The following is a 55,456-nucleotide window of genomic DNA, read 5'->3' as shown; positions in this document are numbered from 1 at the left end:
GCCTTCTATGCACGGCTGCGACAGGCCGGAAAACCAGCCAAGCTCGCCCTCATCGCCGTCGCCAGGAAGCTGCTCACGGTCCTCAATGCCATGATGCGAGACCGAAAGCCGTACCTGCAGACCAAACCAACATAACAGTTGCCGGCTTTCGCCGGGACGACGCCGATGATGTAACGGGCCACGCGCCATAAAAAAATCCCCGCTTTCGCGGGGATTTGTTTTTCAGGTCTTCCGTAGTTTCCCGAGTGCTCACTTGATCTGCGGCTTCGCCGATGGCCGGCGGCGATCGGCGGCGGGCTGGTAGGCGACGCGCGAGTGATGCGCGCAATAGGGCAGGCCGGCGAGCGCCTTGCCGCCGCAGAAGAAGAATTCCGGGCTCGAGGGATCGCCGACCGGCCAGTGACAGGTGGCCTCGTTGAGCTCAAGCAGCGACAGCCGCTGGCTCATCGGCACCACATTGTCGAAGGAGATCGGATCGGGCTCCATCTCGACCTCGAATGCGTGCGCCAGTGCGGTGTTGCCGCGCGAGACCGGGCGCGCCACCCGCATCATGTGCTGGGCGGGGCGGGCCTTGCGCTGCCGCGGCGCGGCCGTGGAGGGTGCCTTGGCGCGGCCGGAGAGGCCGAGCCGATGCACTTTGCCGATCACGGCGTTTCGCGTCACATTGCCAAGTTCCGCCGCGATCTGGCTGGCCGACAGGCCGGACTCCCAGAGCTTTTTCAGCTGCTCGACGCGATCGTCGGACCAGGTCAATACAGTCATCGCATTCTTCCCTTCGCGTAGCGCCGGCCAATCATTGGAGCGGCGCTGCGAGCCAATCTGGACAAATATCCCTGCGGCCAGAATCCCTTAGCCCTCGCCGGGCGCGGTCTTGCGCCCGAACGTTTACGCGCGATACGAAGGCTACTTAGAGGGTCCAGTACTGCCGCACGAGATGTCGTACCCGACAGGCCAAACGCTACAATATGGCGTGACTCTGGCGCAAGAGTCCGCGGCCGTGCGTCCACATGTTCCCACAAAGTTAAGCATTGCGATGAGGCTTTTCCACCGCACCGGAATGCTCCGGATTGCGCTCGTTTCGCATTGCAGGAAGGCCACTTCGTGACGATTGACACTTACCGACCGCAGCATAGAATGCCCGCCACGTGCCGCCCGCAAAGGCGGCCGTTTTGTTTTCCGAAGCTGGCCGTTGCTGCGCTGGCGTCAAGGCGCAGCGGCAATTGTCGGCTTAAAAACCGTCAGTGAACGCCATGACCAACGCTGCCACGTCGCATCTGCTCCCTGTCTTCGCCAGGGTCGATCTCGGCTTCGAGCGCGGTGAGGGCGCCTGGCTGATCGCAACCAACGGCGACCGCTATCTCGATTTCACCTCGGGCGTCGCGGTCAACGCGCTCGGGCATGCGCATCCGCATCTGGTCAAGGCGCTGCAGGAACAGGCGACCAAGCTCTGGCACATGTCGAACCTGTTCAAGAGCCCGGACGGCGAGGTGCTTGCCGCGCGGCTGTGCGAGCAGAGCTTTGCCGACTTCGTGTTCTTCTGCAATTCCGGCGCGGAAGCGATGGAGGGCGTGATCAAGCTGGTCCGCCACTATCACTTCTCCAAGGGCCATGGCGAGCGCTACCGCATCATCACCTTCGAGGGCGCCTTCCACGGCCGCACGCTGGGCACGCTGGCGGCGACCGGCTCGGCGAAATATCTCGAGGGCTTCGGCCCGCCGATGGACGGCTTCGACCAGGTGCCGCATGGCGACATCGAGGCGGTGAAGAAGGCGATCGGTCCGCACACCGCCGGCATCCTGATCGAGCCGGTGCAGGGCGAGGGCGGCGTGCGTTCGGCGCCGCAGGCGTTCTTCAAGGCGCTGCGCGCGCTCTGCGACGAGCACGGCCTGTTGCTCGCCTTCGACGAAGTGCAGACCGGCATGGGCCGCACCGGCGAGCTGTTCGCCTACAAGCGCACCGGCGTCACGCCGGATGTGATGTCGCTGGCCAAGGCGCTCGGCGGCGGTTTCCCGATCGGCGCGGTGCTGGCGACCGCGAAAGCGGCCGAAGGCATGGCGCCCGGCTCGCACGGCTCGACCTTCGGCGGCAATCCGCTCGCGGTCGCCGCCGCCAATGCCGTGCTCGACGTCATGCTGAAACCCGGCTTCTTCGAGCATGTGCAAAAGATGTCGCTCTTGCTCAAGCAGAAGCTCGCTTCCGTCGTCGACCGCTATCCCGGCGTGCTGTCGGAGGTGCGCGGCGAGGGGCTGTTGATCGGCGTCAAGGCCGTGGTGCCGTCGGGCGACCTGATCGCAGCACTGCGCAACGAGAAGCTGCTCACCGTCGGCGCCGGCGACAATGTGGTACGGTTCCTGGCGCCCCTGATCGTGACCGAGGCCGAGATCGATACGTCGATCACCGCGCTCGAGCGCGCCTGCGCGACATTGTCGGCGGCCCAGCCGAAGAAGGCGGCTGGATAATGAGCAAGCCGGTCCGTCACTTCCTCGATATCAACGAGCTGCCGCTCGGCGAGCTGCGCAACATGCTGTCCGCCGGAGCCGCCATGAAGGCGAAGCTGAAGGCGCATGAGAAGGGCAGGAAGCCGCTTGAAGGCAAGACGCTGGCGATGATCTTCGAGCGCCCGTCGACCCGCACAAGGGTGTCGTTCGACGTCGGCATGCGCCAGCTCGGCGGTGAATCCATCATGCTGACCGGTGCCGAGATGCAGCTCGGCCGCGGCGAGACCATCGCCGACACCGCGCGCGTGCTGTCGCGCTATGTCGATGCGATCATGATCCGCATCCTCAACCATGACGCGCTGCTCGAGCTCGCGGCTCACGCCACCGTCCCCGTCATCAACGGCCTGACCCGGCGTTCGCATCCCTGCCAGGTGATGGCCGACCTCATGACCTATGAGGAAAACCGCGGCTCGATCGAGGGCAAGACCGTGGCCTGGACCGGCGACGACAACAACGTGCTGGCCTCCTGGGCGCATGCCGCCGAGCGGTTCAAGTTCCAGCTCAATGTCGCAACCCCGCCGGAGCTGTCGCCGAAGAAGCCGATGCGCGACTGGATCAAGGCGACCGGCGCGCCGATCATGCTCGGCACCGATCCGGAAGCCGCCGTGCGCGGCGCCGACTGCGTCGTCACCGACACCTGGGTGTCGATGGGCGACAAGGAGGGCGAGCACCGCCACAACGTGCTGCGGCCCTATCAGGTCAATGCCAAGCTGATGTCGCTCGCCAAGCCGGATGCGCTGTTCATGCACTGCCTGCCCGCGCATCGCGGCGAGGAGGTCACCGACGAGGTGATCGACGGGCCGCAATCCGTGGTGTTCGACGAGGCGGAAAACCGCCTGCATGCGCAGAAGGGCATCCTGGCCTGGTGTTTCGACGCGGTCGCGTAGTCGTAGATCAGTAAGCGTTGTCGTCCCGGGCAAGCGCAGCGCGACCCGGGACCCATAACCATCGCTGTCAATTGTTGTGAAGGCTGGGGCCCCAGCTTGATGCAGCAACTCACATTGGTGGTTATGGGTCCCTGCTTTCGCAGGGACGACGGATAGATCCGTTCCGGTGAACCCCTTTCGTTTTGCGGTCCGAGACCCCAGATAGAGCGCCATGGTTTCACAATCCCCCGACATCAAAATCACGCCCGAGGCGCCGGTTCGCGCGCCCTCAGCGGTTCCTGTCGACGATGCCGTGCTGGCCTTCGAGGTCGGCGCGCTGGACCTGCGCGGCCGGCTGACCCGGCTCGGCCCCGCGCTCGACGAGATCCTGCACAAGCACGATTATCCGCCCGCGGTCGGCAAGCTGCTCGGCGAGGCGATCGTGCTGACCACGCTGCTCGGCTCGTCGGTCAAGTTCGAGGGCCGCTTCATCCTGCAGACCCGGACCGACGGTCCGGTGTCGCTCCTGATCGTCGATTTCCAGGCGCCCGACCGGCTGCGTGCCTATGCGCGCTACGACGCATCGCGCCTCAAGAACGGCCAGAGCTCGGGCGAGCTGCTCGGCAAGGGTCACCTTGCGATGACCATCGATCAGGGCTCCAACACCAGCCGCTACCAGGGACTGGTCGCGCTCGACGGCGGCGGCCTGGAAGAGGCAGCCCATGAATATTTCCTGCGCTCGGAGCAGATTCCGACGCGCGTGCGCCTTGCGGTCGGCGAGGAGATGCGCGGTGGCGAGGGCGGCAAGCTGCACTGGCGCGCCGGCGGCATCCTGCTGCAATTCCTGCCCAAGGCGCCCGAGCGCGCCAAGCAGGCCGATCTGCATCCCGGCGATGCGCCGGAAGGCACCGCCACGCATAGCGTGCCGGACGACGATGCCTGGGTCGAGGGCCAGTCGCTGATCTCGACCGTCGAGGACGTCGAGCTGATCGATCCTGATCTGTCCGGCGAGCGGCTGCTCTATCGCCTGTTCCACGAACGCGGGGTTCGCGTCTTCAACCCGCAAACGCTGCGCGCGCAGTGCTCCTGCTCGCGCGATGCGGTGTCGTCGATGCTGAAGAGCTTCGCGCCGAACGACCGCGCCGAGATGGTCAAGGACGGCAAGGTCGTCGTGACCTGCGAGTTCTGCTCGTCGGTGTATGAATTCACGCCGCAGGAAGCCGGCGTCGAGTAGGCGCGTTCGTCATCGTAGCCCGGATGAAGCCAACGGGTCGCGCGAACGCGCGCCCGATGACAGGCTCCGCGAAATCCGGGGCCGCTCCAACCGCGGATGCACCTGCCCCGGATTGCGCTGCGCTCCATCCGGGCTACGCAGGCGTCAGTTCAACACCCTTTTGCCGCCCGGGCTCGGGCTATCCAGCGAGAAGGTCGGCACGTCGATGTCGAAGCGCTCGCCGGCTTCGGTGACCATCTGATAGCTGCCGGTCATGAAGCCGGAGGCGGTCGGCAGCGGCACGCCGCTCGTGTATTCGAAGCGCTCGCCGGGCGCGAGCACCGGCTGCTCGCCGACCACGCCCTCGCCGCGCACCTCCTGGCGGCGGCCGGTGGCGTCGGTGATGATCCAGTGCCGCGTCCGCAGCTGCACCGTTTCCGGGCCCGAATTGACGATCACGATCTTGTACGACCAGAAATATTCGCGCCGGTCGACCGACGAGCGCTCGGGCATGAAGTTCGGCTCGACGGTGACTTCGATCTGGCGGGTAACGGCGCGGTACATGCGGCTCAATCCGATGGTCCTGGCGTATGGTCCGTTTTCGACCGGATCATGCTCGAACAGGGCGCCATCATAGCCAATTGGGCCGCCGGAACCAATCGCCTGCCAGGCCGTGAAAAGGCGGCCCAGGGGCGGTCCGTTCATCGCGGTTTCAACATAGTTCCGCTCTAAAGCGCGGCCGCATGCCGCCGCACTCCGTGCTTTGTCGGCAACTCGCGGACCGATATTATCTTTTCAGCACGGCGTGCGGGGCGTCCGCGGCCGACACGGTGTTTGATGAGCTCGATTGCCGACCCCATAGCCGGTTCGCCGGTGGCTGACGCCCAGGCCGAAGTAAAGGCTGAGGCCGAGGCGAAGGTTGCTGCGCCCGCGATCACCCTGCCGGCGACCGGCGAGCGCGAGCTCCGCCTCGATCTGTTCCGCGGGCTCGCGCTGTGGCTGATCTTCATCGATCATCTGCCGACCAATCTTCTGACCTGGCTGACGATCCGCAATTACGGCTTCTCCGACGCCACCGAGATCTTCATCTTCATCTCCGGCTACACCGCGGCCTTCGTCTACGGCCGCGCCATGCTGGAGGGCGGCTTCGTGATCGCGACCGCGCGCATCCTGCGCCGGGTCTGGCAGATCTATGTCGCGCATGTCTTCCTGTTCACGATCTTCCTCGCCGAGATCTCCTATGTCGCGACCTCGTTCGAGAACCCGCTCTACAGCGAGGAAATGGGGATCATGGACTTCCTCAAGCAGCCCGACGTCACCATCGTGCAGGCGCTGCTGCTGCGCTTCCGTCCCGTCAACATGGACGTGCTGCCGCTCTATATCGTCTTGATGCTGTTCCTGCCGCTGATCCTGTGGCTGATGAAATGGAAGCCCGATGTCACGCTCGGCCTCTCGGTCGTGCTCTACGCGCTGACCTGGCAGTTCGACCTCTATCTCTCGGCTTACCCGAACGGCTTCTGGGCGTTCAATCCGTTCGCCTGGCAATTGCTGTTCGTGTTCGGCGCCTGGTGCGCGCTCGGCGGCGCGCGGCGGATGTCGCGCATCCTGTCGTCGAACATCACGATGTGGATCTGCATCGTCTATCTGGTCGCGGCGTTCTTCGTGACGCTGACCTGGTACGTGCCGCAGCTCGGCCACATCATGCCGAAGGTGATCGAGCAATGGATGTATCCGATCAACAAGACCGACCTGGACGTGTTGCGGTTCGCGCACTTCCTGGCGCTCGCTGCGCTCACCGTGCGCTTCCTGCCCAGGGACTGGCCGGGGCTGAAATCGCCCTGGCTGCGACCTTTGATCCTGTGTGGCCAGCACTCGCTTGAGATATTCTGCCTCGGGGTCTTCCTCGCCTTTGCCGGTCACTTCGTACTTGCCGAAGTATCTGGCGGTGCCGCACTGCACGCCTTGATCAGCATCTGCGGCATCCTCATCATGTGCGGCATGGCGTGGATCATTTCGTGGTACAAACACTCCGCCGACAAAGGCGCCTCGAAAAAAGGCGCCGCCGGCAACGCCGATCTGGCGGGAGGGGGAGCATGAAGTCCGCGCGGACGATGCTGGGCCTGACGCTGCTCGCAGCCTGCCTGACGGCCGGTTTGGCGGCGGCGCCCGCGCGCGCCGGCGACACGGCGGAGCCGGCACCGCCGCCGCCCTGCGACGTGCCCGCCTATCTGCTTTCGAGCGAGAGCTCGCTGCCCAAGGTCACCGACGCCATCAAGTCCAACCGGCCGCTCAACGTGCTGGTGGTCGGCAGCCGCTCCTCGACCATCCAGGGCAACGAGGCGAGCGCCTATCCGGCCACGCTGCAGGCGGCGCTGAAGGAGGCGTTGCCGTCGTCGACGATCGATCTATCCGTAGAATTACAGGGAAAGAGCACCGCCGAGGAGACCGCGGGAACTCTTGTTAAGCTTGTTGAAGCAAAAAAGCCTACTTTGGTTATCTGGCAGACCGGAACGGTCGATGCTATGCGAGCAGTCGATCCCGACGATTTCCGTACCGCCATCAACGAAGGCGTTGTTGCGTTGCGGGACGCCGGGACCGACGTGGTGCTGGTCAATCTGCAATACAGCCCGCGTACGGAGACGATGATCTCTGCGCCGCCATATCTCGACAACATGAAGGTGGTGGCGCAGCAGCACGACGTTCCGCTGTTCGACCGGTTCGCGATTATGAAGCAGTGGAGCGACGCCGGATATTTTGACCTGTTCAGCACCTCGCATGGTGTCGATCTGGCCAAGAAGGTTCATGCCTGTCTCGGCCGCGCACTGGCGAAATTCGTGATCGATGCGGCCCATCTGGGCCCGGTGCAGCAGAATTAAGGAAGCAGAGTAAATGCGTTTTGCCTTCCCTTTTCGCGCTTCCGCAGGGCGAGGCCTGTGCGCTGTTGCAGTGCTGGCGCTGCTCGGGGTCGCGCCGTCGCGCGCGCAGACCGGGCAGGCCGACCAGCATGCAGCGATCTCATCCGGTACCAAGGCTGAGGCCACGAAGACGGAGCCGAGCAGGCCCGCCGCGATCGAAGCCACCGCCACTCAGCAGCCGCAACCGGGCGTCGCCGCGAAGGCGTTCGACAGGGTGAAGCAGGCCGCGAAATCCGCCAGCGACATCTTCCACCGCGTGCCCTGTCAGCAGCCCAAGGGCGTGCCGAACAGCACCGGCTCGCTGCCGCATGTCGCGGCCAAGCTCGCCGCCGGCAAGCCGGTCGTCATCATCGCGTTCGGCTCGTCCTCGACCCAGGGCTATGGTTCGTCGGCGCCGGAATTCACCTATCCCAACCGGCTCGCCGGACAGTTGCGCCGGCAGTATCCGTCCGCCGACATCACCGTGCTCAATCGCGGCAAGGGCGGCGAGGACGCGCCCGAGATGATGGCGCGGCTGCAAACCGAAGTGATCGACGTACATCCCGACATGGTGATCTGGCAGGTCGGCACCAACGCGGTGCTGCGCAACCTCGATCCTGCCGAGACCGCCAAGCAGGTCGAGGACGGCGTGGCGCGCCTTCAGGCGTCCGGTGCCGACGTCGTGCTGGTCGATCCGCAATATTCGCCGCGCGTCACCGAGCGTCCCGAAAGCGCGCGCGGCATGGTGAAGCTGCTCGGCCGCATCGCCGCGCTGCGCCATGTCGGCATCTTCCCGCGCTTCGAGGTGATGCGCGACTGGCACGAGAAACAGGCGATCCCGATCACCGATTTCGTCACTGCCGACGGCCTGCACATGAACGACTGGGGCTATGCCTGCTTCGCCCAGCTGCTCGGCGACGACATCATCCGCTCGGTCGGCGCGATCAAGATCGGCGTCAACGTCCCCGCCGACGTCAGGACCTACCGGCCGATGTGATCGGACTCTCTCTTCGCGCGGATCCGCTGGCGCGCGTCAGAGAGTAAAGGTGCATGAATCACCAGCGGCACCAAGCATTCAATGTCGTCCCGGCGAAGGCCGGGACCCATAACCACCGAGGGTCATTGTCGCGTGTTCATGGAATGACGAGTCCCACCTACAACAACCGCCGCGGAGTATGGGTCCCGGCCTTCGCCGGGACGACAGCGGAGCGCGTGGCGCCACTCGCGCCTTAGGATCACGGGTCTCTCACCACCACCTTCCCAAGCTTGACCTTGCCGCGGTAATCCGCTCCCTTTGCGCCTGCACCAATCCCTCTCGGGATGAAGCTCTTTAAGGGAAACGCTCATGTCTTTCGTGCTGGCCATCGATCAGGGCACCACATCGTCGCGCGCCATGGTGTTTCGCGGCGACATCTCCATCGCCGCCGTCGCGCAGCAGGAGTTTCCGCAGCATTTCCCCGCCTCCGGCTGGGTCGAGCACGAGCCGGAGGACATCTGGACCTCGACCGTGATGGTGTGCCGCGAGGCGCTGGAGAAAGCCGGCCTCAAGGCGAAGGACATCGCCGCGATCGGCATCACCAACCAGCGCGAGACCACCGTGGTGTGGGACCGCGCCACCGGACAGGCCGTGCACCGCGCCATCGTCTGGCAGGACCGCCGCACCGCCGACATCTGCGCAAAACTCAAGGCCGAGGGCCATGAGCCGGCGATCTCGGCCAAGACCGGTCTCATTATCGATCCCTATTTCTCCGGCACAAAAGTCGCCTGGATCCTCGATCACGTGCCGGGCGCGCGCGAGCGCGCCGAGCGCGGCGAGCTGCTGTTCGGCACCGTCGACAGCTATCTGTTGTGGCGGCTCACCGGCGGGAGAGTCCACGCCACCGACGCCACCAATGCCTCGCGCACGCTGCTGTTCAACATCCACACCGGCGCCTGGGACGACGACCTCGTCAACCTCTTGCGCGTGCCGCGCTCGATGCTTCCCGAGGTGAAGGATTCCTCCGCCCGGTTCGGCGAGAGCACCGCTGATCTGTTCGGCGGCCCGATCGCGATCTCCGGGATCGCCGGCGACCAGCAGGCCGCGACCATCGGCCAGGCCTGCTTCGAGCCCGGCATGATGAAGTCGACCTACGGCACCGGCTGCTTCGCGCTGCTCAACACCGGCACCACGCCGGTGGCCTCGAAGAACAAGCTGCTCACCACCATCGCGTACCAGCTCGGCGGCCAGCGCACCTATGCTCTCGAAGGTTCGATCTTCGTCGCCGGCAGCGCGGTGCAGTGGCTGCGCGACGGGCTCGGCATCATCAAGCACGCCGCGGAGACCGGGCCGCTTGCCGACAAATCCGACAGCATGCAGAGCGTCTATCTCGTGCCCGCCTTCGTCGGCATGGGCGCGCCGTACTGGAATCCGCGCGTGCGCGGCGCGCTGTTCGGGCTGACCCGCAACACCGGCGCGGCCGAGCTCGCGCATGCGACGCTGGAGAGCGTCTGCTACCAGACCTTCGATCTGTGGGCCGCGATGCGCACCGACTGGCCCGAGGCCAACGCCGCCAACACCGTGCTGCGCGTCGACGGCGGCATGACCGCTTCGGACTGGACCATGCAGCGGCTCGCCGATCTGCTCAACGCCCCGGTCGATCGCCCGATGATCCAGGAGACCACGGCGCTAGGCGCCGCCTATCTCGCCGGCCTCGATGCCGGCGTCTATCCGGAGCCCGCCAAATTCGCCGACAATTGGCGGCTCGAGCACCGCTTCCGGCCGGCGATGAGCCAGGCGACGCGCGAGCGCAAGCTCGCCGGCTGGGCCCGCGCCGTGAAGGGCGTGCTGGCGAGCGACGAAGGGGAGTAGGCGTCGCGCGACGGATACTACATGCAGCAGAGGGGGCGCAGCACAGTCGCTGACGTCTCCCAAGAATAACAACCATCGGAGGACAACATGAACACGGATATCAACCGCGTCGCCAAGCTACTCGCCGCCGCGCTCTGCGCCGCGATACTCACCGCTCCCGCCACCGCGCGCGAGAAGCCGAGCCCGCTCGTCGCAGCGCGCGAGGTCAAGACCGACGTCGCGGGGCTGAAGGCGCCGGGCCAGATCCTGGTCGATGTCTGGGGCATCCCGCACATCTATGCCGGCAACGAGCACGACCTGTTCTTCCTGCAGGGCTTCAACGCCGCGCGCGACCGGCTCTGGCAGATCGATCTCTGGCGCAAGCGCGGGCTCGGTCTCTTGGCGAAGGACTTTGGCCCCGCCTATGCCGAGCAGGACAAGGCGCTGCGTCTGTTCCTCTATCGCGGTGACATGAATGCGGAATGGACGGCCTATGGTCCGAAGGCAAAATCCTATGCGGAGGCGTTCGTCGCCGGCGTCAACGCCTATGTCGCCGACGTTCAGGCGGGCAAGCGCGCGCTGCCGATCGAGTTCAGGATCGCAGGCACGATGCCGGATTTGTGGTCGGCGGAGGATGTCGTGCGCGTCCGCAGCCATGGTCTCACGCGCAACGTCGCCTCCGAGGTGAAGCGCTCGCGGGTGGCCTGCGCCGCCGGCCTCGATGCCGATCGTTTCCGCGTCAAGCTGGAGCCGGCCTGGACCACCAGGATCCCTGATGGCCTCGATCCCTGTAGCGTGCCGAAGGCGGTGCTCGCCGCCTACGATCTTGCCACCCGGCCGGTGAAGTTCGCCGCGCCGAAGGACCAGAAGGCGGCGCTGGCGCATGATCCCGACACGTACCTCGCCGAGGCCGACCAGCAGCGCGACACCATCGGCTCCAACAACTGGGTGATCGCGGCATCGCGCACCGCTACCGGACGTCCGATCCTCGCCAACGATCCGCATCGCGAGCACTCGGTGCCGTCGCTGCGCTACATCGTCGGCCTCAACGCACCCGGCATCTCCGTGATCGGCGCCGGCGAGCCGGCGCTGCCGGGCATCTCGATCGGCCACAACGACACCATCGCGTTTGGCCTGACCATCTTCAACGTCGACCAGGAAGACCTCTACGTCTACGACCTCAACCCCGACAATCCGAACCAGTACCGCTACGGCACCGGCTGGGAGGACATGCGGATCGTGCATGAGAAGGAGGCCGTGAAGGGCGAGGCCGACCGCGACCTCGAGCTGAAGTTCACCCGCCACGGCCCGGTGATCTTCGTCGACGCCGACAAGAAGCATGCGTTCGCCGTGCGCTCGATCTGGTTCGAGCCGGGCACCTCGGCCTATTTCGGCTCGTCGGACTACATGACCGCGAAAAGCTGGAACGGCTTCCTCGGTGCGATGCGGCGCTGGGGCGCGCCGTCGGAGAACCAAGTTTATGCGGATATCAGCGGCAATATCGGCTGGGTCGCCGCCGGCAAGACGCCGCGCCGCGCCAGTTTCGACGGCCTGATGCCGGTGCCCGGCGACGGCCGCTATGAGTGGCAGGGCTTTCTGTCGCTCGACGAATTGCCGAAGCTCTATCAGCCGAAGCAGGGTTTCATCGCCACCGCCAACCAGATGAACCTGCCGGCGGATTATCCGGTGGGTGAGCGCAGGGTCGGATTCGAATGGGCCGACAGCGCGCGCTGGCAGCGCATCACCGAGGTGCTGCAGGCCAACAGCAAGGTGACGCTGGCGGACGCGATGGCGCTGCAGAACGACGACACCGGCATGCTCGCGCGGCGCCTGGTCGCGCTGCTGAAGCCGCTCACGTCGGATGACGCGAACGTCAAGAAGGGCCTCGATCTGCTCAAGGCGTGGGATGCGCGCGACGCGGCCGACAGCGCGGCCGCCGCGGTCTATGAGGTGTGGATCGCAAACCATCTCGGCCCGGTGCTGCTCAAGACCACCGCGCCGAAGGCGGCCGAGCTGATCGCGCCGGAAGCCTCCAGCATCTCCGCGATTGTCGGCTATCTCGAAAAGCCGGACGCGGCGCTCGGCAGCGATCCCTCAGCCGAGCGCGACCGCGTGCTGCGCGACAGCCTCGGCGAGGCCGTCGCCGATGTTGCCGACAAGCTCGGTCCCGATGCGTCGACCTGGCGCTGGGGCCGGCTGCATGTCGCGCAATTCAATCACGCGCTGATGCCGCTCGCCGACAAGGCGACCGCGGCGCAGATGCAGGTCGGTCCGCTCGCCCTTGGCGGCGCCGCCAACGTGCCGCGCGCCGCCACCTATCGCCGCTCCGACTATCATCTGATCTCCGGCGCTTCATTCCGCATGGTGCTCGATGTCGGCAATTGGGATGCGAGCCGCGCCGTCAACACGCCGGGCCAATCCGGCGATCCCTACAGCGGCCACTACCGCGACCTCGCGCCGCTGTGGGCGACGGGCCAGTATGTGCCGCTGCTCTACAGCCGCGGCGCCGTCGAAGCCGCAACCGCGGAAGCGATCACGCTGACGCCGAGGTGAGGGGCGCCACCAACTCCAATGTCGTCCCGCGTCATCGACTTGTCTCGCCGAAGCTCGAAGAGTGAAAGCGGAAGCGCGACCCGGGACTCATCGGTGCGAATGCCGACGCGAACTGCGGCGGTCAGCCACTATTCACTTTGTGCCATCAACGCGGCGGCGCATCTCGATCACTACAAGTTGACGTTTGCGATTTGCGCATGGACGTCCCGCGACGCTGTGCGCGGGCGTCCAAGAAGCGTTGGCTTCTGCCTGCTAGTCTAATCGATCGTGATCGCCGCCGGGCTGTGGCGATTCTCACATTCGGCGCGAGAACGTATTTTCTGGAAGCGATTGAAAGCTCAGCTGGTTACTTCACAGGAGCTGACCATGACGAAAATCATTCTTGTTTCGATCGCAATTGCTTCTCTCTCCACGGCGGCACTCGCCGATGCACGGACGGCACAACACCGGACCCACCAACGCCTCGTGATGGGTACCGCACTGAGTCCTGCCGTGCTCAACGCCAACGCCAGTCTCAATGGCGATGTCGGCGACCGCGCGATGCGTATGCAGAATCTTCGCGAGTCCGGCTATAACCCGAAGAACGATTTCGACGCGAACGGCAACGTGTGGGTTGGCAATTAACCGAGTACGGGAGGGCCGGGGGAGCCCTCCCTCAAAGCGCGTTCAAGCTGGTTTGTCCCGCTCGAGTGAACGACAGCGGGTGTGGCTGGTTACCCCGGCTGCTTCTCCTGCACCTCAAGCATCGCGCGCAGCGTGTCGTCGCTGAGCTTGCCGTTCGGTGACGGCGCGCGCCGCTCGACGGTCTCGACCGGGCGCGCATGCTGCGGAACAACCGGCGTGCTGCGCACTGGTGCACCATCCTCGATGTCTGCGGCCTCGTCAGCCGCACGCGCACCCCGCGCGTAACCGACGCCACGCCGGCGCCGCGCGGGCTTCGGCTTCGGTGGTGGCGGCGTAGTGATGATCGGCGGCAGCGTGTGATGGCGCGACACGGTCGATGCTCCGGGGGCCTCTCGACATCGAGCGCCTGATTCGCGCAAATCCTCACTGACAAATCGGTAACGTTGTTGCGCGGCGTTGCATTGCATCTGCGCAGTGACATGCCGATATTTCCCAACAGCAATATGGAAACAAAGGTCGCTTAATGCTGCTGCCCGACGGCTACTCCGACATTCCCCACGGCAAGATCGCCGCTGTCGTCACACATCTGGAAATGACCGCGCGCCCGCCGCGGCGCGACGATCCGCCCGGCGCGTGGCGCCTGCGCAAGGTCGAGCCGCCCGCGCTCGACTGGTATCGCGATCTCTATCGCCGGGTCGGCGAGGAGTGGCTGTGGTTCACCCGCACTGGGCTCGATGATTCCGATCTCGCCTCGAGGATCCACGCCCCAGGCAACGAGCTCTACGGGCTGGTCGTCGATGGCCATGACGAGGGCCTGCTCGAACTCGATTTCAGCGTGCCCGGCGAATGCCAGCTGCTCTATTTCGGCGTTACCGCAAAATTCATCGGCACTGGCGCCGCGCGCTTCCTGATGAACCGCGCGCTCGAGATCGCCTGGTCGCGCGACGTCAGCCGCGTCTGGGTGCACACCTGCACCTTCGATCATCCCTCGGCCGTCGCGTTCTACCAGCGCTCCGGCTTCCGTCCGTTCCTGCGGCAGATCGAGGTGGCGGATGATCCGAGGCTCGACGGCAAACTGCCGCGCGATGCGGCGAGGCATGTGCCGGTGATTGGATAGAGAGGCGAATATATGTCCGACTTCGCGTTGGAATTGCCAGCGGACTTTGCAGATTACGAATGGGAAGTCGAGGCGAAGGGTTGGTTCTCGCAAGCGTGGATCAACGCTTCAGGAAAGCGATACCTTCTGAATTTCTATGACCCCGCACGACTCGCGCAAGCCATCAATGATGAGCTTGAGCGTGGCAGGGTGTTCTTCGAGCCGAACCTGGTGATAGTTCAATCCATCACAAGGGCGAATATGGAGCAGGCCGTGGCGCTATTGATGGAGTCAGGTGAGCTCACCAACATGGTTGAGGAGTAGCGCCGGTTCTGTCGCGTCCCGCCTGTGGCCTCGGCAGAATCAATAGCAGGCAATGCTTCGCCGGAATGACTTGCCATATTGCAACGCGGTACATCTCATCTAGGATGGTGCAAAGCGCAACCTCTGACTCGGCTTGGGCCGCTACACTTCGAAAGCCTGCTTTCGAGGCACGGCCTGCCGCGGCATGACCGACGAGATGACAGATGTTTTTGATCGGCCAGTACGACTCGCCCTTTGTCCGCCGCACCGCGATCGCGCTGCGGCTCTATGGATTGCCGTTTGAGCACAAGCCGTGGTCGACCTTCGGCGATGCGGAGAAGGTTGCGGCCTACAACCCGCTGCGGCGGGTGCCGACGCTGGTGCTCGACGACGGCGAGGCGCTGATCGAGAGCGGTGCGATCCTGGATTATCTCGACGAACTGGTCGGGCCGGACAAGGCGATGATCGCACACTCGGGACCGGAGCGGCGCAGGCATCTGCGCATCACGGCGCTGGCGACCGGGCTCGCCGACAAGGCGGTGAGCCTTGTCTATGAGCGCGTGCTGCGCAAGGAGCAGTTGAAACTCTGGGTCGAGCGCTGCGAGGCGCAGATCGCGGGCGTGCTCGCGGTGCTGGAGCAGGAGCGCGCGGCGGTGCCGCCGCCATATTGGCTGGGGAATCGCATCGGCCACGCCGACGTCGCGGTGGCCTGCGCGCTGCGCTTCACCGGCGAGGCGCATCCGCATCTGTTCGACGCGCGCTATCCGGCGCTCAAGGCCCACGCCGCGCGCTGCGAGGCGCTGCCGCCGTTCCAGGAGATCGTGCAGCCACTGGCGCCGCCGAGCGGTTAGGGCGGCGTAGCGTCATCTCTCTCCGTCGTCATTCGCCGGTGCGCAATTGCGCACCGGCGAATGAGAATGCGCAAGTGAGAATGCGCAAGTATGACTCACGGCCCGTGCAACACACTCAGTGTCGTCCCGGCGAAGGCCGGGACCCATAACCACCGCAAATGGTTATGCGATGCTGGAACGACCAGTCCCATCCGCAACATCCACTGCGGCGTATGGGTCCCGGCCTTCGCCGGGACGACGGTCGAGAGAGAACCGCGCACACGTTTGCGCCTCTGCGTGTCCTTTGCAACGCGCCCGCAAACTACTTCGCCCGCATCGCTTCCGGTGTATCCGGCTGCGCGGACGGAAGCGCCTTGGCGAAGGCCGGCAGCGCCATGGCGGTCTCGTGGATGCGCTTCACGGTCGGCCAGGGCGACAGGCTGATCTGCTGGTTGATCGCCGCCGTGACGTGGCCGACCAGGCAGATGTCGGCAAGGGTGGGCGCATCGCCATAGCAGAACCGGCCGGTCGCCTTGTGGCCGGCGAGGTGGCCCTCGAGCGCCGCCAGCGTCTCGACCGTCCAGTGCCGCCGCCAGGCGTTCTGCTGGCTGTCGCGCAGATCGAGCTCGCGGTCGAGATAGCGGCGCACCCGCGGCGTCAGCAGCGGATGGCCCTCGCAGGCGACGATCAGCGCCAGCCCGCGCACCCGGGCGCGGCCGAGCGCATCCGCCGGCAGCAGCGGCGGCGTCGGAAAAGTCTCGTCGATCCAGTCGATGATCGCCAGCGACTGGAACAGCACCGTACCGTCGTCGGTCACCAGCGCCGGCAGCGCCATCTGCGGATTGATCTTGCGATAAGCGTCGGCGCGATGCGCGTCCGCATCGAGATCGACGAAGACGACATCGGCGGCCACGCCCTTGAGGTTGAGCGCAATCCGCACCCGAAAGCTCGCCAGCGATCGCCAGAAGGAGAAGAACTGCATGGGTAGGTCCGATGTTCACCTCGTCCCGCCCTTTGGCGGGGAGAGGTCGGCGCGCAGCGCCGGGTGAGGGGCAAGGCACGGTTGTCCCGCACTATAGCCCTCTCCGACTCGGAAATCCTCACCGGACAACAAAGGCGACTGTCATTGCGGGGGCACCCCTCACCCGAAGCCTTCGGCTTCGACCTCTCCCCGCAAAAGCGGGGCGAGGTGAAGAGACGAGCGGAGCTATCCCGCCCCCACCTTCTTCTTGCGCCAGGCGAGGTGCACCGCGCAGGTGCAGCCCTGCGGATGCGAGGCCAGCTCCGCGTCGTTGGCGGGCGTCGCGGCGGGCGCGATCGCCGATCCCTTGGCGCCGTCCTGCGCGGGGATGTAGTTCAGCACCGGCGCCAGCCAGCGCTCGATCTCGGCGACCGTCATGGCCTTGCGCGCGGCATAGTCCTCGACCTGGTCGCGCTCGATCTTGCCGACACCGAAGTAGAAGCTTTCGGGATGCGAGAAGTACAGGCCCGAGACCGACGAGCCCGGCCACATCGCAAAGCTCTCGGTCAGCTTCACGCCGGCCGTTGCCTCGGCATCGAGCAGCGCGAACAGCGTCTGCTTCTCGGTGTGGTCCGGCTGCGCCGGATAGCCGGGCGCGGGGCGGATGCCGTCATATTTCTCGAGGATCAGTTCGTCCGCCGACCACGCCTCGCCCGGCGCATAGGCCCAGAACTCCTTGCGCACGCGCTGGTGCATGCGCTCGGCGAAGGCCTCCGCCAGGCGATCGGCCAGCGCCTTGCACAGGATCGAGGAGTAGTCGTCATTGGCGTTCTTGAAGCGGTCGGCGACCGCATCCTCGCCAATCCCCGCGGTGACGACGAAGCCGCCGATATAGTCGGCGATGCCGGTTTCTTTCGGCGCGATGAAGTCGGACAGCGCGGCGTTGAAGCGGCCCTCGCGCTTCTCGAGCTGCTGGCGCAGCGTGTGGAAGGTCGCGACCTTCTGTTTTCGCGTCTCGTCGGCATAGACCTCGATGTCGTCGCCGACGGCGTTCGCCGGCCAGAAGCCGACGGTGGCGCGGGCGGTGAACCACTTCTCCTTGACGATCGTGTCCAGCATCTTGCGCGCGTCGGCGTAGAGCGAGCGGGCGACCTCGCCGACCTTGGGGTCGTCGAGGATCGCCGGGAAGCGGCCGGTTAGCTCCCAGGTCTGGAAGAACGGCGTCCAGTCGATGTAGTCGGCGAGCTCGGCGAGATCGTAGGCGTCGAAGCTCTTCAGGCCGAAGAAGGCCGGCTTCTTCGGCGGCGCCGCCGCAAAGTCGATCGCAACCTTGTTGGCGCGGGCGTCGTTCAGCTTCAGCCGCTTCTTGTCGGCCTGGGCACGGAAATGCGCCGTCGAGATCTTGGCGTATTCGGCGCGCACCTCGGCGGCATAGGCTTGCTTCTTGTCGGCCGACAGCAGCGAGGAGGCGACGCCGACCGCGCGGCTCGCATCATTGACATGCACGACCGGGCCGCCCGGATAGTTCGGGTCGATCTTCACGGCGGTGTGCACGCGGCTCGTGGTGGCGCCGCCGATCAGGAGCGGCAGGTTCATGCCCTGCCGTTGCAGCTCGCCGGCGAGGAAGCTCATCTCGTCGAGCGAGGGCGTGATCAGGCCGGACAGGCCGATGATGTCGGCGCCCTCGGCCTTCGCGGTCTCGATGATCTTGTTGGCGGGCACCATGACGCCGAGGTCGATGACCTCGTAATTGTTGCACTGGAGCACGATGCCGACGATGTTCTTGCCGATGTCGTGGACGTCGCCCTTCACCGTCGCGAGCACGATCTTGCCCGCGGCGTTGCGGCCGCCGGTGATGCCGTTGGCGAGGTTGCGGGCCTTCTCCTCCTCCATGAACGGCATCAGATAGGCGACCGCCTGCTTCATCACGCGGGCCGACTTCACGACCTGCGGCAGGAACATCTTGCCGTCGCCGAACAGGTCGCCGACCACGTTCATGCCGGCCATCAGCGGGCCCTCGATGACGTCGAGCGGGCGGGACGCGTTCTGGCGGGCGGCCTCGGTGTCCTCTTCGATGAACTCGGTGATGCCGTGCACCAACGCGTGCGACAGCCGCTTCTCGACCGGCCATTCGCGCCAGGCGAGGTCTTGCTCCTTGGTCTGCTTCTCCTTGCCGCGGAACTTCTCGGCCAGCGCCAGCAGCCGCTCGGAGGCGCCGGGATCGCGGTTGAGGATCACGTCCTCGCAGGTCTGGCGCAGCTCGGGGTCGATGTCGTCATAGACGATCATCTGCCCGGCATTGACGATGCCCATGTCCATGCCGGCATGGATCGCGTGATACAGGAACACCGAGTGCATCGCCTCGCGCACCGGCTCGTTGCCGCGGAACGAGAACGACAGGTTGGAGACGCCGCCGGAGATGTGGGCGCCCGGCAGGTTCGCCCGGATCCAGCGCGTCGCCTCGATGAAGTCGACGCCGTAATTGTTGTGCTCCTCGAGGCCGGTCGCGATCGCGAAGATATTCGGATCGAAGATGATGTCCTCGGGCGGGAAGTCGAGGCGGCCAACCAGGATATCGTAGGCGCGCTTGCAGATTTCGGTCTTGCGCGCGAACGTGTCGGCCTGGCCGGTCTCGTCGAACGCCATCACCACGACAGCGGCGCCGTGACGTTTGGCGACCGTCGCTTCGTGCAGGAATTTCTCCTCGCCTTCTTTCATCGAGATCGAGTTCACGATCGGCTTGCCCTGGATGCACTTCAGGCCGGCTTCGATGACGTGGAATTTCGACGAGTCGACCATCACGGGCACCCGCGCGATGTCGGGCTCGGCGGCGACGAGGTTGAGGAACGTCACCATCGCCGCCTCGGAATCGAGCAGGCCCTCGTCCATGTTGACGTCGATCACCTGGGCGCCGTTCTCGACCTGGTCGCGCGCGACCTGCAGCGCGGCGGTGTAGTCGCCGGCGGTGATCAGCTTGCGGAAGCGTGCGGAGCCGGTGACGTTGGTGCGCTCGCCGACATTCACGAACGGGATGGCGTCGGTCAGCGTGAACGGCTCGAGGCCGGACAGCCTGAGCCGCGGTGCGATCTCGGGCACCACGCGCGGCTTGTGCGGGGCGACGGCCTTGGCGATCGCCGCGATGTGGTCGGGCGTGGTGCCGCAGCAGCCGCCGACGATGTTGACGAGGCCGGCAGCGGCGAATTCGCCGATCAGCCGCGCCATGTAGTCCGGTGTCTCGTCATATTGACCGAATTCGTTGGGCAGGCCGGCGTTCGGATAAGCACACACGAGCGTGTCGGCGACGCGGCCGATATCGGCGATGTGTGCGCGCAGATCCTCGGCGCCGAGCGCGCAGTTGAAGCCGATCGTGATCGGCCTGGCGTGCCGCACCGAATGCCAGAATGCCTCCGGCAATTGCCCGGAGAGCAGGCGGCCGGACTTGTCGGTGATGGTGCCGGAAATCATCACGGGCACGTCGATGCCGCGCTCCTCGATGATCTCGGAGATCGCGTACAGCGCCGCCTTGGCGTTCAGCGTGTCGAAGATGGTCTCGACCAGCAGCAGGTCGGCGCCGCCGTCGAGCAGACCCTTGGCCTGCTCGCCATAGGCCTTGCGCAAATCGTCGAAGGTGACCGCGCGATAGCCGGGATTGGAAACGTCGGGCGAGATCGAGGCGGTGCGGTTGGTCGGGCCGAGCGCGCCGGCGACAAAGCGCGGCTTGCCGTCCTCGGCGCTCACCCGCTCGGCGGCGGTGCGTGCCAGGCGGGCGCCCTGCAGGTTCAGCTCATAGGCGAGGTCCGACATGTCGTAGTCGGCCTGCGCGATCGAGGTCGAAGAGAAGGTGTTGGTCGCGACGATGTCGGCGCCGGCGCGCAGATATGCGGCGTGGATGTCCGTGATCGCATCGGGCTGGGTCAGGATCAACAGATCGTTGTTGCCCTTGATGTCGCGGTGGAAGTCCGCAAAGCGCGCGCCGCGGAAGGCGGCTTCGTCGAACTGCAGGCCCTGGATCATCGTGCCCATGGCGCCGTCGAGCACCAGGATGCGCTCGCGGGCAGCCGCGAGCAAAGCGTTACGCTTGGGGGAAACGGGAACGGACATGTGTCAGGCAGCTTTCTGGGCACCGTTCGGCCGGATGCCGAGCAGGTGGCTGATCGCGAACACGAGGTCCGCGCGGTTCATGGTGTAGAAGTGGAAGGTGTCGACGCCGTGCTTGAACAGCTTTTGCACCTGGCCGGCGGCGACGGTGGCGGCGACCAGCTTGCGGGTCTCGGCGTCGTTGTCGAGGCCCTCGAACTTCTCGGCGAGCCAGTCCGGCACGCTGGTGCCGGCGCGCGTCACGAAATTGCGGGCCTGCTTGAAATTGTGCATCGGCATGATACCCGGCACGATCGGAATCTCGATGCCGCGCGCGCGCACCCGGTCGACATAGCGGTGGTAGAGGTCGTTGTCGAAGAACACCTGGGTGATCGCGCGCGTCGCGCCGGCGTCGACCTTGGCCTTCAACGTGTCGATGTCGGCATCGAAATCCTTCGCTTCCGGATGCTTCTCCGGATAGGCGGACACCGAGATCTCGATGTCGGCGTGGCGCCTCTTGATTCCGGCGACGAGTTCGGCCGAGCTCTGGTAGCCGTCCGGATGGGTGAAGTAGGGCGTGCCGATGCCGCCGGGCGGATCGCCGCGCAGCGCGACGATGTGACGGACGCCGACCTCATGATAACGGTCGACGATGTCGTCGATCTCGCCGCGCGAGGCGCTGACGCAGGTCAGATGCGCGGCCGGCAGCAGATCGGTCTCGCGCAGGATACGAGTGATGGTCGAATGGGTGCGCTCGCGGGTCGAGCCGCCGGCGCCGTAGGTGACCGAGACGAAGTTCGGCGTCAGCGGCGCCAGGCGATTGATGGTCTCCCAGAGATTGCGCTCCATCTCCTCGGTCTTCGGCGGGAAGAACTCGAAGGAGATTTTCGGCGCCTTGGGCGCACGCGGTGCGTTCGGCACGGAGGAAATGGTCTCGGTCATGATACGCAAAGGCTCCGCAACTGGAGGGCAGACGTCCGGCCTGGATATGAAGGCGCTAAGATATGCCAAACGCGTTGGATCAAACAGCCCATCGGATATGGGAAATTGCCCATTCGTGGCGAAGATTCGGCAAAATTTGACTATCGAGAACGCCAAGTGGGCAGGTAATCTGTTTCGCGGCTGTAGTATTAAAATATTGAAACTATTAATATAATAATGATTCTGCAAGTGATTGGAGATCGAAATCGATTGTGGGTAGCTTGGTGCATCAATGAATCGTTGTATTTTGTCCCAAAATCGGTGGCTGCTGGCGCCGACGTTCCGCTGCGGGACTGGTCTGCGCGGTCGGGGCCTTTGTCGCCCCGTGGCGCCACACTAGGTTGACGGCCATGATTCCGCTCTCCGTCCTCGACCTGTCCGTCGTCACCACTGGCACCAGGCCGGCCGCTGCGCTCCGCAACAGCATCGATCTGGCGCGCCATGTCGATGGCCTCGGCTACACACGTTATTGGCTCGCCGAACACCACAACCTTGCTTCCGTCGCGAGCCCGGCGCCCGATCTGATGATCGGGCAGATCGCGGCGGTGACGCAGCATATCCGTGTCGGCTCCGGCGGCGTGATGCTGCCCAACCATGCGCCGCTGGTGGTCGCCGAACGCTTCAAGATGCTGGAGGCGCTGTTTCCCGGCCGCATCGATCTCGGCCTCGGCCGCGCGCCCGGCACCGACGGCGCCACCGCCTACGCGCTGCGCAGCCGGCTCGATCGCCGCGAGGGCGATGATTTCCTCGAGCGGCTGCACGAGCTGACCTTGTGGGAGACGCGCGATTTCCCACCCGGCCATCCCTACAACAATGTGGTGGCGATGCCGGATGACTCGCCGCTGCCGCCGATCTGGCTGCTCGGCTCGAGCGACTATTCCGCCGAGCTCGCAGCCCAGGTCGGGATGGGCTTTGCGTTCGCGCATCATTTTGCCACTCACGACGCAATTGCGGCGATGACGAACTACCGCGCACATTTCAAGCCGTCGGGCTGGCGCGCGACGCCGCAGTCGATCCTGGCAGTCGCCGTCGTCACGGCGGAGACCGACGCGGAAGCCGAGCGGCTTGCGATGTCGATGGATCTCAACCGGCTGCGCCGTGACCGCGGCCAGTATCTGCCGCTGCCTAGCGTCGAGGAGGCAGAAGCCTATCCTTACACCGACGCCGAGCGCGCCTCGATCGCGCGCAACCGCGCCCGCCTCTTCGTCGGCAGCCCCGCAACCGTGATGACGAAGCTGCAGCCGCTGATCGCGGCGACCCAGGCCGACGAGCTGATGGTGATATCAGCGGTCTACGACCACGCGGCGCGGAAGAAGTCGTACAGCCTGCTCGCCGAGGCGTTCGGGCTTGCGAAGAGGGCGGCATAAAGATTGTCGTCCCGGCGAAAGCCGGGACCCATACGCCGCAGCCCCAGTTGTTGCGCAAACTGGTCGTCGCCTTTGCTGCCCACGAACGCCGGTGGTTATGGGTCGCGGCTTTCGCCGGGACGACCCCGTAGAGAGGCTGCGCTCGCCTGGTCTAATCCTGCGTCTCGCTGAAGGTCGCGCGGAACGGGTGGCCGGGATAGACACCGACGATGCGGAATTCGCGCGAGAAGAATTTCAATTCCTCGATCGCAAAGGCGAGCCCGCGGTCGTTGGGGTGGCCGTCGACATCGGCATAGAATTGCGTGGCGAAGAAATTGCCGTCGACCATGTAGCTTTCGAGCTTGGTCATGTTGACGCCGTTGGTGGCAAAGCCGCCCACCGCCTTGTACAGCGCGGCGGGCAAGTTACGCACCCGGAAGACAAAAGTCGTGACCAGCGGCCCCGAGCCCTGCGCGGCCCATTTGGCCTCGCGCGCCAGCACCACGAAGCGGGTGGTGTTGTGGGCCTCGTCCTCGATGTCCTCGGCGAGAATGTCGAGGCCGTAGATATCGGCGGCGAGGCGGGAGGCGATCGCCGCCACGCTCTTGTCGCCGCGCTCGGAGATGTCGCGGGCGCTGCCGGCGGTGTCGGCGGCGACGATCGGCTTGATGCCGAGCTTGCGGATGACGCGGCGGCACTGGCCGAGCGCGTGGACGTGGCTCTCCACGCTCTTGATGTCGGCGAGCTTGGTGCCCTTGATCGCCATCAGCTGGTGGCGGATCGGCAAGAACCATTCGCCGACGATGAACAGGCCCGAGGCGGGCAAGAGATGGTGGATGTCGGCGACGCGGCCGGCGACCGAATTCTCGATCGGGATCATGCCGAGATCGGCCTCGCCCGAGGAAATCGCCGCCAGCGCGTCCTCGAAGGTCGGGCAGGGCATCGGCTCGGCGTCGGGATAGGCCTCGACGATCGCGATATGGGAATTGGCGCCAGGCTCGCCCTGGAATGCGATTTTCAGCTTCTTGGTCATGGGTGGCCTTTTACCAGCCGGTCAGGCTTTGGAAAGTATTCTGCGGGCGGTTTCGAGGTCGGCCGGGGTGTCGACGCCGCGCGGGACGGTGTCGACGATGGTGATGTCGATCCGCATCCCGGCCTCCAGCGCGCGCAGCTGCTCAAGCTTTTCCTGCTGCTCCAGCGGCGAGGGCGGCAGCGCTACGAACCGCTCCAGCGCGGCGCGGCGATAGGCGTAGAGACCGATATGATGGTAGCGCGGCCCGTCGCCATGGGGCGCGGTGGCGCGGGTGAAATACAGCGCGCGCAACCGGTTCGGCCCGATCGGCGAGCCGACCGCCTTGACGACGCTGGGGGCCTGATCCTCCTCCTCGCTATGGATGCGCGAGGCCAGGGTCGAGATGTCGACTGCGGGATCGTCGAGCGCTGGCATCACGCTGCGGATGGTCTCGGGACTGATGGTCGGGAAATCGCCCTGCAGATTGACCACGATCTCGGCGCGGCCGCCGGGGTCGAGGGTCGTCATCGCTTCATAAATCCGGTCCGAGCCGGACGGGTGGTCGGGGCGGGTCATCACGACCTCGCCTCCGGCAGCCTTCACCGCCGTAGCGATCTCGGCCGTGTCGGTGGCGACCGCAACCCGGCCGATGCCTGCCGCCTCGGCCCGCCGCAGCACATGGACGATCATCGGCACGCCGGCGATCTCGAGCAGCGGTTTTCCTGGCAACCGGGTGGCGGCCATGCGAGCCGGAATCAGCACCAAGGTACGGGGTTGGGTCATTCGTGTCGGGGCCCGTCCGGCCTGCGGAAATTGCCGGGGAGGAGGTTGAATTCGGCGCGTTTATACGGGTTGCCAGAGCGCGGGCAAACCGATATCTCAACCCTGCTTGGGGCGGTGCGATAAGGCCGATTCCCAGGTCTTTCCCCGCGGCCGTATTCCCGGCCTGAAGTCGACATTCAAGGCCCGGAGCCTGACCCAAAATGGACTCCTTCGAACTCAACAAAATCCTCGGTGCGGTTCTCGGCACCTGCATCGTCGTCCTGGTGATGAGCTTTGCCGCCAGCGCGAAATTCGCGCCGAAGCTGCCGGAGAAGCCGGGTTTTGAGATCGCGGTGAAGGAAGAGTCCCATGGCGGTGGCGGCGAGGCCGCTGCGGCCGCATCCGAGCCGATCGAGAAGCTGCTGCAGACCGCGTCCGTCGAGAAGGGCGCCGCGGCCGCCAAGAAGTGCCAGGCCTGCCACACCTTCGAGAAGGGCGGTCCCAACCGCGTCGGTCCGAACCTGTTCGGCGTCGTCGGCGAGAAGAAGGGCGAGGGCCGCGGTTTCAATTTCTCGGCCGCGATGAAGGGCAAGGGCGGCGAATGGTCGTTCGACGACCTCAACAAGTTCCTGACCAACCCGAAGGGCTTCATCCCGGGCACCGCGATGGGCTTCGCCGGCGTGCCGAAGGACAGCGAGCGTGCCGACATCATCGCCTATCTGAATTCGAACTCGGAGCATCCGGCTCCGCTCCCGACCGCCTCGAAGTAACGATTTGCTTCGCGCAAGCATGCGGATGAAACGGCCAGGCAATGCCTGGCCGTTTTCGCATGGGGAATCCGCTGTCGCGGGGTTGTTATCGGGACGTTTCGCCGCACCGATATTGTTCCCGGGCCAATATCATGAGGAAAAAGCAACGTAATTTGTCGAACCGTTGCCTTATATTGGGTCCCATGTAAGCGGGGCCGCAAGCAGGAAGACCGAATTTGGCGATCACCCGACGACACCTCCTTCAAGGCAGCGCACTGGCGGCAATGGCTCCGGCGCTCGGACTCACCCCCGGCCTGTCGGCGATCACGCCGGCCTTTGCCGACGATGCCCCCAACGGGCTGAAATGGCGGCACGGCCTCTCGACCTACGGCGAAATCAAATATCCCGCCGACTTCAAGCGTTACGACTACGTCAAGCCGGACGCACCGAAGGGCGGCGTGGTGCGGCTGTTCCAGCCCGGGACCTATGACAGCTTCAACCTCGTCGTTGCGGGGTTGAAAGGCTCCGTCTCGGCGGCTGTCGCTCGCATCTACGACTCGCTGATGGAGGCCTCGCTCGACGAGCCCGATACCTATTACGGCGAACTCGCCGAGGCGGCAGCCTTTCCCGATGATTTCTCCTACGTGATCTACCGCCTGCGGCCCGGATCACGCTGGCACGACGGCAAGCCGGTGACGCCGGAGGACGTGATCTTCTCCTTCGAGGCGTGGAAGGCGAACAGCCCGATGTTCAGCGCCTACTACCGGCATATCGTGAAGGCCGAGAAGATCGGCGATCGCGACGTCAAGTTCACCTTCGACAGCGCAGGCAACCGCGAGCTGCCGATGATTACCGGCCAGCTCACTATTTTGCCCAAGCATTGGTGGGAAGGCGCCGACGCGCAGGGCAAGAAGCGTGACATCACCGCGAGCACGCTGGAGCCGCCGCTCGGCTCGGGTCCCTATCGGATCAAGGAGTTCGTCGCCGGGCGGTCGGTCGTGCTCGAGCGCGTCAAGGACTACTGGGGCAAGGATATTCCGATCGCGATCGGACAGAACAATTTCGACGAGCTGCGCTACGAATATTTCCGCGACGACACCGTCGCGCGCGAGGCGCTGAAGGCCGACCAGTTCGATTGGTACAACGAGCGTAGCGCCAAGGAATGGGCGTCGGCCTACGACGTGTCGCCGGTGCGTGAGAAGCGGCTGCTCAAGGAGCTCTTCACCGTCCGCAACCAGGGTCGGATGCAGGGCTGGGTGTTCAACCTGAGGCGCCCGAAATTCGCCGACCCCAGGCTGCGCCGCGCCTTCAACTACGCGTTCGATTTCGAAGAGATGAATCGCGTGCTCTCGACCGGCGAGTATCATCGCGATTCAAGCTATTTCGACGGCATCCCGGATCTGATGGCGACCGGCCTGCCGGAAGGCAAGGAGCTCGAGATCCTGGAGACGGTGCGCGACAAGGTGCCGCCGGAAGTCTTCACGACGCCCTACAAGGATCCGGTCGGCGGCACGCCGGAGAACGTGCGCGCCAATCTGCGCGAGGCGACGCGGCTGTTGAAGGAAGCAGGCTTCGAGATTCGCGATCGCAAGCTCATCGATTCGTCCGGTCAGCCGTTCACGGTCGAGATACTCGGCAACAGCGGCGATTCCGGCATGGAGCGGATTGCGCTGTTCTACAAGCCGAGCCTTGAGCGCCTCGGCATCACCGTCAATCTGCGTGCCGTGGACACGGTGCAGTATCAGAACCGGGTCCGCGAATACGATTTCGAGATGGTGACCCAGGTCTGGGGCCAGTCGATCTCGCCCGGCAACGAACAGCGCGACAATTTCGGCTCGCAGGCGGCCGACCGGCCAGGCTCCAACAATCTTCCCGGCATCAAGAATCCGGCGCTCGATGCCATCATCGAGCGCATCATTTTCGCCACCAGCCGCGCCGATCAGGTCGCCGCCGCCAAGGCGCTGGACCGGGTCTTGCTCTGGAACTTCTATCTTGTTCCACACTTCAACTACGACAAGCAGCGCTACGCGTACTGGGATCGCTTCAGCCATCCCGACCCGCTGCCGAAATACGCTGTTTCGGGATTCCCAAATCTCTGGTGGTACGACGCCGACAAGGCGGCCAAGCTCAAGCGTTCATAAAACTCAAGGATCCGCGCATGGCGCTATTCTCCCGTCGGCACGCACTCGGTCTCGGCATCGGTGCGTTGAGTGCTGCAGGCTTGCGTGCTGCACCGGCGGTGGCCGACAACGGAGCCGAGATGCACGGCATGTCGGTGTTCGGCGACCTGAAATATCCGGCGGATTTTAAGATCTTCGACTACGTCAATCCGAAGGCGCCGAAGGGCGGGGCGTTCTCGGTGATCCCGTGGGTGCGCGGTTACAACCAGTCCTACTACACCTTCAATTCGCTGAACGCCTACGTCCTCAAGGGCGAAGGCGCGCAGGGCATGGACATGACGTTCGCGACGCTGATGTCGCGCGCCAATGACGAGCCCGACGCGATGTACGGCTATGCCGCGAAGTCGGTGCAGATCTCGCCGGACAAGCTGACCTACCGCTTTGCCATGCGCCCCGAGGCGCGCTTCCATGACGGCTCGAAGCTGACCGCGCAGGACGTCGCCTTCTCGCTCAATACGCTGAAGGAAAAAGGCCACCCGCTGATCCAGGTGCAGCTGCGCGACTTCGTCAAGGCCGAGGCGCCCGATGACGCGACCGTGGTGGTGACCTTCGCGGCGGGGCGCGCGCGCGACGTGCCGCTCTATGTTGCGGGCCTGCCGATTTTCTCCAAGGCCTATTACGCGAACCGGTCCTTCGAGGACTCGACGCTCGATGCGCCGCTCGGCTCGGGGCCGTACAAGGTCGGCCGGTTCGAGGTCAACCGCTACGTCGAATTCGACCGCATCAAGGACTGGTGGGGCGCCGAACTGCCGGTCAATCGCGGCAGCTACAATTTCGACACCGTACGCTACGAATTCTATCGCGACCGCGATGTGGCGTTCGAGGGCTTCACCTCGAAGAGCTATCTGTTCCGCGAGGAGTTCACCGCGCGCGTCTGGGCGACACGCTACGATTTCCCCGCGGTGAAGGATGGCCGCGTCAAGCGCGAGACGCTGCCCGACGATACGCCGTCCGGCGCACAGGGCTGGTTCATCAACACGCGCCGCGACAAGTTCAAGGATCCACGCGTGCGCGAGGCGCTGATCTGCGCCTTCGACTTCGAGTGGACCAACAAGACCATCATGTACGATGCCTATGCGCGCACCGTCTCGCCGTTCCAGAACTCGGACATGGTGGCGGACGGGCCTCCCTCGCCGGAGGAACTGGCGCTGCTCGAGCCGTTCCGCGGCCAGGTGCCCGATGAGGTGTTCGGCCTGCCGTTCGTGCCGCCGATGTCCGACGGTTCCGGCCAGGATCGCGCGCTGCTGCGCAAGGCGGTGCAACTGCTCAACGAGGCCGGCTGTGTCGTCAAGGACGGCAAGCGCGTGCTGCCGAACGGCGAGCCCATCACCATCGAGTTCCTCAACGACGAGCCCTCGCTGCAGCCGCACCATGGGCCTTACATCAAGAACCTCGGCACGCTCGGCATCGAAGCGACGTTCCGCCTGGTCGACGCGGTGCAGTACCGCGCCCGGGTGGAAGACTTCGATTTCGACATGACCATGCAGCGCTTCAGCTTCTCGGCGACACCCGGCGACAGCATGCGGCCGTTCTTCTCCTCGCACGCCGCGAAGACCAAGGGCTCCTACAATCTGGCGGGCATCGCCAATCCCGCGATCGACGTGCTGATCGAGAAGATCATCGGCGCCAACAGCCGCCATGAGTTGACAGTCGCCTGCCGCGCCTTCGACCGCGTGTTCCGCGCCGGCCGTTACTGGGTGCCGCAATGGTACCGCAACACGCATCCGATCGCCTATTGGGACCAGTTCGGCCATACCGAGAAGCTGGCGAAATACGCCCAGGGCGTCGGCGCCCCGGAGAACTGGTGGTATGATGCGGCCAAGGCCGCGAAGCTCGAGCAGGCGAAGTAGCCGATGAGCGCCTATATCGCCCGACGTATCTTCCTGATGCTGCCGACGCTGCTCGGCATCCTGTTCGTCTCCTTCGTGGTCGTGCAGTTTGCCCCCGGCGGTCCGGTCGAGCGTGTCATCGCGCAGATCAACGGCGCCGACACCGGCGGCACATCGCGCGTGTCGGGCGGCGGCGGCGATTTCGGCGCGCAGCGCGGCCAGGGCGCGGGCGCAGGTGCGGCCATCAATTCGAAATACCGCGGCGCGCAGGGCCTCGATCCCGATTTCATCAAGAAGCTCGAGGTGCAGTTCGGCTTCGACAAGCCGGCGCCGGAGCGGTTCGCGCTGATGGTGTGGAATTTCGCGCGGTTCGACTTCGGCAACAGCTATTTCCGCAGCGTCAGCGTGCTGCAGCTGATCAAGGAGAAGTTGCCGGTCTCGATGTCGCTCGGCATCTGGATGACGCTGCTGACCTATCTGATCTCGATCCCGCTCGGCATCCGCAAGGCGGTGCAGGACGGCTCGCGGTTCGATACCTGGACCTCGGCGGTGATCATCATCGGCTTTGCGATACCGGGCTTCCTGTTCGCGATCCTCCTGATCGTGCTGTTTGCCGGGGGCTCATTCCTCAATATCTTTCCGCTGCGTGGCCTGACTTCGGACGGCTGGGTGCAGTTCCCCTGGTACTGGAAGATCATCGACTATTTCTGGCACCTGACGCTGCCGCTGGTGTCGATGGCGCTCGGCGCCTTCGCCACCATGACCCTGCTGACCAAGAACTCGTTCCTCGATGAGATCCGCAAGCAATATGTGATGACCGCGCGCGCCAAGGGTTGCAGCGAGCGCCAGGTGCTGTACGGCCACATCTTCCGCAACGCCATGCTGATCGTGATCGCCGGCTTCCCGGGCGCGTTCATCCACGCGTTCTTCTCCGGCTCGCTGCTGATCGAAACCATCTTCTCGCTCGACGGGCTCGGCCTGCTTGGCTTCGAGAGTGTGTTGAACCGCGACTATCCGGTGGTGTTCGGGACGCTGTTCATCTTCTCGCTGGTCGGACTGGTGGTCAATCTGCTCTCCGACCTTGCCTATATGTGGATCGATCCCCGGATCGATTTCGAAGCGCGGGAGGTCTGATGACGATGCTCGCGCCCCAACCGGTCGAGACCTCGACGCAATCGCCGCTCGGCGAGGCGGTGCCCGCGACGCGGCACGGCTTTTCGCCGTCGCCGCTGAACAGGCGGCGCTGGCAGAACTTCAAGGCCAATCGCCGCGGCTACTGGTCGTTCTGGATCTTCCTCGTGCTGTTCGTGGCGTCGCTGTTCGCCAATTTCATCGCCAACGACAAGCCGCTGATGGTCAAATATGACGGCCGCCTGTACTGGCCGGTGATCTTCACCTACGCCGAGACCACCTTCGGCGGTGACTTCGAGACCGCAGCCGATTATCGCGATCCTTACCTGCAGAAGCAGATCGCCGCCAAGGGCGGCAGCATGATCTGGCCGCCGATCCGCTACTCCTACGACAGCCGCAACCTCGACCCGCCGACGGCGGTGCCGTCGAAGCCGACCTGGCTGTTGACCGAAGAGCAGTGCAAGGACGTGGTGAAGCGGAAGGGACTGACCGGCTGCCGCGACCTCGAATACAACTGGCTCGGCACCGACGATCAGGGCCGCGACGTGGTCGCGCGGCTGATCTACGGCTTCCGCATCTCGGTGCTGTTCGGCCTGACGCTGACCATCCTGTCCTCGATCATCGGCATCGCCGCGGGCGGCGTGCAGGGCTATTTCGGCGGCTGGACCGATCTCATGTTCCAGCGGCTGATCGAGATCTGGACCGCGATCCCCTCGCTCTATCTGCTCCTGATCATCTCGGCGGTGCTGCCGCCGGGCTTCTTCATCCTGCTCGGAATCCTCCTGCTATTCTCCTGGGTCTCGCTGGTCGGCCTGGTGCGCGCCGAATTCCTGCGCGGCCGCAATTTCGAATACATCCAGGCGGCGCGCGCGCTTGGCGTCTCCAACGGCGTGATCATGTTCCGCCATCTGCTGCCGAACGCGATGGTCGCGACCATGACGTTCCTGCCCTTCATCGTGTCGTCCTCGGTGATGACGCTGACGGCGCTGGATTTCCTCGGCTTCGGCCTGCCGCCCGGTTCGCCCTCGCTCGGTGAATTGCTCTCGCAGGGCAAGGCCAATGTGCAGGCGCCGTGGCTCGGCCTCACCGGCTTCTTCTCGGTCGCGATCATGCTGTCGCTCCTGATCTTCATCGGCGAAGCCGCGCGCGACGCCTTCGATCCCCGCAAGACGTTTTCGAAGGGCTGAGGCATGGACGCGATCAACCAGCCTTTGCTCGATGTCCGCGACCTCTCGGTCGCCTTCGGCCGCGCGGTTGCGGTCGACGGCATCTCGTTCTCGATCAAGCGCGGCGAGTGCGTCGCGCTGGTCGGCGAATCCGGTTCGGGAAAATCCGTCAGCGCGCTGTCGGTGCTGAAGCTGCTGCCCTATCCGACGGCATCGCATCCCAGCGGCGCGATCCGCTTCCGCGGCCGCGACCTCCTGACCGCGTCCGACCAGGAGATGCGCGAGGTCCGCGGCAACGACATCTCGATCATCTTCCAGGAGCCGATGACCTCGCTCAATCCGCTCCAGACCATCGAGACCCAGATCGGCGAGATCCTGTCGCTGCACAGGGGCGTCAGTGGCGCCGCGGCGCGGGCGCGGACGCTGGAGCTATTGGGCCAGGTCGGCATCCCCGAGCCGGAGACGCGGCTCAAGAGCTATCCGCACCAATTGTCCGGCGGCCAGCGCCAGCGCGTGATGATCGCGATGGCGCTCGCCAACGAGCCCGATCTGTTGATCGCGGACGAGCCGACCACCGCGCTCGACGTCACCGTGCAGGCGCAGATCCTGGCGCTGCTGGCCGAGATCAGGGCGCGGCTCGGCATGAGCCTGTTGTTCATCACCCACGATCTCGGCATCGTCCGCCGCATCGCCGACACGGTCTGCGTGATGAACAACGGCAAGATCGTCGAGCAGGGCCCGGTCGAGCAGGTCTTCACCGCGCCGAAGCACGCCTATACCCAGGCGCTGCTCGCGGCCGAGCCGAAGCCCGATCCGGCGCCGCCGCAGCCGGGCGCAGCGGTCGTGATGTCGGCGGACAATCTCAAGGTCTGGTTTCCGATCAAGCGCGGGCTGCTCCGCTCGACCGTCGGCCACATCAAGGCGGTCGATGGCGTCAGCCTCGCGGTGCGCAAGGGCGAGACGCTCGGCGTGGTCGGCGAATCCGGCTCCGGCAAGACCACGCTCGGGCTCGCGCTGCTCCGGCTGATTTCGTCCGATGGTCCGATCGTGTTCCTCGGCAGCGACATCCAGGGCCTGCGCTTCAAGCAGATGCGGCCGTTCCGCCGCGACATGCAGATCGTTTTCCAGGACCCGTTCGGCTCGCTCAGCCCGCGCATGTCGGTGGCCGACATCATTGCCGAGGGCCTCGAGGTGCACCAGAAGCAGCTGTCGCGCGAGGAGCGTGAAGCGCGGGTGATCAAGGCTTTGAAGGATGTCGGGCTCGATCCCGACTGGCGCTTCCGCTATCCGCACGAATTCTCCGGCGGCCAGCGCCAGCGCATCTCGATCGCGCGCGCGGTCGTGCTGGAGCCGAATTTCGTCGTGCTGGACGAGCCGACCAGCGCGCTCGACATGCTGCTGCAGGCCCAGATGGTCGACCTGCTGCGCGACCTGCAGCGCAAGCGCGACCTCACCTATATGTTCATCTCGCACGATCTGCGCGTGGTCGCCTCGCTGGCGAGCCATTTGATCGTGATGAAATCCGGCAAGGTGGAGGAGGAGGGACCGGCTTCCGAGCTGTTCAAGAATCCGAAGAGCGAGTACACCCGCGCGCTGTTCGCCGCCGCGTTCCGTATCGAAGCGGCCGGCGACGGGGCGGTGGCGACGTAGCGAGCTTCGTAGGATGGGTAGAGCGAAGCGAAACCCATCATTCATCCGCGCGGAAGCAGCTTGATGGGTTTCGCTGCGCTCTACCCATCCTACGGCATCTCGCTTCTAGTCCTACGTCGTCCCCGCGCAACGGCTTCGCCGTTGTCGCTGGAGGTGCGAGCCTTGCGGCGCAATTGCGCCGCTGGGCGAGCCTCGAAGGATGCGTGGCCCGAGTGGGGCCGTCGATCTTTCGAGACGCGCGCGAGAGCGCGCTCCTCAGGATGACGGGGATGGATATTGCCTAAAGCCGCTTGATCGCGAGGACTTCGCTGCCGGCGGCTTTGATCCTGGCGATGGCGGCGTGCGTGTTCTCCAGCGCCGTTGTCATGTGATGCGCGTTGGCGTGCACGATCGTCGTCGCGTCGCGCACGATGGCGACATGGCCCTTCCAGAATATCAGGTCGCCGCGTTGCAGCTGCTTCGATTCGACAGCCGTCAATTCGCCGCCGAGCCCTTCCTGCTGCATGTCGCTGTCGCGTGGGCAACCGGTGCCGGCGGCGGTCAGCGCAATCTGCACCAGGCCGGAGCAATCGATGCCGAGGCTCGATTTGCCGCCCCACAGATACGGTGTGCCGACGAATTGCTCGGCGATCGCGACGAAATCACCTGCCATCGTGTCGAGCGGCGCGAGATGCTGGCGTGGCAGGTGCCAGCCTTCGCGGGTCAGCGCGAACGCACCGTCCTCGCGGATGATGGCGAGCTTCGTCCCCATCGCCAGCGCCTCGACCGGCGGCAGCTTGATCGACGGGCCCGGAAACGCCAGCGTGCGCAGCGCCGCGACCTTGTGCGTCGGGGCGGCGCCGGGCGTCGTCAGCGCGGCCTCGGGAATCCAGCCGACATAGCCGTCATCGGCAAGCTGGCCCCAGGCCCAGCCTTCGCCGTTGCGATCGTACACCGTGATCCGCTCGCCCCGGAGCGCCTGCGTCATCTGTTCGGCATCGCTCGCCGGCGCCTGGCGCAGCGGCGCGATCGCGTCAAAAACCTCGAAGGCCTCGCCTTCGACGAAGCGCGCGGCCTTGACCTTGCCCTCGAGATATTTCGCCGCGAGGTCGTCGCGGGCCGGCGTCAGACGGGGGTCATGCATAGCGCTGGCTCAACAATTTGTAGATCGCGCGCGCGGCCTGGCACTCGCCGCCTTCGGGACGGCCGGGCTTTGCCGACGGCGTCCAGCCGTAGATGTCGACGTGCAGCCAGCTCCTCGCATGCTCGACGAAGCGCTGCAGGAACAGCGCGCAGGTGATCGAGCCCGCGAAGCCGCCCGACGGTGCGTTGGTGATGTCGGCCGTCTTGGAGTCGAGCCAGGCGTCGTAGGCCGGCCACAGCGGCATCCGCCACAACGGGTCGTTCTCGCTCTTTGCACAAGATGCGACGTCGCCGGCAAGCGCCTCGTCATTGGTGTAGAACGGCGGCAGATCCGGGCCCAGCGCCACCCGCGCGGCGCCGGTCAGCGTGCCCAGATCGACCAGCAGATCGGGCGTCTCCTCGTCGGCGAGCGCCAGCGCGTCGGCGAGCACCAGCCGCCCTTCGGCGTCGGTGTTGCCGATCTCGACGGTGATGCCCTTGCGCGACTTGAAGATGTCGAGCGGGCGGAACGCGTTGCCGGCAACCGCGTTCTCGACCGCCGGGATCAGCACGCGCAGCCGCACCTTGAGCTTCGCGTCCATTACCATCTGGGCCAGCGCCAGCACGTTGGCGGCGCCGCCCATGTCCTTCTTCATAATGAGCATGCCGCTCGACGGCTTGAGATCGAGCCCGCCGGTATCGAAGCAGACGCCCTTGCCGACCAGCGTCACCTTCGGATGGGCGGGGTCGCCCCAGCTCAGCTCGATCAGCCGCGGCGCCCGAGTCGACGCCATGCCGACGGCGTGGATCAGCGGAAAGTTCTGCGCGAGCTCGTCACCACTGATGCAATTGAAGGCCGCACCGAACCGCGTCGCGAGGTCGCGCGCCACGTCGGCGAGCTCGGCCGGCCCCATGTCGTTGGACGGCGTGTTGATGAGGTCGCGCGCCAGCGCCGCGGCATCCGCCATCCGGGTGATCTCGGCCGTGTCGACGCCGTCGGGCGGCACCAGGCGGACTTCGGGGACCTTGTTCGCGCGATAGCGGCCGAAGCGATAGCAGCCGAGTGCGAAGGCGAGTGCGGCAAGTCTGGTGTCATGCGGTGCATTGGCGAACCGATAGACGCCCGGCGGCAGCAGGCCGGGCAGGGCGCCGGGCCGGAACGGATCGCGCGCCTTGTGGTCGGCGTCCTCGAGACCGAACAGCACTTGCGCGATGCCGCCGTCTGCCGCCGGCAGGACGAGCGATTTGCCGGGCTTGGCCGCAAAGTCATTGGCCGCCGAGAACTGCCGCGCCGGTGCCGGCAGCTCGCCCCGAATCGCATCCCATGTCGCCTTGGTGACGAAGGTGATCGGCGTGGCGGCGGTCGTGGTCGTCTCGAACACGGATGGCATGCGGCTCTCGGCTGTTCTGGCGTCGTTGGTGGGCTACTACACGCCTTTCGCCACGGATGGTAGCGCGCCAACGGTTCACGCGCCGTGCAGGGCCGGAACCGGCGGGCCGGTTGTCACGCCGCCAGTTAACCAGACGTTAGGGTTAACAGTCTATTGCTGGCACGCTCGGCTGGAACCGTTCGCCCGATTTCGTGAGTCACAGTGCCATGCGTCGACAGTCCAATCTGACCCGGCATCTCGCTTCCGCAGCCCTCGTGGCGGTCCTGGCCGCAGGGCTTGGCGGTTGCCAGACCATGTCCGACGTGGCGGGATCGATCACGTCCCGGTCCGATCCCACGCCCGATGATCCGCGCCGCGCCGTCGAGGTCTATGGCGAGCGCTATCGCAAGAATCCCAAGGATGTCGCCGCCGCGGTCGGCTACGGCCAGGCCCTGCGGATGACCGGACAGCGCTCGCAGGCCTGCGCCGTGCTCGAGCAGGCCACGATCGCCAACCCCGGCAACAAGGCGCTGCTCGCCGCCTATGGCCGCGCGCTGGCCGACAACGGCAATTCGCAGGCTGCATTCGACGTGCTGAGCCGCGCGCACAGCCCGGACAATCCGGACTGGCGGATCCTGTCGGTGCAGGGCACCACGCTCGACAAGATGAACCGGCACGAGGAGGCGCGGCGCTATTACGCCAGTGCGCTCAGGCTGGCTCCGGACGAGCCGTCGGTGCTGTCCAATCTTGGCCTGTCCTACATGCTGACCAAGGATTTGCCGAAAGCGGAAGAGACGCTGCGCCAGGCCTATGCCAGCGCTCGCGCCGACACCCGGATCCGGCAGAACCTTGCGCTGGTCGTCGGCCTGCAGGGCCGCTTCGCGGAGGCCGAAACGATCGTCAAGGCCGACCTGCCGTCGGATGAGGCCGCGGCCAACGTCGCCTATCTCCGCGACATGCTGAACCGCAAGGACGGGCCGCGGACCGCGTCGCGTGCGGCGCCGGTCGTCGCCAAGGACGACTAAACCAAACGGGGCACTTCCGCCTCCCCTTGAAAAGGGGAGGTCGCTTTGCTCGGCTCTGTCCACATAGAGCGGCGTCTGTGGCTGACCCCAATCCTGACCTTCCCCCTTTCAGGGGGAAGGAAAAGCAGTAACGCAGTCCACTGCTGCGCAACTCAATGCATTGTGGCGATCTTGATGTAGGACGGGCCGAGGATCACGATGAACAGGCAGGGCAGGAAGAACAGGATCATCGGCACCGTCAGCTTGGGCGGCAGTGATGCGGCCTTCTTCTCGGCCTCGTTCATCCGCATGTCGCGGTTTTCCTGCGCCATCACGCGGAGGCTCTGGCCGAGCGGCGTGCCGTAGCGCTCGGATTGCTGCAAGGCCATGCACACCGACTTCACGCCTTCGAGGCCGGTGCGGCGCGCCAGGTTCTCATAGGCCGTCTTGCGGTCCTGCAAATAGGACAGTTCCGCGGTCGTCAGCGCAAACTCCTCCGACAGCGCGACCGATTGCCCGGCGATCTCGTTGGCCACTTTCCGGAATGCGACCTCGACCGACATGCCCGACTCGATGCAGATCAGCAGCAGGTCGAGCGAATCCGGGAACGCGCGCTTGATCTGGAGCTGGCGCTTGGAGATCGCGTTCTTCAGGAACAGCATCGGCGCCTGCAGGCCGGCATAGGCCGCGCCGACGCAAATGCCGATCTTGAGCGTGAGCGACCAGTTCGCGCCGGCAATGAAGAACGTATAGATGATAGCGCCGATCAGCATCAGGATCGGCGTGACCGCCCGCGCTGCCAGAAAATAGACATACGGAGCGTGGCCGCGATAGCCCGCCATCACGAGCTTCTCGATCGCCGCTTCCTGGGCCAGCCATTTGGTGAGATTCAGGTCATCCACCATCTTGGAGACGGCCTGCTTCGGCGTCTGGCGCAGCGTCACCTTTTCCGACTTGGAGAGACGGTCGCGCTCGCGCTGCCGCAGGCGCTCGCGCTCGCTGGCGACCGCCTTCATGCGCTTGTTGAGGTCGCCGCCGGCGAGCAGTGGCATCACCAGCGTGTAGACCGTCGCGCTTGCCGCGAAGAAGGCAAGCAGCATGGTCATGAACCTGACGTCGTGGAGCTTGGCGACCAGAATATCAATCATGCTGCACCGTCAGAAATCGAAGTTGATCATCTTCTTCATCACCAGCACGCCCATCGACATCCAGATCGCGCAGGCGACCAGCATGAGCTGGCCCATCGAATTCGTCCACAGCAGGGCGATGTAGTCCGGCGTCGTCAGGAACACGAGGATCATCACGATTGGCGGCAGTGAGCCGATGATGGCGGCGGAGGCCTTCGCTTCCATCGACATCGCCTGGATCTTCTCGGCCATCTTCTTGCGGTCGCGCAGCACCCTCGACAGGTTGCCGAGCGCTTCCGACAAATTGCCGCCGGACTTCTGCTGGATCGCGATCACGATGCCGAAGAAGTTGGCCTCCGGCAGCGGCATCCGCTCGTAGAGCCGGGCACAGGCTTCGCCGAGCGGCATGCCGATCGCCTGGGTCTCGATGATGGCGAGAAACTCGCTGCGCAGCGGTTCCGGCGCGTCGTTGACGACCGCCTTGAGCGATTCGAACAGCGGCAGGCCGGCCTTGATGCCGCGCACGATGACGTCGACGGCGTCAGGCAGCGCCTTCAGGAACGCCTTCTCCCGCCGCTTCTTCAGGAAGCCGAGCACCCAGCGCGGTAGGCCGAGACCCATGGCAAAGCCGATGCCGGCCGCGCCGAGCAGGCCTCCGCCAACCATGAAGGCCACGCCGAACCCGAACAGGCCAAGGGCGCCCGAGATCATCCAGAATTTCTGCTCCGACCAGTCCAGTCCGGCCTGCGAGATGCGCACGCCGAGCGGGACCTTCTTGTCCTTCTGACGCCGCGCCTCGAGCTCCTTCAACGATCCTTCGACCTGCTCGCGGCGGGAGCGTTGCGTGCGGTCGGCATTTCGTGTCGTCGTGGGTTCGCTGCGCGCCACCGACGCGCGGCGCGACTCGGCCTTCTTTTCCCCCGAAAGGTAGGGATACAGGAAGACCCAGGCGATGCCGCCGACCGTCGTGGCGGCGAGGAAGGCGAGAGCCAGAGTTTGCGTCTGCATCCTGCGTTCCCCTAGACCGGCGCCGGCGCGTCGGAGGCGTCGAGCGCCGCCGCAAGCCGCTTCTCTTCATTGTAGTAGCGCGCACGTTCCCAGAAGCGCGGCCGGCCGATGCCGGTCGAGCGGTGCTTGCCGATGATCTTGCCGTTGGCGTCTTCCCCGACCACGTCGTAGAGGAAGACATCCTGGGTGATGATGGTGTCGCCTTCCATGCCCATCACCTCGGTGATGTGCGTGATGCGGCGCGAACCGTCGCGCAGGCGCGCCGCCTGCACGATGATGTCGACAGAGGCGCAGATCATCTCGCGAATGGTGCGAGACGGAAGCGAGAAGCCGCCCATGGTGATCATGGATTCGCAGCGCGACAGTGCTTCGCGCGGATTGTTGGCGTGCAGCGTGCCCATCGAGCCGTCGTGGCCGGTGTTCATGGCCTGCAACAGGTCGAACGCTTCGGGTCCGCGGACTTCGCCGACGATGATGCGTTCCGGGCGCATACGCAGGCAGTTGCGGACCAGTTCGCGCATCGTCACCTGGCCCTCGCCCTCGATGTTCGGCGGCCGGGTTTCCAGCCGCACCACATGCGGCTGCTGCAGCTGAAGCTCGGCGGCGTCTTCGCAGGTGATGATGCGTTCGTCGTGCTCGATATAGTTGGTCAGGCAGTTCAGCAGCGTGGTCTTGCCCGAGCCGGTGCCGCCGGAGATGATCACGTTGCAGCGGACGCGGCCGATGATCTGCAGGATGGTCGCCCCTTCGGGGGTGATCGCGCCGAACTTGACGAGCTGCTCCAGCGTCAGCTTGTCCTTCTTGAACTTGCGGATGGTGAGCGCGGGCCCGTCGATCGCCAGCGGCGGCACGATGGCGTTGACGCGGGAACCGTCGGCGAGGCGGGCGTCGCAGATCGGCGAGGATTCGTCGACGCGCCGGCCGACCTGGCTGACGATGCGCTGGCAGATGTTGAGAAGCTGCTGGTTGTCGCGAAAGCGGATGCCGGTGCGCTGGATCTTGCCGGCGACTTCGATGAATACGGTGCCTGCGCCGTTGACCATGATGTCGGCGATGTCGTCGCGCGACAGCAGCGGCTCCAGCGGGCCATAGCCGAGCACGTCGTTGCAGATGTCGTCGAGCAGCTCCTCCTGCTCGGCGATCGACATCACGATGTTCTTGATCGCGATGATCTCGTTGACGATGTCGCGGATTTCCTCGCGCGCCGATTCGCTGTCCAGCTTGGCGAGCTGGGCAAGGTCGATCGCCTCGATCAGGGCGCCGAAGATCGTCGCCTTGACCTGGTAGTAGTTGTCCGAGCGGCGGGCTTCGACGGCGGGGGCAGGCGGTGGCTTGCTCGGTGCCAGCGGCGGCGACGAGATCGCCGGTGCGGCGGACTCGCGCGACATCGCCGGCGCGCCGGCGGGCTCCGGCGCCTGAAACGCGGGCTTGGGTGCCCGCACGTCCCCATCGTTTCCGCTACGCTTACCAAACACGACGTCTTAACTCCACGCGGACCACTATTTGGACCGCAGCTTTTCGAGCAGGGGCGACAGGAAGGACCCCCTCGGCTTCTTGGTCTCGCCGCGGCCTGTCAGCCGCTGCGCCATCTGCAGAAACATCTCGACCGCGCGGTGATTGGCGGAAATCTCGGCGATCATCTGGCCGTTGTTGGCGGCCGAACCGAAGATCTGCGGATCGAACGGGATGGCGGCGATCGGCTGGCTTTCGATCGCCTTGGCGAACTCGCCGGCTGCGATCTCGGGACGCTTCGGCACGCCGACCTGGTTCAGGCAGTACAGCGGTGCGCGGTCGTTGGGCCGCGATGCCTTCAGCAGGTCGAACATGTTCTTGGCATTGCGCAGATTGGCGAGGTCGGGCGCCGCCACGATCAGGATGTCGTCGGCCGCGATCAACGCGCGCTTGGTCCAGCCGGACCATTGATGCGGCACGTCGAGCACGATGCAGGGCATCGTGGTCCGCAGCGTATCGAAGATCGCGTCGAACGCCTCGGCGCCGAAATCGTAGACCTTGTCGAGCGTGGCCGGCGCCGCCAGCAGGCTCAGATGGTCGGTGCATTTCGACAGCAGGCGGTCGACGAAGGCGGTATCGACGCGGTCCGGCGAGAACACGGCATCGGCGATGCCTTGCGCCGGATCCTGGTTGTAGTTGAGGCCGGCGGTGCCGAAGGCGAGGTCGAGATCGGCGACCACGGAATCAAGCGCCAGATCGCGGGCAATCGCCCAGGCGACATTGTGGGCGATGGTCGAGGCGCCGACGCCGCCCTTGGCACCGACGACGGCGACGATGCGGCCGACCGCCTTGGCTTCCGGCGCCGAGAACAGGTTGCAGACCGCGCGCACCACGTCGATCGCATGGGCCGGCGCAATCACGTAATCGCTGACGCCGCGGCGCACCAGCTCGCGATACAGCGTCACGTCGTTGACGCGGCCGATCACGACTACGCGGGTGCCGGCGTCGCACACTGTTGCGAGCTGATCGAGGCCGGCCAGGATGTCACCGCGGCCCTCGGTCTCGAGGATGATGACGTTGGGCGTCGGCGCCGAGCGATAGGCTTCGATGGCAGCCGCCATGCCGCCCATCTGGATCTTGAGGTGAGCCTTGGCCAGCCGGCGATCCTCGCCCGCCGACTGCACGGCGGCAGCGGTCTCGACCGTTTCGCAGAACGCCTGGACCGAAACCCGTGGCGCCGGAGCAATATGGTCGTCCGCGGCCTGCGGCGGGGCGTCCGTCTGCTCTTCGGAGTTTTGCTGCGCGTAGGTGATCATTTTCCTGTGTCGCTTAGCTTGGCCCTGTCGGACTCGGGATAAGTCGTGGCGGTGGTGGTGCCCTTGCGATACTTGTCGAAGGCGATGTTACGACGTGATGTATAGGCAGGGGTTTCCGCGCGCGGCTGCACGAGGTCGGTCGGGTCTTCGACCATGGCTGCGAGGTTGCGCTGATTGGCGCAGCCGAAATTGTAGTACTGCTTGTTCTCGATGTAGGACCCGTTGTGGATCGACGGGCCGAGATCTTCCGGCCAGAGGCCGCACGGCCCGGCGACCGCTTTCATCTTTGGATAGTTCACGCGGATCGCGGGCATCTGGCGCGGATCCTCGGGACGGTATTTGCGAACGAGGATCCCGCGCGGCGGCACGCCGGCGGCGGTGAACGTGGCCTGGATCTCGCGCAGCGATTCCTGGGCGGTCCGTGCGTTCGGCGTGTCGGCGGGAACGTCGATGGTGACTGCGCCAGTTCCCTCGCGCATCCAGTCCTGCGCCATCCCCATCACCTCGGCGCGCTGCTCCGCAGTCAGGCCGCCGCGGCTGCGGCCGACGAAGACCACGATCGAGCGATCAGCCTCGGTGACCGCGATCGGGTGACGCTGGCGATAGTCGGCCGGCGCGTTCACCATCGCGAAGCTGTTGTCGGCGGCGTGCTGGCAGGCGCCCAGCGTCATCGCGAGGCTGACGAGCGCTCCGGCGAGAGCGATGCCGCGCCGGTAACCGGCGGATGTCCTGGATATGGTCTGTGTCATCGTCCGCCTCAGTCCGTAATGAAGCCGTAAGTGCCGCGGTAATTCCGCGCCGGCTCGGTGCGGCCGGGCACGCCGTAGACGCGATTGATGCTGCCCAGCAGGTCGGCCTGCGGATCGGATGCATTGGCGAAGCCGTCATCCGGACGCGACAGGTCCTTCTGCGCCACCGCGCGAACGACATAGGGCGTCACCAGCACCATCATTTCGGTCTGGTTGTTGACGAAGTCCCGGCTGCGGAACAGCGTTCCGAGCACCGGCAGCGACGCCAGCCCGGGCAGGCCATTGATCGCCTGCTTGGTCTGGTCCTGGATCAGGCCGGCCATCGCCATCGAGCCGCCCGAGGGAATTTCCAGCGTGGTCTCGGCGCGCCGGGTCTTGATCGAGGGGATCGTCGTTCCGCCGGCGCCGCCGGTCAGCGAGTTCTCGGTCGAGACTTCCGACACTTCCGTCATCACGCGGAGGCTGATCCGTCCCTCGGTCAGCACCACGGGCGTGAAGTTGAGCGAAATGCCGAATTTCTTGAAGCTGACGGTCTGAACGCAATTTCCGATCGCGCCTCCCGTCGTCGTCTGACAGGTCACGCCGGTCGGAATTGGAAATTCGCCGCCCGAGATGAAGGTCGCCGATTCGCCGGAGATCGCAGTCAGGTTCGGCTCGGCGAGCGTCCGCACCACGCCCGCGCTTTCCATGGCGCGTAGCGTCGCCGACACTGATGGAGCCGCGCCGAACGATGTGGTGAGGGCGTTACCGGGCACCAGCGCCGCGTTGTTCGCCGTGAACGGGTTGTTGTTGGTGAATTTCACCACGGTGGTGCCGTAATTGAGGTTCGCGGTGAGGTCGATGCCGAGCTGCTTGATCAGGCTGCGCGACACTTCGGCGACCGTCACCTTCAGCATCACCTGGTCGCGGCCGCGAACCGTGATGGAGTTCACGACCTTGTCGGCGCTGCCGACCAGCCGCGTGGCGATCTCGCCGGCCTGCTGCGCTTCGATCGGGCTCGCTGCGCTTCCGGTCAGCATGACGCCCTCGCCGACACCCTCGATCTGGATATCGGCATTCGGCAGTGCTGCGCGCAGAGCCGCGCGCACGCCGTTGAGGTCGCGCTTGACCGCGATGTCATAGGCCGCGATCTGCTGACCGGCGGCGTCGAAGAACACGATGTTGGTCTGGCCGACCGTCGCGCCGATGATGTAGGCGCGTTGCGCCGAGCGGACCACGGCATTGGCGATCTTGGGATCGGCGACCAGCACATCCTTGATGTCCCTCGGCAGATCGATCACCACCGATTTGCCGACGCCGAGTGCGAGGAAGCGGGCGTTCATCTGGCCGTCGGCCGCGGCGGGAGCGGCGCGGTAGTCGCCCGCCACCACCGGCGTCAGTGCCGGGTTGAGCGTGAGCGCCGCGACGGCCGAGAACGACAATGCGCGGACCATGAAGGCCCGCATCGTCCGTTGAGTTGCCCCGCCCTTCATCACCTGTGTCCTCATGGTCACTTCTGCATCGTTGCCTGGTTGGCAACGCCAAAGCGGATGACGTTGATGGTCTCACCGCGTCTTTGGTGGTTGTCGTCAGTTCTGACGTCGGTCCCGTTGTTGTCGGCGATGCTGCGCAGCGCTAGCGACAGGACGCCGCTCTGGCGCGCGCGCGCCAGCGTCTCGGTCTGGTCAGGCTTCAGCTCCAGCGTCACCGTCTTGCCGATCAGTGCGTTGGTGCCGTCCTTCTCCTTCGGCGCCTGGTCGATCGCAAGGACGCGGATATTGGTCAGGATGACCTCGGAATTGACGATGTCGGCGCCGCTGCGGTCGGGATTCTTGTCCCGCTTCGACAGCAGGACGTCGACCCGGTCGTTCGGCAGGATGAAGCCGCCGGCACCGGTCTCGGGAGAGATTTCAGTCGATACTGCCCGCATGCCGGTCGGCAGGATCGCGGCCATGAAGCCGCTTCCGTCGGCCTTGACGAGCTTCTGCTCGCGGATCGGCTCGCCCTGGATGAACGGGGCGCGCGCGATCGAGCCGGTGACGTCCTTGATGGCGTCGGCGTGGCTGTCCTTGCGCATGAAGCTGGCGCTGGCGGTCGCCGCCGGCCAGGTCTGCCACTGCAGATCTTCGGCCTTCACTGCCTGGCCGAGGCCGATGTCGGCGCGCGCGACCAGGATGTCGACGGTCGGCAGCTGGGCAACTGGCGGAGGGGCCGCCGGCTTGTCGTCGCTTCCGCTCGCCAAATAAAGCGCCGCAAGGCCGGCGCAGCCTGCAATTGCCAGGACCAGAATGCGGGCCTTATCCATTACGCTTCACTTTCCACATGACGCCGCGACGCTGCCGCCGCCGTGATGGGAGTTGACCAGCTATTCGTCAAAGCATGGTTAATGAGGCGTATCTAAATCGCCTTAACGGGCGGTTACCGCTGCTTTCTCAGCGCATCGCGAAGTGCGCGAGATCGATCGTCTTGATCCAGTCCGTCTCGGGATAGATCAGCAGGGCGCCGAGGGCGAGTGCGATGCCGTAGGGGATTCCGGTCTGCTTGTCGTGCAGGCGGCTGAGCCAGGCCTGGGACGCGAGCGGGTAGGGCAGGGGCCATTGCCGAAGCTGAAGCAAGAGCACGGTCAGCGCACCGCCGAACAAAGACGCAAAGACCAGATAGGGCAGCAGATGCTCGAACCCGAACCACAGGCCGGCCGCGGCCGCGACCTTGGCGTCTCCGCCGCCGACCCAGCCCATCGCGAACATGCCGAACGCCACCACGAGAACCAGCGCGCCAGCGCCGGCATGGGTGAGGATATCGTGGACGCCCATTCCGGTCAGCGGCGCCAGGACAAAGAAGCCCGCCACCAGTGCCAGCGAAATCCGGTTCGGGATCGTCATGGTCAAGAGATCGCTCGCCGCCGCAAAGGCCATCAGGGCCGGAAACAGCATCAAGCGTGCGATGTCGAGGATCATGAATTCATGCCGTCAAGCTGGAGCTGCGGTCGAGACCCGACGCTAGCGGCCAATGGTGAACAATCGGAAAAGGATTGCCGGCACCTTCAACGGAGGCTGCCGATCGGCCCCCGACAAATAGCAAAGGTCCCGGGATTGCCGGGACCTTTGATGCGAATTCGTCGAAGCCGGCTTACTTCAGCGAGCCCGAGATCGAGTTGAAGGTACCCGAGAGCTTCGTGCCGACGCCGTTGACTGCAGCGATGATCGCGATGGCGATACCGGTGGCGATCAGGCCGTACTCGATGGCGGTCGCGCCCGATTCGTCCTTCACGAAGCGCGAAACGAGGTTCTTCATAAAATCACTCCTGTGTACACGTGGCTGGTCGAACTAGATTTGGTCTCGCCGGCGTTCTCAGCACCGTGACCATTGCGGCACCCTAGTGTTGGACGATTTCGGCGCAGTTAATTTGATCGCATAAACTCTGCGGGAACCCGCTGATGTTGCGCACAGTAAATTTGGCATTAAACGGTCCGCTAAAATTGCAGACTGTTGCTGCGATCGGGCGCCTGGGGCCTATTCACGGCTCCTTAAGCGCACATCTATACCCATGGGGCTTCCGTAGTATGAGGCTGCCATGTCCACCCTTCCGATCGAAGTCATCGAGATGCTCGGCCAGACGATGATGAGGGTGGTGCCGATCACGATCGGCCTCGCGCTGTTCTTCACGGTGCTGACCCACTTCTGGGCCTGCAATCCCGGCAAGCCGTGGTGGCAGAAGCGCGAGCTGGTCACGGACATCTGCTACTGGTTCTTCGTGCCGGTATTCGCCCGCGTGCTGCGCATCGGGCTGCTGGTGGTGGGCGCGGCCGCGGTGTTCGACGTGCACGGTGCCGACGAGCTGATCTCGTTCTACGAGAACGGACACGGCCCGCTGGCGCAGCTGCCGCTCTGGCTGCAATCGATCATCTTCCTGGTCGCCTCCGACTTCATGCTGTATTGGCTGCACCGGATGTTTCACGGCGGCGGCTTCTGGAAGTACCACGCCATTCATCATTCCTCCGAGGATCTCGAATGGATCTCGGCGGCGCGCTTCCATCCCGTCAATCTGCTGATCGGCACGATCTCGGTCGACGTGATCCTGCTGATGGCCGGCATCTCGCCGAACATCATGCTGTGGGTCGGTCCTTTCACCACATTCCACTCCGCCTTCGTGCACGCCAACCTGAACTGGACGCTCGGTCCGTTCAAATATGTGATCGCCACGCCGGTGTTTCATCGCTGGCATCACACCGCGCTGGAGGAGGGTGGCGACACCAATTTCGCCGGTACGTTTCCGCTCTGGGACATTCTGTTCGGGACATTCCGCATGCCCGAAGGCAAGCTTCCGGATGATTACGGCGTCGACGCCGAGCAGGGCGTGCCGGCCGAAATCGGCGGACAGCTGGCCTATCCGTTCCGTCATTGACCGGACCGCGCGCGCATGAGTGCTGAGACCGCAACCGTCCCACAGGCGCGGGCCTCGGTGTTCGCCGAAGTCCCGGCCTGGTTCTGGATGGCGTGCGGCGTCTATGCGCTGCTGCTGGTCGTCGGCGACAGGCTGCTCGCCGATTCCGACACCTACTGGCAGATTGCCGTCGGCCGGTGGATCCTCGACCACCGCGCATTGCCGTCGGTCGATATCTATTCCTTCACCAAGGCGGGTGAGCCGTGGGTGTCGTCGTCCTGGCTGGCGCAGGTCCTGTTCGCGAAGGCCTACGACCTTGCCGGGTGGACCGGGCCCGCGGCGCTGGCCGCGGCCTGCGGCGCCGCCACCTTCGCGCTGCTCACCGCCATCCTCAGCCGCGCGCTGCCGGCGATCTACGCCAGCCTGATCGCGCTGGCGGCGCTGGTGCTGACATGCGGGCATCTGCTGGCCCGTCCGCATGTGCTTGCACTGCCGATCATGATGGTCTGGGCAAACGGCCTGATGGTCGCCAGCGAACGCCGCGAGGCCCCCTCGTTCTGGCTGCTGCCGCTGATCGCGCTCTGGGCCAATCTGCATGGCGGCTTTCTGTTCGGCCTGGTGCTGGCCGGCGCCTTCGCGCTCGATGCGCTGTGGAACGCCGCGCCGGCGCAAAGATTGCCGCTGGCGCTGCGCTGGGCCGCATTCGGCCTCGGCGCGCTGGCCGCGTGCTGCGTGACGCCCTATGGCTGGGGGACGATCTTCGCCTCGCTGAGGATTCTCAGCCTCGGTGAACTGCTGCATCTCATCGCGGAGTGGATGCCGGCGAGTTTCAGCCACGTCGATGCGTTCGAACTGACCATTCTCGGCCTGATCGGCGGGGCGCTCTATTGCGGGGTGAAGCTGCCGCTGCCGCGAATCGCCCTGGCGCTCGGCCTGCTGCACATGGCGCTATCCCATGTCAGGAATCTCGAGCTCTTCGCCCTGCTGTTGCCGCTGGCCGTGCTGACGCCGGTGGCAACCCAGTTCGGCTTGCGTGCCGCAAGCGTGGTCCGGCTGAAGGCCACGCCGGCCGTGATGCTGATCGCCGCGCTCTGCGCCTCGACCTGGTTCATTGCGGCGCGCCGGGACATGTCGCCGCCGGCGATCCATTCGCCCGCCGCCGCCGTCGACGCGCTGAAGGCGCACAACGTGCAGCGCGTGCTCAATGATCTGCAGTTCGGCGGCTATCTGATCTGGCGCCAAGTGCCGGTGTTCGTCGACGGCCGTGCCGAGCTTTACGGCGAGAAGTTCGGGATGGCCTATTACCGTGCGCTCCAGCTCAAGGACGTCAACGGCTTCCTCGATCTGCTCAAGACCTACAGAATCGATGCGGTGATGCTCGATCCGGCAACGCCCGCCTCCAAATTTCTCGATCACATCGATGGATGGCAGCGCCTCTACGCGGACGACCGCGTGGTGGTGCATGTGCGTGCCGCCGGCTAGGCGGCGGTCCCCGCGGGGGCGTTTTTCCGCAGGATCACCGGCCGTTGGCCGATCCGTTCCGGAAGTCGTGACATCCGCGCAATTCAGCGGTCGATTTTTGCTCTTCTTAAATGAATTGCCGTCAGATTTGCCTGTGTCGGGCGCCGGTCCGCTGCGTATCGCTTTTGCCGGCTTGTTAACGTCCCGGGGTAAGGTATGTCGTTTCAGTCCCAGCGTATTCGCGCCGTCGTGCGCATTGGATTCATCTCGCTGGCCGCAGCCGTTCTGCTGTGGCCCGCATTCGCAACGGCTGCGCCGGATCCGGACCGGATTGCGGTCAATGTCGATCAGGCCAAGCTCGTCAAGCTGCCCGGCGGCATCTCCACCATCGTGGTCGGCAACCCGCTGATCGCCGACGTCACCCTGCAGAATGGCGGCGTTGTCGTCGTGACCGGCAAGGGCTACGGCGCGACCAACTTCATCGCACTCGACCGCACCGGCCAGGTGCTGGTGGATCGTCAGATCCAGGTCGAAGGTCCGACCGACCAGTTGGTCACTGTTTATCGCGGCGTCGATCGCGAGACCTACAGCTGCATGCCGGTCTGCCAGCGCCGCATCACCCTCGGCGACGGCGAGACCTACTTCAAGTCGACCATGGACCAGGCCGGCTCGCTCAACAGCCAGGCCTCCGGCTCGGGCGCGGCCGCGAAGCCGCAGAACTAGCGCGTGTCCGCGCCGGCGTTTCACACGCCGGGGCAGCCGTCGGCCGAGGCGGTTCATCCGACATGGTTAAGAAAAGCCTAACGGATCGGGTCGCTCTGTCTCGATCCGGCGAAATACTTCGACAATGAGTCTTGGGTAGTTGTTGTCGCCATGTTGATCCGGGGTCGTTGATGCCGCTGCCCGCTCATTCTTTTGCGCGCCTCCTCCATCGCTTTCGCCGAAACCGCCGTGGCGCGACCGCGGTCGAATTCGCGATGGTCGCGCCGCTGTTTTTCGGACTGCTGTTTGCGATCATCGAAGTGGCGATGATCTTCTTCGCGAGCCAGGTGCTGGAGACGGTGACGCAGGATTCCGCGCGCATGATCATGACCGGTCAGGCGCAGGGCGCAAGCTATACCCAGCAGCAGTTCAAGAACTTCGTCTGCGGCCAGGTCAGCGCACTGTTCGATTGCGCCAACGGCATATCGGTCGACGTGCGCAGCTATCCCGCCGCGACGGGCTTCAGCAGCGTCAACATCGCGCCTCCAATCGATTCCAACAACGCATTCATTCCGACCATGAAATGGTGTCCCGGCAAGGACGGCGACGTCGTGGTGGTCCGGCTGTTCTATCAGTGGCCGCTGTTCGTCACCAAGCTTGGCTTCAATGTCGCCAACCTCGCCAACGGCAAGCGGTTGCTGACCGCGACCGCGACATTCAAGAACGAGCCATCCGGCACCGCCGGGGCGACATGCTCATGAGCAACGTCATGAAAACCCGGGCAGCGGCCTTGCTGCGCTCGCTCGCCGCCCTCTGCAATGACCGCCGGGGCCTTGCCGCGGTCGAGTTCGCTTTCGTCCTGCCGCTGATGCTGGTGCTGTTCTTCGGCACCGTCGAGTTTTCATCCGGTGTCGCGGTCGACCGCAAGGTCACCTTGATGGCGCGCGCCGCATCGGACCTGACCTCGCAGTCGACGCAGGTGGTGGATGCCGACCTGCAGAACTTCTTCAGCGCCAGCGTCGGCATCATGACGCCGTACGATCCGACGCCGACCAAGGTCACATTGTCGGAAATCTACGTCGATGCCTCGAAGGTCGCGCGGATCCAGTGGAGCAAGGCGGGGGTGATGGCCACGGGCGCCACGCAGGCCACATTGACGGCCTCGAGCCGCAGTCAGGGTGATGTTGTGACCAGCGTCGTTCCGGCGGCGCTGCTGGTTGCGGGCACCTATCTGATCTTCAGCGAAGTCAGCTACAAATACGTTCCGACGGTCGGCTATGTGATGGCCAAGAGCGGCATCAATCTCACCGATGTCGCCTTCACAAGGCCGCGGCAGTCGGTTTGCGTGTTCTACGCCCCGACGTCCGCCACGATGCCGACGACCTGCTCGACCTATTAGAGCGTTTTCGAGCGAAGTGGATACCGGTTCGCGTGAAGAAAACGCGTCAAAACAAGAATCTAGAGCCCCGTTCCGATTCAATCGGAACGGGATAGGCTCTAGAGCTTTTCGAACGACGCTGACGCCGGTTGGCAATCCAGACAAAAAGGGCCGCATCCGAAGATGCGGCCCTTGATGCTTTAGCGACAATTTCCTGGAGCTTCGCGCTCCCGGGAAATCGGCTTATCCGGCGGCGCGCAGATTGTCGGCCGAGGATTTGCCGGAACGGCGGTCAGCCACGATCTCGTAGGAGATCTTCTGGCCTTCACGCAGAGTGCCAAGGCCGGCGCGCTCGACTGCACTGATGTGCACGAACACGTCGTTCCCGCCTTCATCCGGCTGGATGAAGCCGTAGCCCTTGGTCGCGTTAAACCACTTCACGGTTCCCATGCTCACGTGGGTAGTCCCTTCTCAGATATACAAGTTCAAGACCCGCTGATCGGCGGGGTGGTGAGATCGAATTTTTGGAAGGGTCGTCAGCGTCTGAACCGGCTGTACCGGTATTGGCTAATGTCGTCCGGCCGAAAATCGATGGGTAGGATATTATTCGATAGAAGGCTTCAAAACAATCCTGAAAACAATCCTGACGTGCGCGATTTTTTGGCCGGCGCAGGCGCCGGCCAATTGTTCGCAGGACATCAGGACGTCATGCCCGCAGCGGTTGCAATACCCCGCTTATCGGCGGCGGAACTGGCCGCCGCGCTGCGCTCCGCCCCGCGGCGGGCCGCCGGGCGCGCCGCTCGGACGTTCGTCCTTGTGCCGGAAAATCAGGCGCCCTTTTTCGAGATCGTAGGGCGACATTTCGATCGTAACGCGGTCGCCGGCCAGCGTCTTGATGCGGTTTTTCTTCATCTTGCCGGCGGTGTAGGCGACGATCTCGTGCCCGGCATCGAGTTGCACCCGGTAACGAGCGTCGGGGAGAATTTCGGTCACCAGTCCTTCGAACTGGATCAGCTCTTCCTTAGCCATATGTTTCTCCAGATCGAGCGACGGCTAGTGCTTCGGTCGGTTGTTGCGGTTGTGTTGCGGATTCGGCCGGCTCTCGCGATGCAAGAAGGCGACGCCCTGAATGCCTTCGCTGTTGCCGGCCTGCGACGGACGCGGCGACTCGCCCCGGCTCGTCTGCGGCGCGCCATTATTACCACCTCGACGGCGGCGGCGGCGAGGGCCTTTTGCACCCGGAGCGGCCTCATTCCCACGGACATTATGTGCCCGGGGCGCAGAACGGCCGCCCCGGTGCGGGTGGGTGGCCTGCGCCGGCGCGGCGGCCTCGCGGCCGCCAGGGGAGCTGCCTTGTGTGCGGCGGTCTTCCCGCGGCACGGTAATCCGGATCAGCCGCTCGATGTCGCGCAAATAGCCCATCTCCTCGGCGCCGGCGATCAGCGAGATCGCGATGCCGTCGGCGCCGGCGCGCGCGGTGCGGCCGATGCGGTGGACGTAGGTCTCCGGGATGTTGGGCAGGTCGAAATTCACCACGTGGCTGACGCCGTCGACGTCGATGCCGCGGGCGGCGATATCGGTCGCCACCAGCGTGCGGATTTCGCCGGAACGGAACGCCGCCAGCGTGCGCTCGCGGTGGTTCTGGGACTTGTTGCCGTGAATCGCATTGGCCTCGATGCCGGCCTTGGCAAGGCTCTTCACCACCTTGTCGGCGCCGTGCTTGGTGCGGGTGAAGACCAGGGCGCGGTTGACCGGCTCCTGCTTCAGCAACTGGGCGAGAACCGTCGGCTTGGCCGCGAAATCGACCTGGATCGCGCGCTGGGCGATGCGATCCACCGTCGAGGCCACCGGCGTCACCGCCACGCGGGCCGGGTCGCGCAGCATCGCCTCGGCGAGCTCGGCGATGTCCTTGGGCATGGTGGCCGAGAAGAACAGCGTCTGGCGCCGGATCGGCAGCTTGGCGACGATTTTCCGGATGTCGTTGATGAAGCCCATGTCGAGCATGCGGTCGGCTTCATCGAGCACCAGGAACTCGACCTGGTTGAGCTTCAGTCCGTTGCTCTGCACGAGGTCGAGCAGGCGGCCGGGGGTGGCGACCAGCACCTCGACGCCCTGCATCAGGGAACGGACCTGGCGGCCCATCGGCACGCCGCCGATGGCGAGCGTCGAGGACAGCCGGATGTGGCGGCCATAGGTGTTGAAGCTGTCGAGGATCTGCCCGGACAGTTCGCGGGTCGGCGAGAGCACCAGTACGCGGCAGCTTTTGGGCTGCGGGCGGACGCGGTTTTCAAGCAGCCGGTGCAGGATCGGCAGCGCGAAGGAGGCGGTCTTGCCGGTACCGGTCTGGGCGATGCCGACGACGTCGCGGCCGGCAAGGGCTAGCGGGATGGTCTGGGCTTGGATGGGGGTCGGCGTGAGATAATTTTCTTCTCGGAGCGCGCGGGCGATGGGATCGGCGAGGCCGAAATCCTGAAAGGAGGTCAAAAGGTGGTTCTTTCCATAAAAGCCGTCGTCGTCCCGGCCCATATCGGCCGGAAGCGCAGGAAGGCATTCGGGGACACCCGCGTGTCTGGGGCGTCAAGCTGGGTTAGCTGAAAGGCGAGCCAGAAGCCGCTTGGGGCAGCTTGAACACGCAGCTCGCGAAGGCACCGCGATGTCGCGGGCATGGCGAGGATATGGACCAGGAACTGGGCGGTTTCAAGATGAGATCGTCATCTTTGGTGCCCGGAGTTCGCTGAACCATCGCGCAAACTGTCACAAATCGGTGCCGGAAATTTAGCCAAGACTGCGATTTTGCCTACAAAATAGTCTGATTGCTCTTTCGGCAGTCAAGTTGATAGCTCAATGATTGAGCAAGCGGTCTCCGTATTTGCCCGGAACCGATGAAATTATCCAACCGGTTCATCGGCTTACGGGGGCTGCGCACCGTGGCACAGTTCTTGCGATTCCCTTAACCGCAGGCGGCCAAGCGGCCGTTCGCAGCGTTCCACGCCTGCGTCAGGGAGACGACATTTCATGCTTACTCACCTTTCTCACAAAATAACGACGATGACCCGCCGCCGCGCGCTCGCGGCGACGGCCGGCCTGGTTTTGGGCCTGGCTGCGTCCTCGTCCCTCGCGCCCGCGCAAGCGGCCGACGACACCATCAAGGTTGGCATCCTTCACTCGCTGTCAGGCACCATGGCCATCAGCGAAACCACGCTGAAGGACACGATCCTTTTCCTGATCGACGAGCAGAACAAGAAGGGCGGCGTGCTCGGCAAGAAGCTCGAGCCCGTCGTGGTCGACCCCGCCTCGAACTGGCCGCTGTTCGCCGAAAAGGCCCGCGAGCTGATCACCAAGGATAAGGTCGCGGTCGTGTTCGGCTGCTGGACCTCGGTGTCGCGCAAATCCGTGCTCCCGGTGTTCAAGGAGCTGAACAACATCCTGTTCTATCCGGTGCAGTATGAGGGCGAGGAGTCCGAGCGCAACGTGTTCTACACTGGCGCTGCGCCGAACCAGCAGGCGATCCCCGCTGTCGACTATCTGATGAAGGAAGAGAAGGTGAAGCGCTGGGTGCTGGCCGGCACCGACTACGTCTATCCGCGCACCACCAACAAGATCCTGGAAGCCTATCTGAAGTCGAAGGGCGTCGCCCAGGACGACATCATGATCAACTACACGCCGTTCGGTCACTCCGACTGGCAGACGATCGTGGCCGACATCAAGAAGTTCGGCTCGGCCGGCAAGAAGACCGCGGTGGTCTCGACCATCAACGGCGACGCCAACGTTCCATTCTACAAGGAGCTCGGCAACCAGGGCATCAAGGCGACCGATATCCCGGTGGTCGCGTTCTCGGTCGGCGAGGAAGAGCTCGCCGGCATCGACACCAAGCCGCTGCTCGGCCATCTCGCTGCCTGGAACTACTTCGAGTCGATCAAGACTCCGGCGAACGAGAAGTTCATCAAGGAGTGGCAGGCCTACACCAAGAATCCGAAGCGCGTGACCAACGATCCGATGGAAGCGCACTACATCGGCTTCAACATGTGGGTGAAGGCGGTCGAGAAGGTGAAGTCGACCGATCCGGACAAGGTGATCGATGCGCTTCCCGGCATCGAGGCGCCGAACCTGACCGGCGGCGTGTCGCAGATGCTGCCGAACCACCACATCACCAAGCCGGTGTTCATCGGCGAGATCAAGGGCAACGGCCAATTCGACGTGGTCTGGAAGACCCCGGGCCTGGTGGCCGGCGACGCCTGGTCGAAGGAGCTCGAGGGCTCCAGGGACCTGATCGGCGATTGGGTCGGCAAGAAGTGCGGCAACTACAACACCAAGACCAACAAGTGCGGCGGCCAGGGCTCCTGATCGGGCGCGCCTGAGCTCAACAACGACACAACACAACCTTCCAACACCGGAGAAGGCGGCACCGCTCGCCGCCTTCTCCTCACACTCCTGCCGGGGTACTGACGTGTTTGCCAATTGTATTGATCGCTTTCGCGCGCTTTGTCTCTCGATCCTGCTGCTGAGCTGCGTCGCTGTGCCGGCGCTGGCTGGCCCGTTCGAGGATTCGGTCGCCAAATTCGCCAATGACGAGTTCTCCGACACCGAGGCTGCGATCGGTGAGGTTGCCGCGTCGGGCAATGCGCTCGCCTCGCCCATCATCAGCGCGCTGCAGGACGGCCGGCTCTCGGCCGATCCCGACAGCAAGAAGGTCTTCATCACGCGGACCGACGGCAAGATCGTCGACGCCGCCACGGGTGCTGCGGTCGACAAGCTGCCCGACAACGCCGCCGCCGTCCGCCTCAACAACCGCCTGCGCCGCACCGTGGAGGCCGCGCTCGGCGGCCTGACGCTGCTGTCGCCGGATCCGGCCAAGCGTCTCGCCGCCGCGCAGTCGG

The 55,456-nt window shown here is 65.0% G+C and carries 49 protein-coding genes and 1 pseudogene (1 of these 50 only partly in view); 28 read left to right on the top strand and 22 right to left on the bottom strand.

The window, feature by feature from the left end:
- A pseudogene (locus tag QJT82_RS28340) lies at nt 1-135 on the top strand (IS110 family transposase); the annotation flags it as partial.
- 114 nt (nt 136-249) lie between these two features.
- Here the strand turns inward: QJT82_RS28340 and QJT82_RS28335 are convergent.
- Nucleotides 250-762 carry a GcrA family cell cycle regulator gene (locus tag QJT82_RS28335; RefSeq protein WP_021076557.1) on the bottom strand — a complete coding sequence of 171 codons (513 nt, stop codon included), beginning with the start codon at nt 760-762 and terminating at the stop codon, nt 250-252.
- A gap of 488 nt (nt 763-1,250) precedes the next feature.
- Between QJT82_RS28335 and QJT82_RS28330 the strand changes: the two genes are divergently transcribed.
- From QJT82_RS28330 to QJT82_RS28320, 3 genes are all read left to right on the top strand, one after another.
- Nucleotides 1,251-2,459, top strand: coding sequence for an aspartate aminotransferase family protein (locus QJT82_RS28330; RefSeq protein WP_028342317.1), 1,209 nt, complete (start codon nt 1,251-1,253; stop codon nt 2,457-2,459).
- Nucleotides 2,459-3,385 (top strand): ornithine carbamoyltransferase, encoded by a 927-nt coding sequence (gene argF / locus QJT82_RS28325; RefSeq protein ID WP_028342316.1) that lies wholly within the window; start codon nt 2,459-2,461, stop codon nt 3,383-3,385. The genes QJT82_RS28330 and argF overlap by 1 nt, the downstream gene beginning before the upstream one ends.
- Before the next feature lie 211 nt (nt 3,386-3,596).
- The gene (locus QJT82_RS28320) at nt 3,597-4,598 is read left to right on the top strand and encodes an Hsp33 family molecular chaperone (RefSeq protein WP_028342315.1); all 1,002 of its coding nucleotides are present in this window, start codon (nt 3,597-3,599) and stop codon (nt 4,596-4,598) included.
- A gap of 144 nt (nt 4,599-4,742) precedes the next feature.
- On the opposite strand, the gene apaG is transcribed toward QJT82_RS28320, so the two are convergent.
- Nucleotides 4,743-5,141: a Co2+/Mg2+ efflux protein ApaG gene (gene apaG, locus QJT82_RS28315; protein ID WP_028333747.1), complete on the bottom strand. Its 399-nt coding sequence runs from the start codon at nt 5,139-5,141 to the stop codon at nt 4,743-4,745.
- A 273-nt stretch (nt 5,142-5,414) separates the two neighbouring features.
- Between apaG and QJT82_RS28310 the strand changes: the two genes are divergently transcribed.
- The 6 genes from QJT82_RS28310 to QJT82_RS28285 all read left to right on the top strand — a co-directional run bounded on the left by QJT82_RS28310 (nt 5,415) and on the right by QJT82_RS28285 (nt 13,475).
- Nucleotides 5,415-6,674: an OpgC domain-containing protein gene (locus QJT82_RS28310; protein WP_028342314.1), complete on the top strand. Its 1,260-nt coding sequence runs from the start codon at nt 5,415-5,417 to the stop codon at nt 6,672-6,674.
- On the top strand, nt 6,671-7,453 hold the full coding sequence (locus tag QJT82_RS28305; RefSeq protein ID WP_155258617.1) for an SGNH/GDSL hydrolase family protein: 783 nt from the start codon (nt 6,671-6,673) through the stop codon (nt 7,451-7,453). Before QJT82_RS28310 ends, QJT82_RS28305 begins: the two co-directional genes overlap by 4 nt.
- A 13-nt stretch (nt 7,454-7,466) precedes the next feature.
- Complete coding sequence (locus QJT82_RS28300; RefSeq protein ID WP_028342312.1) at nt 7,467-8,468, top strand: SGNH/GDSL hydrolase family protein; 1,002 nt, start codon at nt 7,467-7,469, stop codon at nt 8,466-8,468.
- A gap of 348 nt (nt 8,469-8,816) precedes the next feature.
- The gene (gene glpK / locus QJT82_RS28295; RefSeq protein WP_028342311.1) at nt 8,817-10,319 is read left to right on the top strand and encodes a glycerol kinase GlpK; all 1,503 of its coding nucleotides are present in this window, start codon (nt 8,817-8,819) and stop codon (nt 10,317-10,319) included.
- Between the two features lie 87 nt (nt 10,320-10,406).
- Entirely contained in the window at nt 10,407-12,851 is a 2,445-nt protein-coding gene (locus QJT82_RS28290) for a penicillin acylase family protein (protein ID WP_028342310.1), read from the top strand.
- Between the two features lie 366 nt (nt 12,852-13,217).
- On the top strand, nt 13,218-13,475 hold the full coding sequence (locus QJT82_RS28285; RefSeq protein WP_155258616.1) for a hypothetical protein: 258 nt from the start codon (nt 13,218-13,220) through the stop codon (nt 13,473-13,475).
- An 89-nt stretch (nt 13,476-13,564) separates the two neighbouring features.
- On the opposite strand, the gene QJT82_RS28280 is transcribed toward QJT82_RS28285, so the two are convergent.
- Nucleotides 13,565-13,846: a hypothetical protein gene (locus tag QJT82_RS28280; protein ID WP_028342309.1), complete on the bottom strand. Its 282-nt coding sequence runs from the start codon at nt 13,844-13,846 to the stop codon at nt 13,565-13,567.
- Between the two features lie 152 nt (nt 13,847-13,998).
- On the opposite strand from QJT82_RS28280, the gene QJT82_RS28275 reads away from it, so the two are divergent.
- The 3 genes from QJT82_RS28275 (at nt 13,999) to QJT82_RS28265 (ending at nt 15,725) form a co-directional block, all read left to right on the top strand.
- Nucleotides 13,999-14,592, top strand: a complete 594-nt coding sequence (locus QJT82_RS28275) for a GNAT family N-acetyltransferase (RefSeq protein WP_028342308.1) — start codon at nt 13,999-14,001, stop codon at nt 14,590-14,592.
- A gap of 12 nt (nt 14,593-14,604) precedes the next feature.
- On the top strand, nt 14,605-14,895 hold the full coding sequence (locus QJT82_RS28270) for a hypothetical protein (protein WP_028342307.1): 291 nt from the start codon (nt 14,605-14,607) through the stop codon (nt 14,893-14,895).
- 203 nt (nt 14,896-15,098) lie between these two features.
- On the top strand, nt 15,099-15,725 hold the full coding sequence (locus tag QJT82_RS28265) for a glutathione S-transferase family protein (RefSeq protein ID WP_028342306.1): 627 nt from the start codon (nt 15,099-15,101) through the stop codon (nt 15,723-15,725).
- Nucleotides 15,726-16,026: 301 nt separating this feature from the next.
- On the opposite strand, the gene maiA is transcribed toward QJT82_RS28265, so the two are convergent.
- From maiA to metF, 3 genes are all read right to left on the bottom strand, one after another.
- Nucleotides 16,027-16,686 carry a maleylacetoacetate isomerase gene (gene maiA, locus QJT82_RS28260; RefSeq protein WP_028342305.1) on the bottom strand — a complete coding sequence of 220 codons (660 nt, stop codon included), beginning with the start codon at nt 16,684-16,686 and terminating at the stop codon, nt 16,027-16,029.
- 225 nt (nt 16,687-16,911) lie between these two features.
- The gene (gene metH, locus QJT82_RS28255; RefSeq protein WP_028342304.1) at nt 16,912-20,766 is read right to left on the bottom strand and encodes a methionine synthase; all 3,855 of its coding nucleotides are present in this window, start codon (nt 20,764-20,766) and stop codon (nt 16,912-16,914) included.
- A 3-nt stretch (nt 20,767-20,769) separates the two neighbouring features.
- A complete protein-coding gene (gene metF / locus QJT82_RS28250) occupies nt 20,770-21,684 on the bottom strand; it encodes a methylenetetrahydrofolate reductase [NAD(P)H] (RefSeq protein ID WP_016840922.1) in 915 nt (304 codons plus the stop codon).
- A 389-nt stretch (nt 21,685-22,073) separates the two neighbouring features.
- On the opposite strand from metF, the gene QJT82_RS28245 reads away from it, so the two are divergent.
- Nucleotides 22,074-23,090 (top strand): LLM class flavin-dependent oxidoreductase, encoded by a 1,017-nt coding sequence (locus tag QJT82_RS28245; RefSeq protein ID WP_028342303.1) that lies wholly within the window; start codon nt 22,074-22,076, stop codon nt 23,088-23,090.
- A 151-nt stretch (nt 23,091-23,241) separates the two neighbouring features.
- Here the strand turns inward: QJT82_RS28245 and QJT82_RS28240 are convergent, their stop codons facing one another.
- Nucleotides 23,242-24,102, bottom strand: coding sequence for a prephenate dehydratase (locus QJT82_RS28240; RefSeq protein ID WP_028342302.1), 861 nt, complete (start codon nt 24,100-24,102; stop codon nt 23,242-23,244).
- A gap of 21 nt (nt 24,103-24,123) precedes the next feature.
- A complete protein-coding gene (locus QJT82_RS28235; RefSeq protein ID WP_028342301.1) occupies nt 24,124-24,864 on the bottom strand; it encodes a 3-deoxy-manno-octulosonate cytidylyltransferase in 741 nt (246 codons plus the stop codon).
- A gap of 200 nt (nt 24,865-25,064) precedes the next feature.
- On the opposite strand from QJT82_RS28235, the gene QJT82_RS28230 reads away from it, so the two are divergent.
- The 6 genes from QJT82_RS28230 (at nt 25,065) to QJT82_RS28205 (ending at nt 33,548) form a co-directional block, all read left to right on the top strand.
- On the top strand, nt 25,065-25,613 hold the full coding sequence (locus tag QJT82_RS28230; protein WP_028342300.1) for a cytochrome c family protein: 549 nt from the start codon (nt 25,065-25,067) through the stop codon (nt 25,611-25,613).
- A 263-nt stretch (nt 25,614-25,876) separates the two neighbouring features.
- Nucleotides 25,877-27,733, top strand: a complete 1,857-nt coding sequence (locus QJT82_RS28225; protein ID WP_035632104.1) for an extracellular solute-binding protein — start codon at nt 25,877-25,879, stop codon at nt 27,731-27,733.
- A gap of 17 nt (nt 27,734-27,750) precedes the next feature.
- Nucleotides 27,751-29,622: an extracellular solute-binding protein gene (locus QJT82_RS28220; protein ID WP_028342298.1), complete on the top strand. Its 1,872-nt coding sequence runs from the start codon at nt 27,751-27,753 to the stop codon at nt 29,620-29,622.
- 3 nt (nt 29,623-29,625) lie between these two features.
- Nucleotides 29,626-30,735 (top strand): microcin C ABC transporter permease YejB, encoded by a 1,110-nt coding sequence (locus tag QJT82_RS28215; RefSeq protein WP_028342297.1) that lies wholly within the window; start codon nt 29,626-29,628, stop codon nt 30,733-30,735.
- The gene (locus QJT82_RS28210; RefSeq protein ID WP_028342296.1) at nt 30,735-31,919 is read left to right on the top strand and encodes an ABC transporter permease; all 1,185 of its coding nucleotides are present in this window, start codon (nt 30,735-30,737) and stop codon (nt 31,917-31,919) included. Before QJT82_RS28215 ends, QJT82_RS28210 begins: the two co-directional genes overlap by 1 nt.
- Nucleotides 31,920-31,922: 3 nt before the next feature.
- Nucleotides 31,923-33,548: an ABC transporter ATP-binding protein gene (locus tag QJT82_RS28205; RefSeq protein WP_028342295.1), complete on the top strand. Its 1,626-nt coding sequence runs from the start codon at nt 31,923-31,925 to the stop codon at nt 33,546-33,548.
- Nucleotides 33,549-33,828: 280 nt separating this feature from the next.
- On the opposite strand, the gene QJT82_RS28200 is transcribed toward QJT82_RS28205, so the two are convergent.
- Together QJT82_RS28200 and QJT82_RS28195 are read right to left on the bottom strand one after the other, a co-directional pair.
- Nucleotides 33,829-34,671, bottom strand: a complete 843-nt coding sequence (locus QJT82_RS28200; protein ID WP_028342294.1) for an NlpC/P60 family protein — start codon at nt 34,669-34,671, stop codon at nt 33,829-33,831.
- The gene (locus tag QJT82_RS28195; RefSeq protein ID WP_028342293.1) at nt 34,664-36,040 is read right to left on the bottom strand and encodes a leucyl aminopeptidase family protein; all 1,377 of its coding nucleotides are present in this window, start codon (nt 36,038-36,040) and stop codon (nt 34,664-34,666) included. Before QJT82_RS28195 ends, QJT82_RS28200 begins: the two co-directional genes overlap by 8 nt.
- Before the next feature lie 206 nt (nt 36,041-36,246).
- Here QJT82_RS28195 and QJT82_RS28190 point away from each other — a divergent pair, with 206 nt between their 5' ends.
- The gene (locus QJT82_RS28190) at nt 36,247-37,044 is read left to right on the top strand and encodes a tetratricopeptide repeat protein (protein ID WP_028342292.1); all 798 of its coding nucleotides are present in this window, start codon (nt 36,247-36,249) and stop codon (nt 37,042-37,044) included.
- A gap of 152 nt (nt 37,045-37,196) precedes the next feature.
- Here QJT82_RS28190 and QJT82_RS28185 read toward each other — a convergent pair whose 3' ends face one another.
- The 9 genes from QJT82_RS28185 to QJT82_RS28145 form a co-directional block, all read right to left on the bottom strand.
- Nucleotides 37,197-38,171: a type II secretion system F family protein gene (locus QJT82_RS28185; protein WP_028342291.1), complete on the bottom strand. Its 975-nt coding sequence runs from the start codon at nt 38,169-38,171 to the stop codon at nt 37,197-37,199.
- Nucleotides 38,172-38,180: 9 nt separating this feature from the next.
- Entirely contained in the window at nt 38,181-39,158 is a 978-nt protein-coding gene (locus tag QJT82_RS28180; protein WP_028342290.1) for a type II secretion system F family protein, read from the bottom strand.
- Nucleotides 39,159-39,169: 11 nt separating this feature from the next.
- Nucleotides 39,170-40,633 carry a CpaF family protein gene (locus QJT82_RS28175; protein ID WP_028342289.1) on the bottom strand — a complete coding sequence of 488 codons (1,464 nt, stop codon included), beginning with the start codon at nt 40,631-40,633 and terminating at the stop codon, nt 39,170-39,172.
- Between the two features lie 24 nt (nt 40,634-40,657).
- Complete coding sequence (locus QJT82_RS28170) at nt 40,658-41,926, bottom strand: AAA family ATPase (protein WP_028342288.1); 1,269 nt, start codon at nt 41,924-41,926, stop codon at nt 40,658-40,660.
- Nucleotides 41,923-42,675, bottom strand: a complete 753-nt coding sequence (locus QJT82_RS28165; protein ID WP_051447972.1) for a CpaD family pilus assembly protein — start codon at nt 42,673-42,675, stop codon at nt 41,923-41,925. The genes QJT82_RS28170 and QJT82_RS28165 overlap by 4 nt, the downstream gene beginning before the upstream one ends.
- A gap of 8 nt (nt 42,676-42,683) precedes the next feature.
- Nucleotides 42,684-44,162, bottom strand: a complete 1,479-nt coding sequence (locus QJT82_RS28160) for a type II and III secretion system protein family protein (RefSeq protein WP_085970777.1) — start codon at nt 44,160-44,162, stop codon at nt 42,684-42,686.
- A gap of 2 nt (nt 44,163-44,164) precedes the next feature.
- Nucleotides 44,165-44,959 (bottom strand): Flp pilus assembly protein CpaB, encoded by a 795-nt coding sequence (gene cpaB, locus QJT82_RS28155; RefSeq protein WP_028342285.1) that lies wholly within the window; start codon nt 44,957-44,959, stop codon nt 44,165-44,167.
- A gap of 127 nt (nt 44,960-45,086) precedes the next feature.
- Nucleotides 45,087-45,611 (bottom strand): prepilin peptidase, encoded by a 525-nt coding sequence (locus QJT82_RS28150; RefSeq protein WP_028342284.1) that lies wholly within the window; start codon nt 45,609-45,611, stop codon nt 45,087-45,089.
- 172 nt (nt 45,612-45,783) lie between these two features.
- Nucleotides 45,784-45,948: a Flp family type IVb pilin gene (locus tag QJT82_RS28145; protein ID WP_016842642.1), complete on the bottom strand. Its 165-nt coding sequence runs from the start codon at nt 45,946-45,948 to the stop codon at nt 45,784-45,786.
- A 280-nt stretch (nt 45,949-46,228) separates the two neighbouring features.
- On the opposite strand from QJT82_RS28145, the gene QJT82_RS28140 reads away from it, so the two are divergent.
- The 5 genes from QJT82_RS28140 to QJT82_RS28120 all read left to right on the top strand — a co-directional run bounded on the left by QJT82_RS28140 (nt 46,229) and on the right by QJT82_RS28120 (nt 50,600).
- Nucleotides 46,229-47,059, top strand: a complete 831-nt coding sequence (locus tag QJT82_RS28140; RefSeq protein ID WP_026192176.1) for a sterol desaturase family protein — start codon at nt 46,229-46,231, stop codon at nt 47,057-47,059.
- A 15-nt stretch (nt 47,060-47,074) separates the two neighbouring features.
- Nucleotides 47,075-48,520, top strand: coding sequence for a hypothetical protein (locus QJT82_RS28135; RefSeq protein ID WP_028342283.1), 1,446 nt, complete (start codon nt 47,075-47,077; stop codon nt 48,518-48,520).
- Between the two features lie 195 nt (nt 48,521-48,715).
- Nucleotides 48,716-49,222 carry a pilus assembly protein N-terminal domain-containing protein gene (locus tag QJT82_RS28130; RefSeq protein WP_028342282.1) on the top strand — a complete coding sequence of 169 codons (507 nt, stop codon included), beginning with the start codon at nt 48,716-48,718 and terminating at the stop codon, nt 49,220-49,222.
- Between the two features lie 170 nt (nt 49,223-49,392).
- Entirely contained in the window at nt 49,393-49,962 is a 570-nt protein-coding gene (locus QJT82_RS28125; RefSeq protein ID WP_016842646.1) for a TadE/TadG family type IV pilus assembly protein, read from the top strand.
- An 8-nt stretch (nt 49,963-49,970) separates the two neighbouring features.
- On the top strand, nt 49,971-50,600 hold the full coding sequence (locus tag QJT82_RS28120) for a TadE/TadG family type IV pilus assembly protein (RefSeq protein ID WP_038387582.1): 630 nt from the start codon (nt 49,971-49,973) through the stop codon (nt 50,598-50,600).
- 222 nt (nt 50,601-50,822) lie between these two features.
- Here QJT82_RS28120 and QJT82_RS28115 read toward each other — a convergent pair whose 3' ends face one another.
- From QJT82_RS28115 to QJT82_RS28105, 3 genes are all read right to left on the bottom strand, one after another.
- A complete protein-coding gene (locus tag QJT82_RS28115) occupies nt 50,823-51,035 on the bottom strand; it encodes a cold-shock protein (protein ID WP_016842648.1) in 213 nt (70 codons plus the stop codon).
- Nucleotides 51,036-51,314: 279 nt separating this feature from the next.
- Entirely contained in the window at nt 51,315-51,608 is a 294-nt protein-coding gene (gene infA / locus QJT82_RS28110) for a translation initiation factor IF-1 (RefSeq protein WP_016842649.1), read from the bottom strand.
- Between the two features lie 24 nt (nt 51,609-51,632).
- Entirely contained in the window at nt 51,633-53,063 is a 1,431-nt protein-coding gene (locus tag QJT82_RS28105; RefSeq protein ID WP_028342280.1) for a DEAD/DEAH box helicase, read from the bottom strand.
- A gap of 531 nt (nt 53,064-53,594) precedes the next feature.
- On the opposite strand from QJT82_RS28105, the gene urtA reads away from it, so the two are divergent.
- Both urtA and urtB read left to right on the top strand, forming a co-directional pair.
- A complete protein-coding gene (gene urtA, locus QJT82_RS28100) occupies nt 53,595-54,923 on the top strand; it encodes an urea ABC transporter substrate-binding protein (RefSeq protein ID WP_028342279.1) in 1,329 nt (442 codons plus the stop codon).
- Nucleotides 54,924-55,026: 103 nt separating this feature from the next.
- Nucleotides 55,027-55,456, top strand: the 5' portion of a protein-coding gene (gene urtB / locus QJT82_RS28095; RefSeq protein ID WP_028342278.1) for an urea ABC transporter permease subunit UrtB. 1,184 nt of this gene lie beyond the right edge of the window; 430 of the gene's 1,614 nt are visible here — the first part of the coding sequence; its start codon is at nt 55,027-55,029; its stop codon lies off the right edge, out of view.

The organism is Bradyrhizobium sp. Mp19, from assembly GCF_029952935.1.
GTDB classification, from domain to species: domain Bacteria; phylum Pseudomonadota; class Alphaproteobacteria; order Rhizobiales; family Xanthobacteraceae; genus Bradyrhizobium; species Bradyrhizobium elkanii.
The sequence above is the reverse complement of the archived record's forward strand: the minus strand, read 5'-3'. Positions and strand labels throughout refer to the sequence as shown.

Bases quoted from the DNA above. Each gene is read 5' to 3' on its own strand.
- metF (WP_016840922.1), bottom strand. From the start codon at position 21,684: ATGACCGAGACCATTTCCTCCGTGCCGAACGCACCGCGTGCGCCCAAG.
- QJT82_RS28305 (WP_155258617.1), top strand. From the start codon at position 6,671: ATGAAGTCCGCGCGGACGATGCTGGGCCTGACGCTGCTCGCAGCCTGC.
- QJT82_RS28290 (WP_028342310.1), top strand. From the start codon at position 10,407: ATGAACACGGATATCAACCGCGTCGCCAAGCTACTCGCCGCCGCGCTC.
- metH (WP_028342304.1), bottom strand. From the start codon at position 20,766: ATGTCCGTTCCCGTTTCCCCCAAGCGTAACGCTTTGCTCGCGGCTGCC.
- QJT82_RS28240 (WP_028342302.1), bottom strand. From the start codon at position 24,102: ATGACCAAGAAGCTGAAAATCGCATTCCAGGGCGAGCCTGGCGCCAAT.
- QJT82_RS28180 (WP_028342290.1), bottom strand. From the start codon at position 39,158: ATGCAGACGCAAACTCTGGCTCTCGCCTTCCTCGCCGCCACGACGGTC.
- QJT82_RS28205 (WP_028342295.1), top strand. From the start codon at position 31,923: ATGGACGCGATCAACCAGCCTTTGCTCGATGTCCGCGACCTCTCGGTC.
- QJT82_RS28265 (WP_028342306.1), top strand. From the start codon at position 15,099: ATGTTTTTGATCGGCCAGTACGACTCGCCCTTTGTCCGCCGCACCGCG.
- cpaB (WP_028342285.1), bottom strand. From the start codon at position 44,959: ATGGATAAGGCCCGCATTCTGGTCCTGGCAATTGCAGGCTGCGCCGGC.
- QJT82_RS28165 (WP_051447972.1), bottom strand. From the start codon at position 42,675: ATGACACAGACCATATCCAGGACATCCGCCGGTTACCGGCGCGGCATC.
- QJT82_RS28125 (WP_016842646.1), top strand. From the start codon at position 49,393: ATGCCGCTGCCCGCTCATTCTTTTGCGCGCCTCCTCCATCGCTTTCGC.
- QJT82_RS28235 (WP_028342301.1), bottom strand. From the start codon at position 24,864: ATGACCCAACCCCGTACCTTGGTGCTGATTCCGGCTCGCATGGCCGCC.
- infA (WP_016842649.1), bottom strand. From the start codon at position 51,608: ATGGCTAAGGAAGAGCTGATCCAGTTCGAAGGACTGGTGACCGAAATT.
- QJT82_RS28140 (WP_026192176.1), top strand. From the start codon at position 46,229: ATGTCCACCCTTCCGATCGAAGTCATCGAGATGCTCGGCCAGACGATG.
- glpK (WP_028342311.1), top strand. From the start codon at position 8,817: ATGTCTTTCGTGCTGGCCATCGATCAGGGCACCACATCGTCGCGCGCC.
- QJT82_RS28185 (WP_028342291.1), bottom strand. From the start codon at position 38,171: ATGATTGATATTCTGGTCGCCAAGCTCCACGACGTCAGGTTCATGACC.
- QJT82_RS28145 (WP_016842642.1), bottom strand. From the start codon at position 45,948: ATGAAGAACCTCGTTTCGCGCTTCGTGAAGGACGAATCGGGCGCGACC.
- QJT82_RS28135 (WP_028342283.1), top strand. From the start codon at position 47,075: ATGAGTGCTGAGACCGCAACCGTCCCACAGGCGCGGGCCTCGGTGTTC.
- QJT82_RS28150 (WP_028342284.1), bottom strand. From the start codon at position 45,611: ATGATCCTCGACATCGCACGCTTGATGCTGTTTCCGGCCCTGATGGCC.
- QJT82_RS28130 (WP_028342282.1), top strand. From the start codon at position 48,716: ATGTCGTTTCAGTCCCAGCGTATTCGCGCCGTCGTGCGCATTGGATTC.
- QJT82_RS28285 (WP_155258616.1), top strand. From the start codon at position 13,218: ATGACGAAAATCATTCTTGTTTCGATCGCAATTGCTTCTCTCTCCACG.
- QJT82_RS28320 (WP_028342315.1), top strand. From the start codon at position 3,597: ATGGTTTCACAATCCCCCGACATCAAAATCACGCCCGAGGCGCCGGTT.
- QJT82_RS28195 (WP_028342293.1), bottom strand. From the start codon at position 36,040: ATGCCATCCGTGTTCGAGACGACCACGACCGCCGCCACGCCGATCACC.
- QJT82_RS28220 (WP_028342298.1), top strand. From the start codon at position 27,751: ATGGCGCTATTCTCCCGTCGGCACGCACTCGGTCTCGGCATCGGTGCG.
- QJT82_RS28170 (WP_028342288.1), bottom strand. From the start codon at position 41,926: ATGATCACCTACGCGCAGCAAAACTCCGAAGAGCAGACGGACGCCCCG.
- QJT82_RS28275 (WP_028342308.1), top strand. From the start codon at position 13,999: ATGCTGCTGCCCGACGGCTACTCCGACATTCCCCACGGCAAGATCGCC.
- urtA (WP_028342279.1), top strand. From the start codon at position 53,595: ATGCTTACTCACCTTTCTCACAAAATAACGACGATGACCCGCCGCCGC.
- QJT82_RS28200 (WP_028342294.1), bottom strand. From the start codon at position 34,671: ATGCATGACCCCCGTCTGACGCCGGCCCGCGACGACCTCGCGGCGAAA.
- QJT82_RS28330 (WP_028342317.1), top strand. From the start codon at position 1,251: ATGACCAACGCTGCCACGTCGCATCTGCTCCCTGTCTTCGCCAGGGTC.
- QJT82_RS28120 (WP_038387582.1), top strand. From the start codon at position 49,971: ATGAAAACCCGGGCAGCGGCCTTGCTGCGCTCGCTCGCCGCCCTCTGC.
- QJT82_RS28245 (WP_028342303.1), top strand. From the start codon at position 22,074: ATGATTCCGCTCTCCGTCCTCGACCTGTCCGTCGTCACCACTGGCACC.
- maiA (WP_028342305.1), bottom strand. From the start codon at position 16,686: ATGCAGTTCTTCTCCTTCTGGCGATCGCTGGCGAGCTTTCGGGTGCGG.
- QJT82_RS28310 (WP_028342314.1), top strand. From the start codon at position 5,415: ATGAGCTCGATTGCCGACCCCATAGCCGGTTCGCCGGTGGCTGACGCC.
- QJT82_RS28215 (WP_028342297.1), top strand. From the start codon at position 29,626: ATGAGCGCCTATATCGCCCGACGTATCTTCCTGATGCTGCCGACGCTG.
- QJT82_RS28225 (WP_035632104.1), top strand. From the start codon at position 25,877: ATGGCTCCGGCGCTCGGACTCACCCCCGGCCTGTCGGCGATCACGCCG.
- QJT82_RS28270 (WP_028342307.1), top strand. From the start codon at position 14,605: ATGTCCGACTTCGCGTTGGAATTGCCAGCGGACTTTGCAGATTACGAA.
- QJT82_RS28335 (WP_021076557.1), bottom strand. From the start codon at position 762: ATGACTGTATTGACCTGGTCCGACGATCGCGTCGAGCAGCTGAAAAAG.
- QJT82_RS28160 (WP_085970777.1), bottom strand. From the start codon at position 44,162: ATGAGGACACAGGTGATGAAGGGCGGGGCAACTCAACGGACGATGCGG.
- QJT82_RS28230 (WP_028342300.1), top strand. From the start codon at position 25,065: ATGGACTCCTTCGAACTCAACAAAATCCTCGGTGCGGTTCTCGGCACC.
- QJT82_RS28190 (WP_028342292.1), top strand. From the start codon at position 36,247: ATGCGTCGACAGTCCAATCTGACCCGGCATCTCGCTTCCGCAGCCCTC.
- argF (WP_028342316.1), top strand. From the start codon at position 2,459: ATGAGCAAGCCGGTCCGTCACTTCCTCGATATCAACGAGCTGCCGCTC.
- apaG (WP_028333747.1), bottom strand. From the start codon at position 5,141: ATGTACCGCGCCGTTACCCGCCAGATCGAAGTCACCGTCGAGCCGAAC.
- QJT82_RS28210 (WP_028342296.1), top strand. From the start codon at position 30,735: ATGACGATGCTCGCGCCCCAACCGGTCGAGACCTCGACGCAATCGCCG.
- QJT82_RS28300 (WP_028342312.1), top strand. From the start codon at position 7,467: ATGCGTTTTGCCTTCCCTTTTCGCGCTTCCGCAGGGCGAGGCCTGTGC.